The organism is Ornithinimicrobium cerasi (genome assembly GCF_003702705.1).
Lineage (GTDB): Bacteria > Actinomycetota > Actinomycetes > Actinomycetales > Dermatophilaceae > Ornithinicoccus > Ornithinicoccus cerasi.
Window position 1 is genome coordinate 111,051 of record NZ_QZMN01000004.1, and the last position, 56,994, is coordinate 168,044.

General features: G+C 73.2%; 49 protein-coding genes and 1 tRNA gene (2 of these 50 running past the window's edge). 34 read left to right on the plus strand and 16 right to left on the minus strand.

Annotated elements, in window-relative coordinates:
• Positions 1–502, plus strand: partial view of a proline--tRNA ligase gene (locus D4B81_RS05880; RefSeq protein ID WP_122261665.1) — the end only. The gene continues 1,310 nt to the left of window position 1, outside the view; only the last 502 of its 1,812 coding nucleotides appear in the window; its start codon lies off the left edge, out of view; the stop codon is at positions 500–502.
• Between the two features lie 13 nt (positions 503–515).
• Positions 516–1,313, plus strand: a complete 798-nt coding sequence (locus tag D4B81_RS05885) for a TSUP family transporter (protein WP_122261538.1) — start codon at positions 516–518, stop codon at positions 1,311–1,313.
• A gap of 7 nt (positions 1,314–1,320) precedes the next feature.
• Here the strand turns inward: D4B81_RS05885 and D4B81_RS05890 are convergent, their stop codons facing one another.
• From D4B81_RS05890 to D4B81_RS05905, 4 genes are read right to left on the minus strand one after another with little or no spacing between them, the layout of a single operon-like run.
• On the minus strand, positions 1,321–2,625 hold the full coding sequence (locus D4B81_RS05890; RefSeq protein WP_122261539.1) for a CapA family protein: 1,305 nt from the start codon (positions 2,623–2,625) through the stop codon (positions 1,321–1,323).
• A 5-nt stretch (positions 2,626–2,630) separates the two neighbouring features.
• Complete coding sequence (locus D4B81_RS05895) at positions 2,631–4,598, minus strand: thioredoxin domain-containing protein (RefSeq protein ID WP_122261540.1); 1,968 nt, start codon at positions 4,596–4,598, stop codon at positions 2,631–2,633.
• 37 nt (positions 4,599–4,635) lie between these two features.
• Positions 4,636–5,622, minus strand: a complete 987-nt coding sequence (locus D4B81_RS05900; protein ID WP_122261541.1) for an aminoglycoside phosphotransferase family protein — start codon at positions 5,620–5,622, stop codon at positions 4,636–4,638.
• Positions 5,619–6,656 carry a ferritin family protein gene (locus D4B81_RS05905; protein WP_161965006.1) on the minus strand — a complete coding sequence of 346 codons (1,038 nt, stop codon included), beginning with the start codon at positions 6,654–6,656 and terminating at the stop codon, positions 5,619–5,621. The genes D4B81_RS05900 and D4B81_RS05905 overlap by 4 nt, the downstream gene beginning before the upstream one ends.
• A 119-nt stretch (positions 6,657–6,775) precedes the next feature.
• Between D4B81_RS05905 and D4B81_RS05910 the strand changes: the two genes are divergently transcribed.
• The 9 genes from D4B81_RS05910 (at position 6,776) to D4B81_RS05950 (ending at position 17,421) form a co-directional block, all read left to right on the plus strand.
• The gene (locus D4B81_RS05910) at positions 6,776–7,294 is read left to right on the plus strand and encodes a ribosome maturation factor RimP (RefSeq protein WP_122261543.1); all 519 of its coding nucleotides are present in this window, start codon (positions 6,776–6,778) and stop codon (positions 7,292–7,294) included.
• On the plus strand, positions 7,294–8,316 hold the full coding sequence (nusA, locus tag D4B81_RS05915; RefSeq protein WP_122261544.1) for a transcription termination factor NusA: 1,023 nt from the start codon (positions 7,294–7,296) through the stop codon (positions 8,314–8,316). Before D4B81_RS05910 ends, nusA begins: the two co-directional genes overlap by 1 nt.
• A 46-nt stretch (positions 8,317–8,362) precedes the next feature.
• Complete coding sequence (locus tag D4B81_RS05920; RefSeq protein WP_202613594.1) at positions 8,363–8,662, plus strand: YlxR family protein; 300 nt, start codon at positions 8,363–8,365, stop codon at positions 8,660–8,662.
• Between the two features lie 233 nt (positions 8,663–8,895).
• Positions 8,896–11,826 (plus strand): translation initiation factor IF-2, encoded by a 2,931-nt coding sequence (gene infB / locus D4B81_RS05925; protein WP_122261545.1) that lies wholly within the window; start codon positions 8,896–8,898, stop codon positions 11,824–11,826.
• Positions 11,827–11,959: 133 nt separating this feature from the next.
• Positions 11,960–12,415: a 30S ribosome-binding factor RbfA gene (gene rbfA / locus D4B81_RS05930; RefSeq protein WP_122261546.1), complete on the plus strand. Its 456-nt coding sequence runs from the start codon at positions 11,960–11,962 to the stop codon at positions 12,413–12,415.
• Complete coding sequence (gene truB / locus D4B81_RS05935; protein ID WP_122261547.1) at positions 12,405–13,373, plus strand: tRNA pseudouridine(55) synthase TruB; 969 nt, start codon at positions 12,405–12,407, stop codon at positions 13,371–13,373. The genes rbfA and truB overlap by 11 nt, the downstream gene beginning before the upstream one ends.
• Before the next feature lie 10 nt (positions 13,374–13,383).
• The gene (locus D4B81_RS05940) at positions 13,384–14,346 is read left to right on the plus strand and encodes a bifunctional riboflavin kinase/FAD synthetase (protein WP_122261666.1); all 963 of its coding nucleotides are present in this window, start codon (positions 13,384–13,386) and stop codon (positions 14,344–14,346) included.
• 17 nt (positions 14,347–14,363) lie between these two features.
• Positions 14,364–15,482, plus strand: a complete 1,119-nt coding sequence (gene rodA, locus D4B81_RS05945; RefSeq protein WP_237565844.1) for a rod shape-determining protein RodA — start codon at positions 14,364–14,366, stop codon at positions 15,480–15,482.
• Positions 15,483–15,549: 67 nt separating this feature from the next.
• Positions 15,550–17,421: an AMP-dependent synthetase/ligase gene (locus tag D4B81_RS05950; RefSeq protein ID WP_337189863.1), complete on the plus strand. Its 1,872-nt coding sequence runs from the start codon at positions 15,550–15,552 to the stop codon at positions 17,419–17,421.
• Positions 17,422–17,476: 55 nt separating this feature from the next.
• Here D4B81_RS05950 and D4B81_RS05955 read toward each other — a convergent pair whose 3' ends face one another.
• A complete protein-coding gene (locus tag D4B81_RS05955; protein WP_161965007.1) occupies positions 17,477–18,691 on the minus strand; it encodes an alpha/beta hydrolase in 1,215 nt (404 codons plus the stop codon).
• 77 nt (positions 18,692–18,768) lie between these two features.
• Here D4B81_RS05955 and D4B81_RS05960 point away from each other — a divergent pair, with 77 nt between their 5' ends.
• Positions 18,769–20,733, plus strand: a complete 1,965-nt coding sequence (locus tag D4B81_RS05960) for a TIGR03960 family B12-binding radical SAM protein (RefSeq protein WP_097187776.1) — start codon at positions 18,769–18,771, stop codon at positions 20,731–20,733.
• 78 nt (positions 20,734–20,811) lie between these two features.
• On the opposite strand, the gene D4B81_RS05965 is transcribed toward D4B81_RS05960, so the two are convergent.
• Both D4B81_RS05965 and serC read right to left on the minus strand, forming a co-directional pair.
• The gene (locus tag D4B81_RS05965; protein ID WP_237565845.1) at positions 20,812–22,002 is read right to left on the minus strand and encodes a phosphoglycerate dehydrogenase; all 1,191 of its coding nucleotides are present in this window, start codon (positions 22,000–22,002) and stop codon (positions 20,812–20,814) included.
• 2 nt (positions 22,003–22,004) lie between these two features.
• Positions 22,005–23,084 (minus strand): 3-phosphoserine/phosphohydroxythreonine transaminase, encoded by a 1,080-nt coding sequence (serC, locus tag D4B81_RS05970; protein ID WP_122261549.1) that lies wholly within the window; start codon positions 23,082–23,084, stop codon positions 22,005–22,007.
• A gap of 161 nt (positions 23,085–23,245) precedes the next feature.
• Between serC and D4B81_RS05975 the strand changes: the two genes are divergently transcribed.
• The 7 genes from D4B81_RS05975 (at position 23,246) to D4B81_RS06005 (ending at position 32,297) form a co-directional block, all read left to right on the plus strand.
• Positions 23,246–24,019, plus strand: a complete 774-nt coding sequence (locus tag D4B81_RS05975; RefSeq protein ID WP_122261550.1) for a TIGR03936 family radical SAM-associated protein — start codon at positions 23,246–23,248, stop codon at positions 24,017–24,019.
• Positions 24,020–24,300: 281 nt separating this feature from the next.
• On the plus strand, positions 24,301–27,348 hold the full coding sequence (locus D4B81_RS05980) for an Rne/Rng family ribonuclease (protein WP_237565846.1): 3,048 nt from the start codon (positions 24,301–24,303) through the stop codon (positions 27,346–27,348).
• Positions 27,349–27,518: 170 nt separating this feature from the next.
• Positions 27,519–27,827 carry a 50S ribosomal protein L21 gene (gene rplU / locus D4B81_RS05985; RefSeq protein WP_097187772.1) on the plus strand — a complete coding sequence of 103 codons (309 nt, stop codon included), beginning with the start codon at positions 27,519–27,521 and terminating at the stop codon, positions 27,825–27,827.
• A 27-nt stretch (positions 27,828–27,854) separates the two neighbouring features.
• Complete coding sequence (rpmA, locus tag D4B81_RS05990; RefSeq protein WP_097187771.1) at positions 27,855–28,121, plus strand: 50S ribosomal protein L27; 267 nt, start codon at positions 27,855–27,857, stop codon at positions 28,119–28,121.
• A 130-nt stretch (positions 28,122–28,251) separates the two neighbouring features.
• On the plus strand, positions 28,252–29,757 hold the full coding sequence (obgE, locus tag D4B81_RS05995) for a GTPase ObgE (RefSeq protein WP_122261551.1): 1,506 nt from the start codon (positions 28,252–28,254) through the stop codon (positions 29,755–29,757).
• Between the two features lie 69 nt (positions 29,758–29,826).
• Positions 29,827–30,951: a glutamate 5-kinase gene (gene proB / locus D4B81_RS06000; protein ID WP_122261552.1), complete on the plus strand. Its 1,125-nt coding sequence runs from the start codon at positions 29,827–29,829 to the stop codon at positions 30,949–30,951.
• 56 nt (positions 30,952–31,007) lie between these two features.
• The gene (locus D4B81_RS06005) at positions 31,008–32,297 is read left to right on the plus strand and encodes a glutamate-5-semialdehyde dehydrogenase (RefSeq protein WP_122261553.1); all 1,290 of its coding nucleotides are present in this window, start codon (positions 31,008–31,010) and stop codon (positions 32,295–32,297) included.
• 1 nt (position 32,298) lies between these two features.
• Here the strand turns inward: D4B81_RS06005 and D4B81_RS06010 are convergent, their stop codons facing one another.
• Together D4B81_RS06010 and D4B81_RS06015 are read right to left on the minus strand one after the other, a co-directional pair.
• Positions 32,299–33,273, minus strand: a complete 975-nt coding sequence (locus D4B81_RS06010; protein ID WP_122261554.1) for a squalene cyclase — start codon at positions 33,271–33,273, stop codon at positions 32,299–32,301.
• The gene (locus D4B81_RS06015; RefSeq protein ID WP_122261555.1) at positions 33,270–34,307 is read right to left on the minus strand and encodes a glycosyltransferase family 2 protein; all 1,038 of its coding nucleotides are present in this window, start codon (positions 34,305–34,307) and stop codon (positions 33,270–33,272) included. The genes D4B81_RS06010 and D4B81_RS06015 overlap by 4 nt, the downstream gene beginning before the upstream one ends.
• Positions 34,308–34,350: 43 nt before the next feature.
• Here D4B81_RS06015 and D4B81_RS06020 point away from each other — a divergent pair, with 43 nt between their 5' ends.
• The 6 genes from D4B81_RS06020 (at position 34,351) to D4B81_RS06045 (ending at position 37,709) form a co-directional block, all read left to right on the plus strand.
• The gene (locus tag D4B81_RS06020; protein ID WP_141401441.1) at positions 34,351–34,581 is read left to right on the plus strand and encodes a hypothetical protein; all 231 of its coding nucleotides are present in this window, start codon (positions 34,351–34,353) and stop codon (positions 34,579–34,581) included.
• A 14-nt stretch (positions 34,582–34,595) separates the two neighbouring features.
• Positions 34,596–35,168, plus strand: a complete 573-nt coding sequence (gene nadD, locus D4B81_RS06025) for a nicotinate-nucleotide adenylyltransferase (RefSeq protein ID WP_237565858.1) — start codon at positions 34,596–34,598, stop codon at positions 35,166–35,168.
• Entirely contained in the window at positions 35,165–35,542 is a 378-nt protein-coding gene (gene rsfS, locus D4B81_RS06030) for a ribosome silencing factor (protein WP_097187763.1), read from the plus strand. The genes nadD and rsfS overlap by 4 nt, the downstream gene beginning before the upstream one ends.
• A gap of 8 nt (positions 35,543–35,550) precedes the next feature.
• The gene (locus D4B81_RS06035) at positions 35,551–36,186 is read left to right on the plus strand and encodes a histidine phosphatase family protein (protein WP_122261557.1); all 636 of its coding nucleotides are present in this window, start codon (positions 35,551–35,553) and stop codon (positions 36,184–36,186) included.
• An 82-nt stretch (positions 36,187–36,268) separates the two neighbouring features.
• Positions 36,269–36,344 (plus strand) — tRNA-Ala (locus tag D4B81_RS06040).
• 102 nt (positions 36,345–36,446) lie between these two features.
• The gene (locus tag D4B81_RS06045; protein WP_237565847.1) at positions 36,447–37,709 is read left to right on the plus strand and encodes an MFS transporter; all 1,263 of its coding nucleotides are present in this window, start codon (positions 36,447–36,449) and stop codon (positions 37,707–37,709) included.
• On the opposite strand, the gene D4B81_RS06050 is transcribed toward D4B81_RS06045, so the two are convergent.
• Entirely contained in the window at positions 37,672–38,130 is a 459-nt protein-coding gene (locus D4B81_RS06050; RefSeq protein ID WP_122261559.1) for a type II toxin-antitoxin system PemK/MazF family toxin, read from the minus strand. The two genes, D4B81_RS06045 and D4B81_RS06050, sit on opposite strands and share 38 nt — an antisense overlap.
• A 130-nt stretch (positions 38,131–38,260) precedes the next feature.
• Here D4B81_RS06050 and D4B81_RS06055 point away from each other — a divergent pair, with 130 nt between their 5' ends.
• Positions 38,261–40,066, plus strand: a complete 1,806-nt coding sequence (locus D4B81_RS06055; RefSeq protein ID WP_122261560.1) for an L-lactate permease — start codon at positions 38,261–38,263, stop codon at positions 40,064–40,066.
• A gap of 77 nt (positions 40,067–40,143) precedes the next feature.
• Here the strand turns inward: D4B81_RS06055 and D4B81_RS06060 are convergent, their stop codons facing one another.
• The 4 genes from D4B81_RS06060 to aceB are packed head-to-tail and all read right to left on the minus strand — an operon-like array spanning position 40,144 to position 45,940.
• Positions 40,144–41,556, minus strand: coding sequence for a (Fe-S)-binding protein (locus D4B81_RS06060; protein ID WP_202613595.1), 1,413 nt, complete (start codon positions 41,554–41,556; stop codon positions 40,144–40,146).
• Position 41,557: 1 nt separating this feature from the next.
• The gene (locus D4B81_RS06065) at positions 41,558–42,778 is read right to left on the minus strand and encodes an FAD-binding oxidoreductase (RefSeq protein ID WP_122261561.1); all 1,221 of its coding nucleotides are present in this window, start codon (positions 42,776–42,778) and stop codon (positions 41,558–41,560) included.
• Positions 42,778–44,256, minus strand: coding sequence for an FAD-linked oxidase C-terminal domain-containing protein (locus tag D4B81_RS06070; protein ID WP_122261562.1), 1,479 nt, complete (start codon positions 44,254–44,256; stop codon positions 42,778–42,780). The genes D4B81_RS06065 and D4B81_RS06070 overlap by 1 nt, the downstream gene beginning before the upstream one ends.
• Positions 44,257–44,308: 52 nt before the next feature.
• Positions 44,309–45,940, minus strand: coding sequence for a malate synthase A (gene aceB, locus D4B81_RS06075; RefSeq protein ID WP_122261563.1), 1,632 nt, complete (start codon positions 45,938–45,940; stop codon positions 44,309–44,311).
• An 81-nt stretch (positions 45,941–46,021) separates the two neighbouring features.
• Here aceB and D4B81_RS06080 point away from each other — a divergent pair, with 81 nt between their 5' ends.
• From D4B81_RS06080 to trmB, 7 genes are all read left to right on the plus strand, one after another.
• A complete protein-coding gene (locus D4B81_RS06080) occupies positions 46,022–47,110 on the plus strand; it encodes a hypothetical protein (protein WP_122261564.1) in 1,089 nt (362 codons plus the stop codon).
• Positions 47,107–48,222 carry a heparan-alpha-glucosaminide N-acetyltransferase domain-containing protein gene (locus tag D4B81_RS06085; RefSeq protein WP_161965008.1) on the plus strand — a complete coding sequence of 372 codons (1,116 nt, stop codon included), beginning with the start codon at positions 47,107–47,109 and terminating at the stop codon, positions 48,220–48,222. The genes D4B81_RS06080 and D4B81_RS06085 overlap by 4 nt, the downstream gene beginning before the upstream one ends.
• 46 nt (positions 48,223–48,268) lie before the next feature.
• A complete protein-coding gene (locus D4B81_RS06090) occupies positions 48,269–48,724 on the plus strand; it encodes a GNAT family N-acetyltransferase (RefSeq protein ID WP_122261566.1) in 456 nt (151 codons plus the stop codon).
• Positions 48,725–48,827: 103 nt separating this feature from the next.
• Positions 48,828–50,366, plus strand: coding sequence for a molybdopterin-dependent oxidoreductase (locus D4B81_RS06095; protein ID WP_122261567.1), 1,539 nt, complete (start codon positions 48,828–48,830; stop codon positions 50,364–50,366).
• 32 nt (positions 50,367–50,398) lie between these two features.
• Positions 50,399–51,088, plus strand: coding sequence for a fasciclin domain-containing protein (locus D4B81_RS06100; protein ID WP_122261568.1), 690 nt, complete (start codon positions 50,399–50,401; stop codon positions 51,086–51,088).
• 188 nt (positions 51,089–51,276) lie between these two features.
• Positions 51,277–53,172, plus strand: a complete 1,896-nt coding sequence (gene lepA, locus D4B81_RS06105) for a translation elongation factor 4 (protein ID WP_237565848.1) — start codon at positions 51,277–51,279, stop codon at positions 53,170–53,172.
• Complete coding sequence (gene trmB / locus D4B81_RS06110) at positions 53,169–53,921, plus strand: tRNA (guanosine(46)-N7)-methyltransferase TrmB (protein ID WP_237565849.1); 753 nt, start codon at positions 53,169–53,171, stop codon at positions 53,919–53,921. Before lepA ends, trmB begins: the two co-directional genes overlap by 4 nt.
• 50 nt (positions 53,922–53,971) lie before the next feature.
• Here trmB and ppk2 read toward each other — a convergent pair whose 3' ends face one another.
• Positions 53,972–54,862, minus strand: coding sequence for a polyphosphate kinase 2 (gene ppk2 / locus D4B81_RS06115; protein ID WP_097187751.1), 891 nt, complete (start codon positions 54,860–54,862; stop codon positions 53,972–53,974).
• Between the two features lie 77 nt (positions 54,863–54,939).
• On the opposite strand from ppk2, the gene hemW reads away from it, so the two are divergent.
• Entirely contained in the window at positions 54,940–56,187 is a 1,248-nt protein-coding gene (gene hemW, locus D4B81_RS06120; protein WP_122261570.1) for a radical SAM family heme chaperone HemW, read from the plus strand.
• 455 nt (positions 56,188–56,642) lie between these two features.
• Here hemW and D4B81_RS18740 read toward each other — a convergent pair whose 3' ends face one another.
• A protein-coding gene (locus D4B81_RS18740) for a DUF4870 domain-containing protein (RefSeq protein WP_237565850.1) crosses the window boundary here: on the minus strand, positions 56,643–56,994 show its 3' portion. 200 nt of this gene lie beyond the right edge of the window; the window shows 352 of its 552 coding nt (coding positions 201–552); its start codon lies beyond the right edge, outside the window — the gene reads right to left on this strand; it ends in the stop codon at positions 56,643–56,645.

Here is a 56,994-nt window from a genome sequence, read left to right on the forward strand (position 1 = left end):
CCGCAAGTACGCGGAGGCGCTGGACCTGAGGGTCCTCGACGAGCACGGCAAGCTGGTCACCGTCACCATGGGCTCCTACGGCGTGGGCGTGTCCCGCGCCGTCGCGGCCGTCGCCGAGGCGACCCACGACGACATCGGCCTGTGCTGGCCGCGGGCGCTGGCCCCGGCCGACGTCCACGTCGTCGCCACCGGCAAGGACCAGGCGGTCTTCGAGCACGCCGAGGGCCTGGTGGCCGACCTCGAGGCCGCCGGCCTCGAGGTGGTGTACGACGACCGGCCCAAGGTCAGCCCGGGCGTGAAGTTCAAGGACGCCGAGCTGCTCGGCGTGCCGACCATCGTCGTCGTCGGCAGGGGCCTGGCGGACGGCACGGTCGAGGTCAAGGACCGGCGCAGCGGCGAGCGCCGCGAGGTCCCCGTCGAGCGCGCCGTCGGCGAGATCGTCGCCGACGTCCGTGGGGCGCACCTGACCGGCGCGCCGGTCGTCGTCCACCCGCCCGCCTGACGGCACACCTGCGGTGCTGGAGACGCTGGACCCCGGGGTCCTCACCTTCCTGGCCCTGGCCGGGCTCGCCGCCGGCTTCGTGGACGCGGTCGTGGGCGGCGGCGGGCTGATCCAGCTGCCGGCGCTGCTGGTGGGTCTCCCCGGGGCGAGCCCCGTCCAGCTGCTCGCGACCAACAAGCTCGGGTCGATCATGGGGACCGCCACGAGCTCGATCACCTACTACCGGCGGATCCGGCCCGACCTGCGCACAGCCGTGCCGCTGGCCCTCGCGGCCTTCGCCGGGAGCGTGGGCGGGGCCTCGCTCGCCTTCCTCCTCACCAGGGAGGCGTTCAACCCGATCATCCTCGTGGTCCTCGTGGGTGTGGGGCTGTACACCCTGGCCAGGCCGTCGATGGGTCAGCTGCAGCGGCTCCGCTTCGGCCACCGGCGGCCCCGGCGCCACCTGGCCGCGACCCTGCTCATCGGCGTCCTCGTCGGCTCCTACGACGGCGCGCTCGGTCCCGGCACCGGCTCGTTCTTCGTCTTCGCCCTCGTCAGCACTCTCGGCTACGGGTTCCTCGAGGCCAGCGCCAAGGCCAAGATCGCCAACTTCGCGACCAACCTGGCGGCGCTGGTGGTCTTCGTGCCGCAGGGTGCGGTGATCTGGCAGGTGGGCCTGCTCATGGGCGCGTGCAACGTGCTCGGCGGCTACCTGGGCACGCGGGTCGCGGTGGCTCGGGGGAGCCGGTTCGTGCGGGTGTTCTTCGTCGTCGTGCTGGCCGCCTTCGTCCTCCGGATCGGTGTCGACACCTGGCGGCAGCTCGTGCCCTGAGCGGGGCTCAGGGCTGGACCGGCTCGGCCCCGCACCCGCCGAGGCTGTCGACGGTCGTCGTCGTGCGCTCCCACGTCTGCGGGTAGTTCTCCGGGGTCACGAGCTGGATGACGTGGGGGCCCGTCTCCAGGTCCCAGGGCCGGATGTCCACCCTGGTCGGCTGGTAGGTCATCTCGGTGGTGACGACACCGTCCTCGTCCCGGCGGAGGGTGAACTGCGCGACCATCCCCTCCTGCGTCTGCGGCAGCAGCCCGGAGGCGACGTCGGGGGACTGGTTGGACAGGAAGTTGCCCAGGCCGTAGACGACGTGCTTGCCGTTGATGCGCTCGCACGGCTGGATGACGTGGACGTGGGTGCCGAGCACGAGGTCGACCGCGTCGGACCCGAGCAGGTCGGCGGCGAGCTGCGTCTGCTCCGGCGTCGGCGCGGACTGGTACTCGTTGCCCCAGTGCATGCTCACCACGACGAAGTCGGCACCCTCCTCCCGCGCCGTCGCCGCCTGCTCGAGGATGCCGGCGCTGCCGATGGAGGGCCACGAGGCGGCGACCAGCCAGGGGGCCTCGCCCGGGATGCTCGTGGTGGGGGTGCCGGAGTTGGGGTAGGTGTAGGTGTAGGCCAGGTGCGCCACCTGCGCCACGCCGCCGTCGGCAGGGACGTCGTAGACCTGCGCCACGCCGGCGCGGTCCTCGTGCGCGGTCGGACCGGCGTAGCCCATGCCCGCGTCGCGGATCACCTGCTCGGTGTCCTCGAGCCCGCCGAGGCCCAGGTCCATCGTGTGGTTGGAGGCGAAGTCGCAACCGTCCACGCCGGCACCGGCGAGGGCGTCGGCCATCTGGTGCGGGGTGTTGAAGACGAGCACGTCGGGGACCGAGAGGTTGGTGTTGTCCGGCGACAGCGGCGTCTCCATGTGGCACAGCGTCAGGTCGGCGGCACCGAGGAGCGGGGCGACCTCGGCGTACATGGGCGTGTAGTCGTAGTCGCCCTCACCCCCGCCGGCGTTGCGGTTCGCGGTGACGTTGACCCGGCTGTGGGTGAGGATGTCGCCCGTCGCGGCCAGGGTGATCTCGAGGGGACCGTCGTCCCCGTCGTCGGTCCGCGGCTCGTCGGTCTGCGTGGCACCACCTCCACCCTCGTCCTCGGACGGGGCGTCGGTCGAGGCGGCCCCGGGGGAGGTGGTCGCTGCGGCCGGCTGGCGAGGGGTCGTCGCGGTGACCGCCGCGGTGTCGTCACCGCCGCCCAGCACCCCGCACGAGCCGAGCACCAGGGGCGTCAGCAGCACCGCGCCGAGCACACGTGTCCGGCGTCCTCCCATGCCGGTCAGCGTAGCCGCGCTCCCGGCAGGTCCCCGGCATTGGTCGTCGGCAGGTCGCAGACCGTGCCGCGGCACACCATCGCCCCGCGTCGCCCCCCGGGCGCCGGCGTCGCGGGGTCGCCGTCGACGACGAGGACACCCACCGGGGTATGCCGTGCGGCCGCCGCGAGCTCGTCCGTCCCGTCGGTCCCGTCCCCGGCGGGGGAGAGCCGCACGACCACCGGTCCGGCGAGGAGCTCCTCGGCCGCGACCAGGGCCCAGCCGGCGAACCTGGGCGCCTGGCGGGCGAGGGTCGACATCGCCCGCAGGGCGGTGCCGGCGCGGTCCAGGGAGGCGGGGTCCCCGGCCTGGCCGCCGTGGCGCGCCAGCGCCACCACCAGGGCGCTCGGTCCGCCCGGCTCCGCGTTGTCGCCCTCGGCACGCGGTCGGACCACCAGCGTCTCGGCGTCGTGGCCGGTGGCGGCGAACGTGCCGTCCGGCTGACCGAAGAGGTCGATCGCCCGGTCCAGCAGCGACCCCGCCTCCTCGAGCCAGGACGGGTCCCCGGTCGCGCGGTGCAGGGCGAGCAGCCCCTCCACCAGGTCGCCGTGGTCCTCGGCGACCGCGAGGGCGGTGCCCACCCTCCCGTCCCGCGAGCTGCGCCGCAACCGCCCGTCGACGACGTGGGTGTCCAGGACGAACCTCGCGCACCGGGCGGCCACGTCGACCCAGTCCGGCTCGTCCAGGACCCACCCGGCGTGGGCGAGGGCCGCCACGGCCAGCCCGTTCCAGGCGGTGACCACCTTGTCGTCCCGAGCGGGCTGGGGGCGCAGCGTGCGGTGCAGCAGCAGCCGCTCCCGCGCCCCCTCCCACCACGCCGGGTCCTCGGGGTCCGACCGCAGCTGGAGCGTCGAGGTGCCGTGCTCGAAGGTCCCCCCCGGGGTCACCCCGAGCAGCGCCGCCGCACGGGCACCGTCCTCCTCGCCCAGGGCCAGGTCCAGCTCCTCGGGCGTCCACACGTAGGTCCGGCCCTCCACGCCGTCGGTGTCGGCGTCCAGGGAGCTGGCGAAGGCCTGCTGCTCGGTCCACATCTCCTGCAGCAGCCACCCGACGGTCTCGCGCACGACGCGCTCCGCCCAGGGCCGCGCGGAGGGGTCGGCCCGCGCCAGGTCGGTGTAGACCCCGAGCAGGAGGGCGTTGTCGTAGAGCATCTTCTCGAAGTGCGGGACCACCCAGGCGCGGTCCACGGCATACCGGGCGAACCCGCCCCCGAGCTGGTCGTAGGTGCCCGAGCGCGCCATCGCCTCGCACGTCCTGCGCACCATCGACAGGGCCGTCCCGTCACCGGTGCGGGCGGCGTGCCTCAGCAGGAACGCCAGCACCATGGACGGGGGGAACTTCGGTGCGCCGCCGAACCCGCCCCACTGGTGGTCGTGCTCGGCCGCGAGGGCGCGGGCTGCCGCGGCGAGGTCCTCGGCGGCGAGCGCATCGCCGGCCACCGCGGGCGCGGACGCCTGCCGCAGGGCCTCGACGATCTGGGCCCCGCCCTCCCGCAGCCGACCGCGATCCTCCGCCCAGGCGCGCGCCGCGCCCGAGAGCAGCTGGAGGAGCTGGGCCCGGGGCAGGTAGGTGCCCGCCCAGAAGGGTTCCCCCTCGGGCGTCAGCAGGCAGGTCATCGGCCACCCGCCGTGACCCGCGAGGGCGGTGGTCACGGCCATGTACGCCGCGTCGACGTCCGGCCGTTCCTCCCGGTCGACCTTGACCGCGACGAAGTCGGCGTTGACGGCGGCGCCGACCTCCTCGTCCTCGAACGACTCGTGGGCCATGACGTGGCACCAGTGGCAGGCCGCATAGCCCACCGACAGGAGCACGGGCACGTCCCGCCGACGAGCCTGCGCGAAGGCGTCCTCCCCCCACTCCCACCAGTCGACAGGGTTGTCGGCGTGCTGGAGGAGGTAGGGCGAGGTGCTGGCGGCGAGCCGGTTGCGTGCCATGGCGACACCCTCGCACGGGGCCCTCGGCGACGACGGGTCAGCCGCGCTGCATGGCCTTGATCACCGCCACCGCCCGGGTCACCTCGTCCCCGGTGTCCTCGTGGCGCTCCCGCAGGGCCCCGAGGGCGTTGTCGACGAGGCGCAGGACCGACATGGCCCGTGCCCGGTCGCGGTCGAGCCCGGCGGCCCCGCAGACGAGGTCGAGGCGCAGCAGGAGGTGGCTGCCCAGGTCGGGGGCGGCGAGCGCGTCCTCCCACCGGTTCCAGAGGGCGGGGGCGACGGCCCAGTGCGGGTCGGCGCTCTCGACCTTGGGGTCGATGGCCACCCACTCGCCCGGGTCGGTGCGCCAGAGCACGTTGGACTGGTGCAGGTCGGTGTGGACGAGACGCTCGTCGAGCCCGCCGTCCTGGAGCAGGTCCTCGACGAGACTGGCCGCGTGCAGAAGCAGCCGGCGCGGGAACTGGTGCGCCGCAGCCGGATCGGCGGTGGCCACCGCGATCCGGCCGGACAGCCTGCGGAGGTGGTCCGAGAGGGCCGGCGCCCAGGGGGCGCCCGGTCGGTCGAGCCTGCCCAGGAGGGTGCCGAGAGCCTCGCAGGTGCCCGCGACCGGTCCGACGGTGAGGTCACGGGTGGCGTCGAGCCGTTCGAGGAGCAGGGCCCCGTCGGCGGGTTCCGCGGCGAGGAGGCGGACGGCGCCCCGGCCCCGCCACGCGCGCAGCGCGAGGTGCTCGACGTCCGCCTCCGGGTGCGGCCACCCGAGCTTGAGCATCCCCGGGTCGCCGTGGGGGCGCAGGACGGGGACGACCAGCGCCGTGGCCCCCCAGCGCACCGGCTGGTCGGGGTCCTGCCGCAGCCGCCACCGTTCCAGGGAGGTGTCGATGAGTCCTGGCAGGCGGGCCAGCCAGGTCTCCCCGTCCGGTCGGTATGCCGCACGCCCACCCGCGCCGTCCTGACCGTCCGGTCCGTGGTCGGGCACGTACCGGCGGACCGTGCGGACGAAGCCCCCGGGCAGCTCCACCGTCACGACGGCAGGGTCATCCCCGGGAAGGGCTCGGCGGACCCGCCCAGCTCACGGGTCCAGGTGGCCGCGTCGGAGACGATGCGCAGCGCCGCGGTGAGCTGGTCGGCGCTGCCGACGAGCCGCTGGGCGGCACCCAGCCCCGCGGGGGAGATGTCGGAGACCAGGGCGAGCGCGAGGCTGCGCCGCTGGTCCGGGGTCTCGAGCGGCTCCGGCAGGTCGTAGCCGAGCGGGGCCACCGGCGCCGCCGCGCCGGCCAGGGTCGTCAGCTGCCGGGTCAGCGAGCGCACCTCCTCGAGGATCCCCTCGTAGGCGGCCCGCTCCTCGTCCTGCGACCGGGCTGCGAGCACCTCCAGGCCGAAGACGGCCGGGCGGGTGACGGCGAGCACCGGCACCGCCGGCGCACCCTCCGGCCCCGCGAGCGGCGCCCAGTCGACCGGCGCCCCGAGCCAGGCGGCCGCGTCCGCCTGCTGCGCGGCGAGGCTCACGAGCAGCGCGAGGTTGGTCGGGGTGGCGGTCGCCACCTCCCGGACCAGGACCGGCACCTGCGCGCGCAGCGACCGGCCCACGTCCTGGGGCGTGGCTCCCGGGGACGTCGTCGCGGAGGCGTCGTCGGGTGCGGCGGTCGTGGCGGTGCTGCCCCCGACCTCGCCTCCGTCGCCCGTCGCGGAGCGACCGGCCTCGTCGTCGAGCGGACGCTGGCCGACGGGAGGGGACACCAGCTCCGGCAGAGGCAGGCCGCCGAGGGTGATCAGCTGGCCCAGCCGCGCGATCTGCGTCTCCCACAGGCCGACCAGCACCCCGGCGCTGTCGGGGACGCCGGCCTCGGTCAGGGCGAGCAGGTTGAGGTGCACGCGCTGCCGTGCGGCGATGAGGAGCTGGCTGTCGTCCGGCCACGTCTGCGGGTCGTCGGGCACCACGCCGTCGGTCGGGGAGGGGTCCCGCGCCGGGTCCTGGCTCTCGCACCCGGCGAGGAGCACTGCCGCGCCGCCCACGACGAATCCCCGCAGGACGCTGCGGCGGGACGGACGCGGGGGCATGACGAGGGACATCTCAGGCGGTAGGGTAGACGGTTCAGGACCGGAGGACGGCGAGCCCCTCGCCGCACCCCGGTCCACCGCGTGCACACACAGCAGAAGAGAGCAGGAGGCCACGCCACATGGACGCCCGGCAACGCACGGACGAGGTCACGGCCGCCGCCTCCCAGGCTCTCCGGGGCACGGGTGTCGTGGTCGACGACGCGACCGTGCAGCAGGCCGGACGTCGCCGCCTGGTGCGGGTGTTCCTCGCCCGTGACCTCTCGGGCCTGGCGGCCGACGACGTGGCCAGCCCCGTCGATCCGCTGAGCCTCGACGAGATCGCGGAGGCAACCAGGGCCGTCTCGGCCGGGCTGGACGAGGCGGGCGTGATGGGCGAGGCGCCCTACACCCTGGAGGTCAGCTCACCGGGGGTGGACCGGCCGCTGCTGCGCCGCGACCACTTCCGTCGCAACGTCGGCCGCCTGGTCACGGTGACGACGGCCGGGGGGCCTGAGCTGTCCGGCCGCGTGAGCGGCGTCGGCGACGGCGGGGTCCGCCTCCTGCTGGACACGCACGAGGAGACCGAGCTGCCCTGGGCCGACGTGGTCCGGGGCGTCGTGCAGGTCGAGTTCTCCCGGCCCGAGCGAAAGGACCACTGATGGACATCGACATGGCGGCGCTGCGTCTGCTGGAGCGCGAGCGCGAGATCCCCATGGACGTCATCGTCCAGGCGATCGAGCAGGCCCTGCACTCGGCCTACCTGCGCATGGAGGGCCACTACCGGACCTCGCGGGCCGAGCTCGACCGGCAGTCGGGCCACGTCACCGTCTGGGCCCGCGAGGACGCCCCGGTCCTGGAGGACGGCACCCGGGGCGAGCCCGGGCCCGAGTTCGACGACACCCCGGAGGGGTTCGGCCGGGTCGCCGCCGCGACCGCGCGGCAGGTCATCACCCAGCGCATGCGCGAGCTGGAGGACGACGCCGTGCTCGGCGACTTCCGAGCCCGCGAGGGCGACATCGTCTCCGGCGTGATCCAGCAGTCCAACGACCCGCGCTTCGTGCTGGTCGACTTCGGCACGGTCGAGGGTGAGCTGCCGGCAGCGGAGCAGGTGCCGGGGGAGAGCTACGAGCACGGCCAGCGGATCCGCTGCTACGTGGTCAGCGCGAAGCGTGGCCCGCGCGGCCCGCAGATCATGCTCTCGCGGACCCACCCCAACCTGGTCCGCCGGCTCTTCGCCCTGGAGGTCCCCGAGATCGCCGACGGCAGCGTCGAGATCGCCGCGATCGCCCGCGAGGCCGGCCACCGCAGCAAGATCGCGGTGCACGCGACGGTGCCCGGGGTGAACCCCAAGGGCGCCTGCATCGGCCCGATGGGCCAGCGCGTCCGCGCGGTGATGGCCGAGCTGCAGGGCGAGAAGATCGACATCGTCGACTACAGCGACGACCCCGAGATCTTCGTCGCGTCCGCGCTGTCACCGGCCAAGGTGCAGTCGGCACGGATCGTCGACACCCGCGCCCGTCAGGTGCGCGTCGTCGTCCCGGACTACCAGCTGTCCCTGGCGATCGGCAGGGAGGGGCAGAACGCCCGGCTCGCCCACCGTCTCACCGGGTGGAAGATCGACATCCGGGCGGACACCGAGGAGCAGGTCGGGAGCGCGTCCGGGTCGGTCGACGACGCCTGACCGGTGTAGAGTGGAACGCGCTGTTCGGACCAGCTCCGATCCCTCCGTGCCCCAGGGCGTGCCCAGCGCGCCGGTGCGCACCTGCGTGGGGTGTCGTGGACGGGACGAGCAGCCCGCACTGCTGCGGGTCGTCGCGGTCCCGGACCGGCATGACGGGTCCACCGAGAGGTGGCTCGTGGTCCCCGATGCGCGGCGACGCGGCCAGGGCCGGGGCGCCTACGTGCACCCCGATCCCGCGTGCCTGCAGTCCGCGATCGCCCGTCGGGCCTTCGGTCGGGCGCTCCGCCTTCCGGCGGGCGCCGGTGCCGACGTCTCAGCCGTGCAGGAGTGGCTGGACCAGCGGTGAGGTGCGGGGCCCCAGGGCCCCGCGACGCAGCACGTGACATGTCGACAGCGGCAGGGTCGTCCGACCCGGCCGTCCACCGGCAGGTCCCCCGGGACCTGTCATCGAGTATCCGGAAGCGGGTTTGACGCTGATGAGCACCCGATGAGTACTCAGCGATGAGCACCCTCCAGCACTAGTCACGGCTGAGCCCTGCGGGCCCGGTCGTGGCGCAACCACCAAGGAGACACCACACCGTGGCCAAGGTCAGGGTCTACGAGCTCGCCAAGGAGCTCGGGGTCGAGAGCAAGGAACTTCTCGCCCACCTCAAGCAGCAGGGCGAGTTCGTCCGGTCGGCGTCGTCGACCATCGAGCCCCCCGTCGTCCGAAAGATCCGGGAGAACCCCCCCGCAGCGGCCAAGCCGGCCGCCGGCGAGGCGGCCAGCTCCCCCGACACCCCCGCCAGCGGCAGGTCGGGCGCCCCGCGTCCCGGCGCCCCCGGCCCCAAGCCCGGTGCCCGCCCCGCACCGGCCGAGCAGCCCGCCCCGGTGCAGCCCGCCGCGGAGAGGACCCCGCCGCGGCAGACGCCGCAGGAGTCCGTCCCCCAGCCGGCCGCCCGCGAGCAGTCGGCCGCGAGGCCTGCCGGTCCCGCGCCCACCGCCCCCGGCGGGCCGCGCCCCGGTCCGGCGGACACCCTCGCCGAGGAGTCGTCGCGTCCCTCGGCCCCGGGCCCGGCGCCCGTCGAGCCCCCGGCCGCCGACGCCGGTTCCTCGGCCCGCCCCGCGCGTCCGGGTGTCAAGCCGGGACCGCGTCCGGGCAACAACCCGTACGCACCCAGCCAGGGCATGGGTCGTGAGCGTCGTGGCGCCGAGCGTCCCGACCGTGGCACCGGCGAACGTGGCGAGCGTGGTGAGCGTGGAACCGGCTCGCCCCGGCCGGGCAACAACCCGTTCGCGCCCAGCCAGGGCATGCCGCGCCCCGGTGGTACCCGTGGTGGGGCGGCCGCCGGTCCCGGCGGGCCGCGCCCGGCGCCGCGTCCGGGAGGAGCCCGTCCCGGTGGGGCGCGTCCCAACCCCGGCATGATGCCCGAGCGGGCGGCGGTGCCCCGTCCGGGCGACCGCCCGGCCCGTCCCGGTGGCGGTCGTGGTCGTCCCGGTGCTCCCGGTGCCGCCGGGGGCGGTGCTCCCGGCACCGGTGGACCCGGCGGTTTCCGCGGCGGTCCCGGTGGCCGTGGCGGTGGCCCTCGTGGTCGCGGCGGCACGGCCGGTGCGTTCGGACGCGGTGGCGGCAAGGTCCGCGGCCGCAAGTCCAAGCGGGCCAAGCGCGCCGAGTTCGAGCAGATGCAGGCCCCGGCCATCGGCGGCGTCAACGTGCCGCGCGGTGGCGGGCAGACCGTCACGGTCCGCCGCGGTGCCTCGCTGACCGACTTCGCGGACAAGATCAACGTCGACCCCGCCTCGCTGGTGACGGTGCTGTTCCACCTCGGTGAGATGGCCACCGCGACCCAGTCGCTGGACGAGGACACCTTCGCGGTGCTCGGGTCCGAGCTGGGCTACGACATCCGCGTCGTCTCGCCGGAGGAGGAGGAGCGCGAGCTCTTCAGCGCCTTCAACATCGACCTGGACGCCGAGGCCGAGGGCGAGACCGACGACGACCTCGAGGCCCGTCCTCCGGTCGTCACGGTCATGGGCCACGTCGACCACGGCAAGACCCGGCTCCTGGACGCGATCCGGGAGTCCGAGGTCGGGTCGGGCGAGGCCGGCGGCATCACCCAGCACATCGGCGCCTACCAGGTGCGGACCGAGCACGAGGGCGTCGAGCGCGCGATCACCTTCATCGACACCCCGGGCCACGAGGCGTTCACCGCCATGCGTGCCCGCGGTGCCAAGGTGACCGACATCGCGATCCTCGTGGTCGCCGCCGACGACGGCGTCATGCCGCAGACGATCGAGGCGCTCAACCACGCCCAGGCGGCCGACGTGCCGATCGTGGTCGCGGTGAACAAGATCGACGTCGAGGGCGCCAACCCCGCCAAGATCCGCCAGCAGCTCACCGAGTACAACCTGGTGGCCGAGGAGTACGGCGGCGAGACGATGTTCGTCGACGTCTCGGCCAAGCAGGGTCTGAACATCGACGCCCTGCTCGACGCCGTCCTGCTCACCGCGGACGCGGCGCTCGACCTGCGGGCCAACCCGGACAAGGACGCACGAGGCGTCGCGATCGAGGCCAACCTCGACCGGGGCCGCGGAGCGGTCGCGACCGTGCTGGTGCAGCAGGGCACGCTGCGCGTCGGTGACGCCATCGTCGCCGGAGGCAGCCACGGCCGCGTCCGGGCGATGCTCGACGAGCACGGCAAGCCCGTGGCGGAGGCGACCCCGTCCCGCCCGGTGCAGGTGCTGGGTCTGGACACCGTGGCCCGGGCCGGTGACACCTTCCTGGTGGCCCCGGACGACCGCACGGCGCGCCAGATCGCCGAGCGACGCGAGTCGGCCGACCGTCAGGCGGCCCTCGCGAAGTCCCGCAAGCGCATCAGCCTGGAGGACCTCAACCAGGCCCTCGCCCAGGGCAAGGTGGAGACGCTCAACCTCATCCTCAAGGGCGACGTGTCCGGTTCGGTCGAGGCGCTGGAGGACGCGTTGCTCCAGATCGACGTGGGCGACGAGGTCGAGCTGCGGATCATCGACCGCGGCGTCGGTGCCATCACGATGAACAACATCAACCTGGCGGTCGCGTCCGACGCGATCATCCTGGGGTTCAACGTGCGCGCCGAGGGTCAGAACGCCGACTACGCCGACCGCGAGGGCGTGGAGATCCGCTACTACTCGGTGATCTACCAGGCCATCGAGGACATCGAGAACGCCCTCAAGGGGATGCTCAAGCCCGAGTACGAGGAGGTCGAGACCGGGACCGCCGAGATCCGCGAGATCTTCCGCAGCTCCAAGTTCGGCAACGTCGCGGGCTCGCTGGTGCGCAGCGGCGAGATCCGCCGCGGCGCCAGGGCGCGCATCACCCGCCAGGGCGTGGTCATCACCGAGGGTCTGGAGATCGCCGGTCTGCGGCGGTTCAAGGACGACGTCACCGAGGTCCGCGACGGCTTCGAGTGCGGTATCAACCTGGGGTCGTTCAACGACATCCAGATCGATGACCTCATCACCACCTACGAGATGCGCGAGATCCCTCGCGCCTGACCGCGGTCACCGCCGACGAGGCCCGGTCCACCCCCGCGGTGGGCCGGGCCTCGCCCGTTCCCGGCGCGTCCTCGGAACCCCGGCCGCCGCCTAGGATGGGGAGCCGTCCTTTCCCCCCACCCAGGAGGTCGCCATGGCAGACCAGGCACGCGCCCGCAGGATCGCCGAGCGCATCAAGCAGCTGGTGACCCAGGGACTCTCGCAGGTCGTCAAGGACGAGCGCGTCGGCTTCGTGACCATCACCGACGTGCGCGTGACCGGGGACCTGCAGAACGCCAGCGTCTTCTACACCGTCCTCGGCACGGAGGAGGACCGCGCGACCGCCGGCGAGGTTCTCGAGACCTACCGCGGCCGGTTGCGCTCCTTCGTCGGCAAGGGTCTGGGCATCCGGCTCACGCCCACCCTGGACTTCATCCTCGACGCGCTCCCGGAGGACGCCCAGCACATGGATGAGCTGCTGCGCGAGGTCGCCGAGCGGGACGCCGCGCTCGCGGCGGCCCGTCGCGAGGCAGGCTTCGCCGGTGAGCCCGACCCCTACCGCAAGCCCCGCACCGAGGACGACGAGCCGCACCCCGACCGTGACCTCTGAGGCCCCCGACGCCCCGGTCGGCGACGGCCTCCTCGTCGTCGACAAGCCCGCCGGGTGGACCAGCCACGACGTGGTCGGCCGGGTACGCCGCCTCTGCCGCACCCGCCGCGTCGGTCACGCCGGCACCCTCGACCCCCTGGCCACCGGTGTGCTCGTCCTCGGCGTGAACCGGGGCACCAAGCTCCTCACCTTCCTGGTCGGCCACGACAAGGGGTATGCCGCCACCGTGCGCCTCGGTCTCTCGACGCTGACCGACGACGCCGAGGGCGAGGTGACGGGGGGCAGCGACGCCTCGCACCTGAGCGACGCGCAGGTCGCGGCGGCGGTCGCCGCGCTCACCGGCCCGATCGCCCAGGTCCCGAGCGCCGTCAGCGCGATCAAGGTCGACGGCCGGCGCTCCTACGCCCGGGTCCGCGCCGGCGAGGACGTGGAGCTGCCCGCCCGGCCGGTGACGGTGAGCAGGTTCGACGTGCTGGGGGTCCGTCGCCCGGGGGAGCCGGTCCCCGGGCCGGCCGGGACCGAGGTCCCCGACGGGGTGCTCGATCTGGACGTGCAGGTGGAGGTCTCCTCCGGCACCTACGTCCGGGCGCTGGCCCGCGACCTGGGCCTGGCCCTCGGCGTGGGCGGCCACCTCACCGCCCTGCGCCGGACCCGCGTCGGAGGGCTGACGCTGGAGCACGCGGTGACCCTCGAGGCGCTGGACCCCGGGACCGGACCCGGCCCCGCGGCATACCTCGTCGACCTGGCCGACGCCGCGCGCGCCGTCCTGGCGGTCCGCGAGCTGGACGAGCCGGAGGCGCGGGCGCTCGGCTACGGCCAGCGGATCCCCTCCGCGCAGCCCGGCCGGGAGGAGCCGGTCGCCGCCTTCGGGCCCGACGGCAGGCTCGTCGCCGTCCTCGACGAGAGCTCCGCCCGGGCGCGCGCCCACGTGGTCCTCGCGCCGGCGACCGCGAAGTAGAGTGACCGCCGTGCACCGCTGGAGCAGCCTGGACGACGTCCCCGCCGACCTCGGCGCGACCGTCGCCACCCTCGGCAACTTCGACGGGGTGCATCGCGGGCACCGGGCCGTGCTGGACACCGTGACCTCCCTCGCGCGGGAGCGGGGGCTGGCCTCGGTCGCCGTCACCTTCGACCCGCACCCCGTCGCCGTGCTGCACCCGGAGCGCGCGCCCAAGGAGATCGCCGGCCTCGCCCACCGGCTCGACCTGCTCGAGGAGATCGGCCTCGACGGCACGGTCGTCATCGAGTTCACCCGGGAGTACGCCCTGCTCACCCCCGAGGACTTCGTCCGCCAGACCTTCGTCGAGGGGTTACGGGCCCAGGTCGTCGTCATCGGCCACGACTCCCGGTTCGGCCTGGACAACAGCGGGGACGAGCGGACCATGCGGGAGCTGGGGGAGCGTCACGGCTTCGAGGTGGTCGTCCAGGGCACCGTCGGGGAGGTGGACCACGGGTTGCGGACCTGGTCCTCGACCGCGCTGCGCGAGGCGCTGGGCACGGGCGACGTCGAGACCGCCACCCAGATCCTCGACCGTCACCACCGGGTGACGGGCGAGGTCGTCCACGGCCACCACCGCGGGCGCGAGCTCGGTTACCCGACCGCCAACCTCGAGGACGGCAGCGAGGGGCTGGTGCCCGCGGACGGGGTCTACGCCGGGTGGCTGGAACGTCCGGCGCTGCCGCCCGAGCACCCGGACCGCCGGCTCCCCGCCGCCATCTCCGTGGGCACCAACCCCACGTTCGACGACGTGGCCCGCCGCACGGTGGAGGCCTATGTGCTGGACCGCACCGACCTCGACCTCTACGGCGAGACGGTGTGGGTGGAGTTCGTCCACCGGCTACGGGCCAACGAGCGCTTCGACACGGTCGAGGCGCTCATGGTGCAGATGGGGGCCGACGTCGACCGCGCCCGGACCCTGCTCGTCGGCTGACCGCCGGAGGGACGGGTATGCCGTCACGCGGCCTGGGTGAGCGCTACGCCCGCACCGAGTGGGGGCTGTTCGTGGCCGCCCTCGGCCTGTCGCTGGTGGGGGCGCTGCTCGTCTGGTCGGCCACCCGGGGCGAGGTCGGTGCGGCGCTCGCGGTCCGGCACCTCGTCAACACCGCGGTCGGCCTCACCCTGGCGCTAGTCCTCGTCGCGGTGGACGTCCGGTGGTTGCGGGCAGCGGCACCGTGGATCTACCTCGCCGGGCTGGCCGGGCTCGTGCTGGTGCTCTCACCGGTGGGACAGACCGTCAACGGGTCGAGGTCGTGGCTCTTCCTGCCCGGCGGGTTCTCCCTCCAGCCCGCCGAGCTCGCGAAGATCGGGCTGGTCATCGGGCTGGCGATGATCCTGGCCGAGGGGCGCGACCCCTTCCGCCCGCCGCTGTGGCGGGACGTGCTCACCGCGTGGCTGCTCGCGGGCGTGCCCGTGGGCCTGATCCTGCTGCAGCCCGACCTGGGCAGCGCGCTCGTGCTCGGGATGCTCACGGTCGCGGTCGTCGCGGCGTCCGGCGCCTCGATGCGGTGGACCCTCGCCGCCCTGGGCGGCACCGCCGCCGCGGTCGCCACGGCCCTCGTCGTGCCGCTGCTCGACCCCTACCAGGTGGACCGGCTGCTCGCCTTCCGCGACCCGTCGCTGGACCCGCAGGGGATCGGCTACCAGACGCGTCAGGTGCGTCTGGCGGTGGGCTCCGGCGGCTGGACGGGCACCGGCCTGGGGCAGGGGCCGCAGACCCAGGGCGGCTTCGTGCCGTTCCAGCACACCGACTTCATCTTCTCCGTCGCGGGGGAGGAGCTGGGCTACGTCGGTGCGCTCGGGCTGCTCCTGCTGCTCGGGTTCCTCGTGGTCCGCGCGCTGGTGGTGGCGCTGCTCTGCGAGGACCCCTTCGGCCGCCTCGTCGCCGTGGGCGTGGGCGCCTGGCTCGCGTTCCAGATCTTCGAGAACGTCGGGATGAACCTGGGCCTGATGCCGGTGACCGGGCTGCCGCTGCCGTTCCTGTCCTACGGGGGGTCCTCGATGCTGGCCTGCTGGCTCGCGGTGGGGCTCGTCGCCTGCGCCGAGCGGGGCCCTGCCTCGCGCCGGTGACACGCCCCGCCGGGGACCCCCCGGTGGTTGGCGAGCAGAGGCAGACCTGCGAGGATGCGCAGACCCCGTGGCTGCGACGAAGGAGTTCATGATGGCCCGTTCCGTGACCGACGAGGTCGTCGACCAGAGCGCGATCGACAACCGCGCCCCCAGCGTGGGACACATGTTCCGCGAGCGGGTGCGGACCCTGCCGGACGGTGAGGCCTTCCGTCACAAGGAGGGCGACGCCTGGGCCTCCCTGACCTGGTCGCAGACCCGTGACCGCGCCTACGCCCTCGCGGCCGGGCTCATCGAGCTGGGGGTGCAGCAGGAGGAGCGGGTCGCGCTGTGCTGCTCCACCCGCCTGGAGTGGGTGCTGGCCGACCTCGCCGTGATGTGCGCCGGGGCCGCCACGACCACGATCTACCCGACCACGCTGGCCGAGGAGGTCGCCTACATCGTGGCCGACTCGGGCAGCCGGGTCGTCATCGCCGAGGACGCCGACCAGCTGGCCAAGCTTCAGGCGCACCGCTCCCAGCTGGGGGACGTCACGCGGGTGGTGCTGGTCGACGGCGACAGCGACGACGACTGGGTGATGACCTTCGCCGAGCTTGAGGCCAGCGGCCGGGAGCGGCTGCAGGCCGAGGCCGGGCTGGTGGACGAGCGCATCGACGCCACGACCCCGGAGCACCTGGCCACCATCATCTACACCTCCGGGACGACGGGCCGCCCCAAGGGCGTCCGGCTGCCGCACTCGGCGTGGACCTACGAGGGTGCCGCGGTCGACTCGATCAAGATCCTCAGCAAGGACGACCTGCAGTTCCTCTGGCTGCCGCTGGCCCACGTCTTCGGCAAGGTGCTCCTCACCCTGCCGCTGCAGATCGGGTTCCCGACGGCGGTCGACGGGCGCGTCGACAAGATCGTGGAGCACGTCGGGGAGGTCAGGCCGACCTTCATGGGGGCGGCTCCGCGCATCTTCGAGAAGGCCTACGGCAAGATCACCACGATGATGGACGCCGAGGGCGGGGTGAAGGCCAAGCTGTTCACCTGGGCGACGGGCGTCGGCAAGGAGGTCGCCGAGATCCGACGGGGAGGATCTGAGCCGGCAGGCATGCTCGCGGTGAAGTACCGCCTCGCCGACAAGCTCGTCCTCTCCAAGATCCGGGACCGCTTCGGAGGGCGGGTGCGGTTCTTCATCTCCGGATCGGCCGCCCTCAACCAGGACGTCGCCGCCTGGTTCGAGGCGATGGGGTTGCTCATCATCGAGGGGTACGGGCTCACCGAGACCAGCGCCGCCTCGTTCGTGAACCGGCCCAGCGTCGGTGGCTACAAGTTCGGCTCCGTGGGGTGGCCGCTGCCCGGCACCGAGGTACGGATCGCGGAGGACGGCGAGATCCTGCTACGCGGCCCGGGGGTGACCGCGGGTTACCACCAGCTGCCCGACGTCACCGCGGAGTCGCTCGGCGAGGACGGGTGGTTCGCGACCGGCGACATCGGCGAGGTGGACGAGAACGGCTTCCTCACGATCACCGACCGCAAGAAGGACCTGTTCAAGACCTCGGGCGGCAAGTACGTCGCCCCCTCGAAGATCGAGTCGATGTTCAAGGGCGTCTGCCCCTACGCCAGCCAGCTGGTGATCGAGGGGGAGGGCCGCCACTTCGTCTCGGCCCTGATCACCCTGGACCCCGACGCCATCGCGACGTGGGCCGGCCAGAACGGGATGGCCGGCGACTCCTACTCCCAGATCGTCACCTCGGCCAGGACCCGGGAGATGGTGCAGGGGTATGTCGACGAGCTCAACGCGCAGCTGTCCCGGCACGAGCAGGTCAAGCAGTTCCTCATCCTCGACCACGACCTGTCCGTGGAGGAGGGGGACCTCACCCCCAGCATGAAGCTGAAGCGCAAGCGGGTCACCGAGAAGTACAAGGACCAGCTGGACGCCTTCTACACCGGCAGCTGAGGGTCTGGACCGGCGGGGGCCTGCCGCGCGGGCTGCCCGGCTCCCTGGAGCGTCCTCAGCCGTCGAGCCGCGCGGCCAACCAGACGGACAGGCGGGCGTCGTAGCCGTCGGGGTCGGCGTTCCAGGCACGGGTGTGGTCGGCGTCGCTGTCCACCTCGATGGTCACGACGTCCGGCCTGGCCTCGGCCAGCGCCACCGAGCGGGCGTTGGGCACGAAGGTGTCTCCCCGCGGGTGCTCGATGTGGATGGGCACGGCGGGCAGGTCCTGCGCCCGCGCGACCCAGTCGTAGTCATCCAGGTCGAGGCCGGCGCGGAGCGCGATGATCCAGACCGCCACGTCCGTCATCGGCCCCGGCAGCCCCGCGGAGCGACCCTGGGCGGCGAAGGTGTGCCGCCAGTCCAGCAGCGGCGAGTCCAGCCACAGGGCGGACACGACGTCGGCCTCCTGCGAACGGTCCATCATCTGGAGCGAGATCGCCGCCCCGATCGACCAGCCCAGCACGACGACCTGCTCGGCCCCCTGCTCCCGCGCGTAGACGAGGGCGGCCTCCGCGTCGCGCCACTCGCTCTCGCCGAGCCGGTGGCGTCCGCTGGGGTCCGCCGGCGCGCCCGCGTCGTTGCGGTAGGTCGGCACGAGGATCGTGACCCCCGCCTCGTGGAGCGCGGGCAGGTAGCGCAGGGCCTCCTCGCGGGTCGCGCCCCAGCCGTGCACCCACAGCACCCAGGTGGTCGCCGCCTCGCCCTCACCCTCCACGACCCAGGCGGGCAGCCCACCCAGCTCGCCGGGGACCGAGACCTCGGAGAACGGGACGTCGACCGCCGACGGGTCCGGCCAGAACACGTCCTGGTCGATCAGCGCCCGCACCGGCTCCTCGGGAAGGTTGCCCTCCGTCGCCTCCCACGCGCGGACGACCTCCTCGCCGTCGTCCTCCAGGACCTCCCCGACGACCCCGACGACCGCGGCGTCCTCCACGGAGGTGGCGCCCACCGGCGTCCTGATCCCGTGCTCACCCAGGTAGTCGGCATACCCCTCCCTCGACAGGGCCGCCCGGCCCTCGCCGGCGTCCCGGATGCCGAGCTCCGCCTGACCCGTGGCGCGGACGGTGAGCGCCCGGTCCGAGAAGTACCACCCCACACCCAGGACGCCCAGCACCGTGAGGAGCACCAGACCCGCGACCCCGCCGACGAGCCACCGGCGCAGGCGACGGCGTCGTCGGGGCGAGGTGGAGCGTGGAGGAGGCCGATCACGAGGGACGGCGGGGGTGCCCACGACGCCATGGTGCCGCAGATGCGCCCCGCCGTCGCGCGGATTCGCCGTGCGCCGTCCCGCTGCCTACCCTGTGAGCCATGCCCGCCATCCCGAGCCTCGCCCCCCACCGGCCCGGTGAGTCGCTGCTGCCGGCGCTCGAGCCGCTGCTGGAGCAGGTGGCCAAACCGGTGCAGTACATCGGCGGTGAGCTGAACTCGCAGGTCAAGGACTGGGACTGCGGGGGGGCGCACACCGCCCGCTGGGCCCTGATGTACCCGGACGCCTACGAGGTCGGCCTGCCCAACCAGGGCGTCATGATCCTCTACGAGGTCCTGAACGAGCAGGCCGACGTCCTCGCCGAGCGCACCTACTCGGTCTGGCCCGACCTCGAGCGTCTGATGCGGGACGGGGGCGTCCCGCAGTTCACGGTCGACGGGCACCGGGCCGTGGGCGACTTCGACGTGCTGGGCGTGAGCTTCTCGACCGAGCTCGGCTACACCAACCTGCTGACCGCGCTGGACCTGGCGGGGATCCCGCTGCACGCCCGGGACCGTGGTGAGGACCACCCGGTCGTGCTGGCGGGCGGGCACGCCAGCTTCAACCCCGAGCCCGTCGCGGACTTCCTGGACGCCGCCATCGTCGGTGACGGCGAGGAGGCGGTGCTGCACACGTCCCGGGTCATCAACGCCTGGAAGGCCGCCGGCCGGCCCGACGGGCGCGAGGGCCTGCTCCTCGAGCTCGCCCGCAGCGGGGGCGTCTACGTCCCGGCGTTCTACGACGTCTCCTACCTGCCTGACGGCCGCATCCAGCGGGTGGCGCCCAACCGGCCGGGGGTGCCGTGGCGGGTCGCCAAGCACACGGTGATGGACCTGGACGCCTGGCCCTACCCCAAGCAGCCGCTGGTCCCGGTGACCGAGTCGGTGCACGAGCGGATGAGCGTGGAGATCTTCCGTGGCTGCACGCGCGGGTGCCGCTTCTGCCAGGCCGGCATGATCACCCGGCCGGTGCGCGAGCGCTCGCTCACCGGGATCGGTGAGATGGTCGACCGAGGCCTGGCGGCGACCGGTCTGGACGAGGTCGGGCTGCTCTCGCTCTCCTCGGCGGACCACTCGGAGATCGCCGAGGTCACCAAGGGTCTGGCCGACCGGTACGAGGGGACGCAGACCGGTCTGTCGCTGCCCTCGACGCGGGTCGACGCGTTCAACATCGAGCTGGCCAACGAGCTCACCCGCAACGGGCGGCGGTCGGGCCTGACGTTCGCCCCCGAGGGCGGCAGCGAGAGGCTGCGCAAGGTCATCAACAAGATGGTGACGGAGGAGGACCTCATCCGGACCGTCACCGCCGCCTACGCCGCCGGCTGGCGGCAGGTCAAGCTGTACTTCATGTGCGGGCTGCCGACCGAGACCGACGAGGACGTCCTGGCGATCGCGGACCTGGCCAAGAAGGTCATCGACGCCGGCCGGGAGGTGTCCGGTCGCCGCGACATCCGCTGCACGGTCTCGATCGGGGGGTTCGTGCCCAAGCCGCACACGCCCTTCCAGTGGGCGGCACAGCTCGGCTGGGAGGAGACCGACGCCCGGCTCGCCAGGCTGCGCGCGGCGGTCCGCTCGGACCGCCGGTACGGGTCGGCGATCGGGTTCCGCTACCACGACGGTCAGCCGGGCGTGGTCGAGGGTCTGCTCTCCCGCGGGGACCGCCGTCTCGGACCCGTGATCGAGCAGGTGTGGCGCGCCGGTGCCCGCTTCGACGGCTGGAGCGAGCACTTCTCCTTCGAGCGGTGGATGGCCGCGGCGGAGTCCGCGCTCGCGGACCAGCCCGTCGACGTCGGGTGGTACACCACCCGGGAGCGCGGGGAGCACGAGGTGCTGCCCTGGGACCACATCGACTCCGGGCTGGACAAGGAGTGGCTGTGGGAGGACTGGCTGGACGCCCTGGACGAGCGCGAGGTCGAGGACTGCCGCTGGACACCGTGCTTCGACTGCGGCGTCTGTCCGCAGCTGGGCACCGAGATCCAGATCGGCCCGACCGGCAAGCAGCTGCTCCCGCTGTCCGTCGTGCGCTGAGGAGGGTCCGCGCCGGCTGCGGACCCTCCTCAGCAGGGCTGCGTCGGTCCCTCCTCCGGGGCCCGTGCCGGCCGGGACCTACGTCTCGATCTTGCGGGCGCGGATCACCCCGTCGATCGCCAGGATCTGCTCCTTGAGCTCGTCGCGGACCTCACCCTCCACGTCGACGAGTGTGTAGGCGTAGTCGCCCTGGGACTTGTTGGTGAACTCCGCGACGTTGAGCCCGGCGTCGGCGAGCACCGCGGTGATCTGCCCGATCATGTTGGGCTTGTTCTCGTTGAAGATCCCCACGCGCGTGGTGCCGGGGGTGCGGGCCATGACGACCTCAGGGTAGTTCACCGAGTTGCGGATGTTGCCGTGCAGGAGGTAGTCCGCGAGCTGGTCGACGGCCATGATCGCGCAGTTGTCCTCCGCCTCCCCGGTGGACGCCCCGAGGTGCGGCAGCGTCACCACCCTCGGGTGGACAGCACCCGACTCGCTCGGGAAGTCGTTGACGTAGGCGTGCAGGTGACCACTGTCGAGCGCCTGGAGCACGGCCGCCTCGTCCACCACACCACCCCGGGCGAAGTTCAGCACGACCCCGCCCTGCGGCATGAGGGCGATGCGCTCGGCGTTGACCAGCCCGCGCGTCCCGTCGACCAGCGGGACGTGCAGCGTGATCATGTCGGAGCGGGAGAACAGCTCCTCGACGCTGGTGACCTGCTCGACGTTGGGCGAGAGCTGCCAGGCGTTCTTGATCGTCAGCGCGGGGTCGTACCCCAGCACCTTGAGGCCGAGCGCGTGGGCGGCGTTGGCGACGAGCACGCCGATGGCCCCGAGGCCGATGACGCCCAGCGACTTGCCCGGTAGCTCGAAACCGGCGAACTGCTTCTTGCCCGCCTCGACCTGGACGTCGAGCTCCTTGCCGGCCAGTCCCTTCTCGGCCACGAGGTCACGGGTGTAGTCGGCCGCGTGGTAGAGGTTGCGCGCCGCGAGCAGCATGCCCGCGATGACGAGCTCCTTCACGGCGTTGGCGTTGGCGCCGGGAGTGTTGAAGACCGGGATGCCGAGGGCCGCCAGCCGGGCGACCGGGATGTTGTTCGTCCCGGCGCCCGCGCGCGCCACGGCATACAGGCTGGGCGGGACGTCCATCGAGTGCAGGTCGGCGGAGCGCACGAGGATGCCGCGCGGCTCGGGGATGTCGGTGCCGATGTCGAACAGCTCGCGGTCCAGCCGCTGCAGGCCGACCGGGCTGATGGCGTTGAGGGTCTGGATGTGGAACGTCGTCATGGTCAGCCGTTCTGCTTCTCGAAGTCGGTCATGAAGTCGACGAGGGCCTGGACGCCCTCGAGCGGCATGGCGTTGTAGATGCTCGCGCGCATGCCGCCCACGCTGCGGTGCCCGGCCAGCCCGGACAGCCCGGCCCTCGCCGCGTCGGCGACGAAGGGCTTCTCGAGGGCGGGGTCCGGCACGAGGAAGGGCACGTTCATCCAGGACCGGGCGCTCGGCTCGACGGGGTTGGAGTAGAAGTCGGAGCGGTCGATCGCGCCGTAGAGCAGCTCGGCCTTGGCGCGGTTGCGCTCCTCCATCGCCGTCAGCCCACCCTGCTCCTCCACCCACTCCAGGACCAGACCGACGAGGTACCAGGCCAGTGTCGGGGGGGTGTTGAGCATCGAGTCGGCCGCAGCCATCGCGGTCCAGTCGAGGATGCCCGGGACGTCCTGCCGGGCGCGCCCCAGCAGGTCGCGACGGACGATGACGACGACGAGCCCCGAGGGTCCGAGGTTCTTCTGGGCACCGGCGTAGACGACGCCGAAACGGGACACGTCGAGCGGGCGGGACAGGATCGTCGAGCTGGCGTCGGTGACGACCGGGACGTCACCCGCGTCGGGGACGTAGGGGAACTCGACCCCGCCGATCGTCTCGTTGAGGGTGTAGTGCAGGTAGGCCGCGCCCGTCGGCACCTCGAGGCTGCCCTCGGCGGGCACCGTCGCGTAGTTGGAGTGCTTCTCGTCCGCGACCACGCGCACGTCGACGTACTTGCGGGCCTCGGAGATCGCCTTCGTGCTCCACGACCCGGTGTTGACGTAGGCGGCGCTCGCGCCCGGGGTGGTGAGGTTGAGCGGGACCCCGGCGAACTGGCCCGTCGCTCCGCCCTGCAGGAAGAGGACCGCGAAGTCGTCGGGCACGCCGAGCAGCGAGCGCATCCGCGCCTCGGCCTCGGCGGCGATCCCGACGAACTCCGGGCTGCGGTGCGACATCTCCATCACCGACATCCCGGAGCCTCGCCAGTCGGTCGCCTCGGACCGGGCGCGCTCGAGGACCTCGAGCGGCATGGTGGCGGGACCGGCGGAGAAGTTGTGGACGCGCACTGGCACTACCTCGGGTCGTGGGGGGTGGAGCCCGGGAGCAGCCAGGGGCCGGCCCGGTGGGCTCGGCGTCGAGCGTTGGGACCTACCGTACCGTCAAGTCCGAGGAGGACCCAGGCGCGGGGATGCGGGCTCACCTCGCCGCGGCGGTAGCGTGTCCGGCCATGGCCGGATCCCGACGTGTCCCCGAGGGGCCCACCCCCGACCCCGCGGTGCAGAGGCTGCGCATCCGGTACGCCAAGCGGGGCCGGATGAGGTTCACCTCCACCCGGGACTTCCAGCGTGCCCTGGAGCGCGCCGTCCGGCGCGCCGGTCTGCCGATGGCCTACAGCGCCGGTTTCCACCCGCACCCGAAGATCTCCTACGCGAACGCCGCCCCGACCGGTGCGGCGAGCGAGGCCGAGTACGTCGAGGTCTCCCTCACCACCGTCGTCGACCCGGCGCAGGTGGGGCCGCGCCTGGACGCCTCGCTCCCGGACGGGCTCGACGTGCTCGAGGTGGCCGACGCGGCCGACCTGCCGGGAGCCCTCGCGGACCACCTGCAGGGCAGCGTCTGGGCGCTGCGGTTCCGCGGCGGTCCTGCGGGCGCCGACGAGCTGGGGGGTATGGCGAGCGCCGTCACCTCGCTCCTCGCCTCGGAGCAGCTGCTCGTCTCCCGCCTGATGAAGAACGGCCCCCGGGAGCTCGACGTCCGGGCGGCGATCCTGCGACTGACCCTCGCCGACGGCGAGGTGCCCCGGGTGCCGGCCGACGAGGGCGACCTGGTCCTCGTGGCCGAGCTGCTGCACACCGCCCCGACGGTGCGGCCCGAGGAGGTCTGGACCGCGCTGCGCCAGGTGTCCGGGCGCGACCTGCCGCGGCCGGTCAGCACGAGGCTCCGGCAGGGGCCGGTGGTCGGGGGCACGGTGGCGCTCACGCTCGCCGGCAGGACCGTGTGAGATACTGACGCTCGGTCCAGCAGGACGCCACACCCCCTGCCAGACCCGGCTCGAGCCCGAGGCAGTGCGCCCTAGGAAAGGTGCGCATGCGTGACGCCATGTCGCGTCCGTGACTCCCGCCGGCCGCACGGTGCCGCGCCTTCCGCGCGAACCGCAGCGGTGACTGGACGACTTCCGTCCGCGGCCGACCCGGCCCGGACGAACTGCACCCGCGCTGCGCGGGGAGCGGGCCGTACGCGGCCCTGGGTGTGGCCTCCTCCGCGCGGCTGGAAGGACACATCGTGTCTGACGACAGCATCACCACCGGCGAGACCCCGGACGTGGCAGAGGAGCGGTCGCGCGCCGAGCGCGCGGCGGAACTGACCAGCCAGGCCCAGGCCCTGTTCGGGGTGGGCACCGCGGCCGACGGGGAGCCGGCCGCCGTCGAGGACGTCGAGGACGCGGACGACGCGGCCGAGGACACCGCGCCCGAGGACACCGCAGCCGACGACACGGGGGCGGCCCCGGCCGAGGAGAGCGCAGCGTCCGACCCGGCGACCCACGCCGCGCAGGCCGCCGAGGACGGGGCGGACGGCGACCCCACGCACGGCGCGACGGGCGAGGGCGACGGTGCCGACGTGGTGGCGCAGGGCGACGGGGGCGCCGAGGACGAGGAGACCGAGCCGGTCGCCGCTGCGCCCAGCTACTCCTTCGGGCTCGTGTTCCAGGCTCCCGACCTCACCGACCTGCCCCAGCGCCGCTCCCGCCGTGCCACGGCCGGCGTGACCACGCCGACCGAGGTGTCCGAGGACGAGCTGGACCGGGGCGGCGAGGGGTCCGACGACGCGTCGCGGCCCACCGTCTCCCGCGCCGACACGGCCCGGGGCTCGACCTCAGGCCAGGACGGCGACGACAGCGACGACGGCGACGGTGACGACGGTGACGACGCCTCGCAGCGCAACGGCCGTCGGAGGCGTCGTGGGGGCAAGGGACGCCGGGGGCGGGGTCAGACCGACGGGGACGGTGGCGAGAACGCCGAGGCGGACGACGACGGCGACGCCCCCCAGTCCGGGTCTGAGGGCGAGGAGACCGAGGGCGAGCAGGCTCCGGCCGGCACGAGCCGACGCCGCAGCCGCGGCCGGACGCGCGGACGGGGTGGCGCTGCCGCCGAGTCTCCTGCGGAGGACCGCGGGTCCGACGACGGCGAGGCCGCTCCGACCGAGGACGACGACGAGGACGGGAGCGGCACCCGCCGGCGCCGGCGCCGGCGGCGCAGCGGTGAGTCCGGTGCGCAGGAGCGGCCCGCCCGCGACGAGGTGACCTCGGTCAAGGGTTCGACCCGGCTGGAGGCCAAGCGCCAGCGGCGTCGTGAGGGTCGGGAGGCCGGTCGCCGTCGCACCGTGATCTCCGAGGCCGAGTTCCTCGCCCGGCGCGAGAGCGTGGACCGCGTCATGGTCGTCCGGGGGCTCGAGGACCGCACCCAGATCGCGGTGATGGAGGACGGTGTCCCGGTCGAGCACTACGTGTCGCGATCGGCGCAGTCCACGATGGTCGGCAACGTCTACCTCGGCCGCGTGCAGAACGTGCTGCCCAGCATGGAGGCTGCCTTCGTCGACATCGGCAAAGGACGCAACGCGGTGCTCTACGCCGGCGAGGTCAACTGGGACGCGGCCGGTCTCGACGGTCAGCCCAAGCGGATCGAGAACGCCCTGAAGTCGGGGGAGTCGGTGCTCGTCCAGGTCACCAAGGACCCGATCGGTCACAAGGGCGCCCGCCTGACGTCCCAGATCTCCCTCCCCGGACGCTTCCTCGTCTACGTGCCCGGCAACTCGATGACCGGCATCTCCCGCAAGCTGCCCGACACCGAGCGCACCCGGCTGAAGAAGATCCTCAAGGAGGTCGTCCCGGACGAGGCCGGCGTCATCGTGCGCACCGCGGCGGAGGGCGCCTCGGAGGCAGAGCTGCGCGCCGACGTGGAGCGCCTCACCACCGCCTGGGACAGCATCAGCAGCACCGCGAAGGCCCGCGCCGCGAACGCCCCGGTGCTGCTGCACGGGGAGCCGGACATGACCGTCCGCGTCATCCGTGACGTCTTCACCGAGGACTTCTCCAAGCTCGTCGTGTCCGGCGAGCAGGCGTGGACGGAGGTCAAGCGCTACATCGACGACGTCGCGCCGGACCTGGCCGACCGGGTCGAGAAGCACACCGGGACGCAGGACATCTTCACGGTCCACCGGGTGCACGAGGCGATCGCCAAGGCCATGGACCGCAAGGTCTGGCTGCCCTCCGGTGGGTCGCTCGTCATCGACCGCACCGAGGCGATGACGGTGGTCGACGTGAACACCGGCAAGTTCACCGGCTCCGGCGGCAACCTCGAGGAGACGGTCACCAAGAACAACATCGAGGCCGCCGAGGAGATCGTCCGCCAGCTCCGGCTGCGCGACATCGGCGGCATCATCGTCATCGACTTCATCGACATGGTGCTCGAGAGCAACCGGGACCTCGTCGTGCGACGGCTGCTGGAGTGCCTCGGGCGCGACCGAACCAAGCACCAGGTGGCCGAGGTGACCTCGCTGGGTCTGGTCCAGATGACCCGCAAGCGGGTGGGCTCGGGCCTCATCGAGGTCTTCTCCGAGACCTGCGCGCACTGCGCGGGCCGCGGTGTGGTGGTGCAGCCCGAGCCGGTCGCCAGGACCGGCAACGGCGACCCCGGCAACGGTGGCGACGGCGGAGGCGGCTCCGACGGCGGCGCCGGCCCCAAGCGGGGTCGTGGCCGCGGTCGGGGCACGACCGGGCAGGGCTCCACCGGGGGCTCGACCCCGAGCGAGCCGCGCAACGTGCTGCCCACCCCCAACCCGAACGGTCCCACCCCGGCGCAGATCGCCGCCGCCGCCCACGCGGCCGCGCTCAACGCCGGCGCGTCCTCGGAGGCGGCCAACGCGGTCGCGAGGGAGACCTCGCAGGAGGCACTCGCCCCGGATGCGTCACCCGCGGAGGAGCACCCCGCGACCGAGGCAGCCGCCGAGGGGACGCCGACGGGGGAGACCACCGTCCAGCCACCGGTCGTCGAACCGGCGGCTCCCAAGCGGTCCCGGTCCCGGGCGAGGAGCGCGGCCGCGGCCGCGCCTGCCGCCGCGGCGCCCGCCCCGGAAGTCGCGCAGCCCGTGGCCCCCGAGACGCCCGCGGCACCAGGGCCGGCCGCGGAGCCGGAGGCCGGACCGGTGAGCGGCGCGGAGCACCCCGAGGAGGATGAGGTCCTTGCCGAGGAGAAGCCTCGGCGCCGTCGTCGGGGCCGGGTCTCGGCCCCCGCCGGCCCTCCGACCGGTGCCGACGCCCCCGGCACCGACTGACCCCACCCGGCCACCAGCACCGGTTTGGTCCCGGGGACCTCGGCACGGTAGTCTGGTGCGTCGGTTCGCCCCGCTCGGGACGGGTCTCGCAGACAACGCGCTCGCGGTGGCTCGACCCGGCCAGGCGGGAGCTGAAATCCCACCTACGCAACGCAGGAAGTGAGTTCAACGTGTACGCGATCGTCCGCGCTGGCGGCCGCCAGGAGAAGGTCTCCGTCGGTGACGTCCTGACCATCGACAAGGTCACGGCCAAGGCGGGCGAGACCGTCGACCTCGCTCCGGTCCTGCTGGTCGACGGCTCCACCGTGACCACCGACGCCGACGTCCTCGGCAAGGCGGTCGTCCGGGCCGAGGTCATGGCTGCGACAAAGGGCCCCAAGATCATCATCCAGAAGTACAAGAACAAGACCGGGTACAAGAAGCGCCAGGGCCACCGCCAGCCGCTGACCCAGGTCAAGATCACCTCGATCGACGCCTGAGCGCGTCGCTACCAGGGAGGCACAGCCATGGCACACAAGAAGGGCGCGTCCTCGACCCGCAACGGTCGCGACTCGAACGCGCAGCGTCTGGGTGTGAAGCGGTTCGGCGGCCAGGTCGTCGGCACCGGTGAGATCATCGTCCGGCAGCGCGGCACCCACTTCCACCCCGGCGAGGGTGTCGGCCGCGGCAAGGACGACACGCTCTTCGCGCTCGTCCCCGGCGTCGTCGAGTTCGGCGCCAAGCGCGGCCGCAAGACCGTCAACGTGGTCACCCCGGAGACGGTCGACGCCTGAGCGCCCGTCACCACTGACACCGCGACGCCGGTGGGAGCCCCTGGCCCCACCGGCGTCGCGTCGTCTCCGCCCGCCTGCGGGCGCGCCCGCCCGACGGACGGGCACGTCATACCCCTGAGAGGATCTCCCCATGGCCAACTTCGTCGACCGCGTGGTCCTGCACCTGCGCGCGGGCAACGGCGGCCACGGTGTCGCGTCCGTGCACCGCGAGAAGTTCAAGCCGCTCGGCGGCCCGGACGGCGGCAACGGTGGCGACGGCGGTGACATCGTCCTGCGCGTCGACGCCCAGGTGACGACCCTCATCGACTACCACCACAGCCCGCACCGCAGCGCGCCCAACGGCAGGCCCGGGGAGGGTGACGAGCGCAACGGCGCCCAGGGCACCGACCTCGTCCTCCCGGTGCCGTCGGGCACCGTGGTCACCACCCGCTCCGGCGAGGTGCTCGCCGACCTCGTGGGGGAGGGCGCGGAGTATGTGGCGGCGCGCGGCGGGCGCGGCGGCCTCGGCAACAAGGCGCTCGCCTCGCCGCGGCGCAAGGCCCCCGGGTTCGCGCTGCTCGGCGAGCCGGGCCAGGAGAGCGAGGTCGTGCTCGAGCTGAAGACGCTCGCCGACGTCGCGCTCATCGGTTTCCCGTCCGCCGGCAAGTCTTCCCTGGTCAGCGTGCTGTCGGCGGCGCGGCCCAAGATCGCCGACTACCCGTTCACCACGCTGGTCCCCAACCTCGGTGTCGTCACCGCGGGCGGGGAGCGCTTCACGGTCGCCGACGTGCCGGGCCTGATCCCCGGGGCCAGCGAGGGCCGGGGGCTGGGCCTGCAGTTCCTGCGGCACGTCGAGCGCTGCCACGTCCTCGTCCACGTCATCGACTGCGCGACGCTGGAGCCTGGGCGCGACCCGCTCACCGATCTCGAGGTGATCGAGGCCGAGCTCGCGGCCTACGTCCCGCACGGCCAGCTGGGCGGCATCCCGCTCGCGGAGCGGGTGCGTGTCGTCGTCCTCAACAAGGCCGACGTGCCAGAGGCGCGGGAGCTCGCCGAGATGGTGCGTCCCGACCTGGAGGAGCAGGGCTACCAGGTGCACATCGTCTCGGCGGTCGCGCACCAGGGCCTGAAGGAGCTGACCTTCGCCCTGGCGGCGCACGTGCGCCGCGCCCGGGACGAGCAGGTCGTGACCGAGCCGACCCGGGTCGTGCTGCGGCCGAGGGCGATCGACGACAGCGGCTTCGAGATCGTGCGGGAGAACACCCCGGACGGCGAGGTCTTCCGCGTCGTGGGCGAGCGCCCCACCCGGTGGGTGCGCCAGACCGACTTCGCCAACGACGAGGCCGTGGGCTACCTCGCGGACCGGCTCAACCGCCTCGGTGTCGAGGAGGCCTTGCTCAAGGCCGGGGCGGTGGCGGGCTCGACCGTCCTCGTCGGGGCGGTCGACGACGCCGTCGTCTTCGACTGGGAGCCCACGATGGCCTCCGGCGCCGAGCTCCTCGGAGCCCGGGGCACGGACCTGCGGCTCGACGAGCGGCGCCGCCCCAGCCGGGCCGAGAAGCGGGACACGTTCCACGGCAAGATGGACGCGGCGGCCAGGGTGCGCGCCGAGATGGAGGCCGAGCGCCGGTCCGGGAAGTGGACCGACCCGGAGTGAGCCGTCCGGGCCGCTGTGGCCGCCCGGACGATGCATGAGTATGCGTAGGAGTGGAATACTATGCTTCCTATGTCCGACCACCCCGACCACGGTGTCATCCGTGACGCGCACCGGCTCGTGGTCAAGGTCGGGTCCTCCTCGCTGACCGGACCGCAGGGCGGTCTCGACGGGTTCCGCCTGCAGGCGCTGTCGACCGCGCTGGCCAGGCGGGCCATGGCCGGCACCCAGGTCGTGCTCGTCTCCTCGGGCGCGATCGCCGCCGGCATCCAGCCGCTCGGGCTGAGCAGGCGCCCCAAGGACCTCGCCACCCAGCAGGCGGCCGCCAGCGCGGGGCAGGGGGTGCTGATGGCCGCCTACACCCAGGCCTTCACCCTCCACGGGGTCCGGGTGGGGCAGGTGCTCCTCACCGCCGACGACATGCAGCGACGCAGCCACTACGTCAACGCCTCCCGCACCCTGGAGCGCCTCCTGGAGCTCGAGATCGTGCCGATCGTCAACGAGAACGACACGGTCGCCACCGACGAGATCCGGTTCGGCGACAACGACCGGCTCGCGGCCCTCGTCGCCCACCTGGTCAACGCCGACGCGATGCTGCTCCTCTCCGACGTGGACGGTCTCTACGACGGCCACCCCAGCGCGCCCGGGGTCCGCCGGATCAGCCACGTCACGGGTGTCGACGACCTGGCCCACGTCGACGTCTCCGGCAGCGGCTCGCAGGTCGGCACGGGCGGGATGGCCACCAAGCTGGCCGCGGCCCAGATGGCCACCGCCGAGGGCATCAGCGTGCTTCTCGCCTCCGCCGACCAGGTGGGTCCGGCCCTGGCCGGGGAGGAGATCGGGACGTTCTTCAGCCCCACCGGCCGCCGCGGCCCGGCCCGGCGGCGCTGGCTGGCCCACGCCAGCAGCAGCTCGGGCCGCATCGTGCTCGACGACGGGGCCGTCCAGGCCGTGGTGCTGCGCCGCACCTCGCTGCTGCCGGTCGGCATCACCCGGCTCGAGGGTCGCTTCGCCGCCGGTGACACCGTCGAGCTCTGCGACCCCGACGGACGGGTCGTCGCCCGCGGTCTCGTCGGCTACGACGCCGACGAGCTGCGCCAGCTGGTGGGCCGCCGGATGGAGCGCTCCGCCCGCCTGCGCACCGGCGCGCCGGCGACCAGACCCGTGGTGCGTCGCGACGACCTCGTCGTCCTCTGACGCCCCGGACCCACGACATACCCCGACCGCCCGACCCCACCGCAGGAGCAGCCAGCATGACCGCGCAGACCCTCATCCCCGACGACGTCCGCGAGTACGTCCACGACATCGCGCGGCGGGCCCGCGTCGCCGCCCGCCAGCTGGCGCTGCTCACCCGGGCCGAGAAGGACGCTGCCCTCGGTGCGCTCGCCGACGCGGTCGAGGCGGCCGCCCCCCAGGTGGTCGACGCCAACCGCGAGGACCTGGAGCGCGGTCGCTCGAGGGGCCTGGCCGAGAACCTGCTCGACCGGCTCACCCTGGACGAGGCGCGCGTGCGGACGGTCGCCGACGCGCTGCGCCAGGTGGCGGCGCTCCCTGACCCCGTGGGGGAGGTGGTGCGCGGCTCGACCCTGGCCAACGGCCTCCAGATCCGCCAGGTGCGGGTGCCGATGGGGGTGGTCGGGATGATCTACGAGGCGCGGCCCAACGTCACCGTCGACGCCGCGGGGCTCGGGCTCAAGAGCGGGAACGCGGTGATCCTGCGCGGCGGGTCGGCCGCGGCGTCGACCAACGGCCGTCTGGTGTCCCTCATGCGCGGCGCCCTGGAGGCGCACGGGCTGAGCCCGGACGCCGTCAACCTCCTCTCCGAGGGTGGCCACGACGCCGGTCGCGCGCTGATGACCGCGCGGGGGCTGGTGGACCTCGTCATCCCCCGCGGGGGCGCGAGCCTCATCCGCACCGTCGTCACGGAGTCCACCGTGCCGGTCATCGAGACGGGGGTCGGCAACTGCCACGTGTACGTCGATGCCGCCGCGGACCCCGGGATGGCCGTCCGCATCGTCACCAACTCCAAGACGCACCGCACGTCGGTCTGCAACGCCGCCGAGTCCCTGCTCGTGCACCGCCGGGTCGCCGGCACCGTGGTCCCGGCGATCCTGCGCGAGCTCGGCGCCGCGGGCGTCACGGTGCACGGGGACGAGGAGATGGAGGCGTATGCCGAGGCCGCGGGCGTCGCCCACGTGCCCATCACCGCCGAGGACGACGACACCGAATTCCTGTCCCTCGACATCTCGGCCCGGGTGGTGGACGACCTCGACGCCGCGATCGCGCACATCCAGGAGCACACCAGCGGGCACACCGAGGCCATCGTCACCGACGACCGGGCGGCGGCGCGACGCTTCACGACCGAGGTGGACGCCGCGGCGGTCTTGGTCAACGCCTCGACCCGCTTCACCGACGGCGGCGAGTTCGGGTTCGGTGCCGAGATCGGCATCTCCACCCAGAAGCTGCACGCCCGCGGGCCGATGGCGCTGCCGGAGCTGACGACGACCAAGTGGGTCGTCGAGGGGGACGGTCAGGTCCGCTGACTCAGCCGGTGGAGGAGTCCCACCAGTCCAGGACGCGCGTGCCGTAGAGCGTCAGCCAGGGGGAGGGCTCCCCGACGGGCACGTCCACCTCGAACCAGACCTCGCCCGCGTGCCGCACCTCCTGGGTCCAGGTGCCGTCGGGGGAGCGCTTCGCGCGCAGGACCTCGACGGCCTCCGCGGCGCGCGGGTCCGGGGGCCGGCCCTCGAGGAGGGACGAGCGGCGCAGGTAGTCGAGCGCGTGCAGGACGTTGTAGACGGAGCGGAACGGGTACCCGAGCTCGGTGACCCACGGGCCGACGAGCTCGCCCGAGGTGCGCCGGTGCATGAGCCGGCGTTCCAGGAGGTACTCCTCGCCGCCCCGCCGCAGCTCGCGCAGCTGCCCGCCTCCCGGGCCGTGCTGCTCGCGGTGGAGCAGGCCCTCGAGCGAGTTGAGGGTGCTGTGGAAGGAGGAGACCGTGCTGCCGTCCCATTCCCAGGCGCAGTTCCAGCCGCCGTCGGTCATCTGGTGGTCGGCGAACCACTGCTCCAGGCCCGCGACGTCGGCGCCGAGCCAGGTCCCGTTCGCGAGGGTGGCGGCGTTGATGCAGCAGTCGACCTCGCCGCCCCAGTAGGGGAGGTCGTCGTACTCCCACCGGCTGTGGTGCGCCAGCCGCTCCGCCGTGTCGCCGAGCGCGGCAGGGTCCAGGCCCCACTCCCGCAGCGCCGTCAGCGACCACGTGGTCGCGGTCCACGGCTGGCCCACGCGCTCCTCCGGCTCCTGCCAGCCGCGCGGGAAGAACGCACCACCGGCCCACTGGCCGTCCTCGTCCTGCAGGGCGAGCAGCCGGGCGCCGTACCCCTCGGTCGCCACCCTGGCGCGGGTGGCGCGCCACACCTCCTCCGGCTCGGCCAGCAGGTCCCGCTCCACCTGCCAGCGCAGGGCGGGGTCGGTGTCCAGCAGCCAGGCGCGGGTGCGCGCGTCTGCCTGGCTGCTCATGGGTCCGGGGTATTCCGTCCTCCGCCCCCGGCGGCCGCCGTCGGGGTGCGCGAGGCACTGGCGCTCACGGCGACGGAGCCGGTGTCGGAGGCGCCGGTGAGGGAGTCGTGGGCGACGTAGTAGGTGGGCCGTCGCTGGAGGGTGGAGTAGACGCGCCCGACGTACTCGCCGAGGATCCCGAGGCAGAGGAGCTGCACCGCGCCCACGGCCGCCACGATGACGACCGTGGACGTCCAGCCGGCGACGGTGTGGCCGACGAGCTTGGCGACCAGGGCGTAGAGCAGCAGCCCGACGGCCAGGAGGAAGCCGCCCAGGCCGAACCAGGTGGCCAGCCTGAGCGGGGCGCTGGAGAAGCCGGTGATGGAGTCGAGGGAGAGCCGGATCATCTTCGCGAGGGGGTACTTGCTCGTGCCGGCGGCCCGCTCCTCCCGCGCGTAGCCGACGGTCGTCGCCGGGAAGCCGAGGGCGGGCACGACCAGTCGCAGGACCCGGTGGTCCTCGGGCAGGGCGTTGACGGCGTCGACGGTCGCCCGGGACATCAGCCGGTAGTCGCCGGCGTTGTCCGGGGCGCCGGTGGCTCCCATGGCGCGCATGGTGGCGTAGAACAGGTGCGCGCTGCGTCGCTTGAACACGGTGTCGGTGGACCGGTCGGTGCGGACGCCGTAGACGACGTCGACGCCCTCGGCGCGGGCCGCCGCCAGCATCTCCGGGATGACCTCGGGGGGGTCCTGCAGGTCGGCGTCGAGCGTGACGACCCAGTCGCCCCGGGCCGCGGCCAGACCGGCCGAGATGGCCGCCTGGTGGCCGGCGTTGGCCCGCAGCCGCAGGACGCGCAGCTGCGGCCAGGTGCGCCGGGCCGCCTGCAGGAGCACCGGCGTGGCGTCCTTGCTGCCGTCGTCGACGGCGAGGAGCTCGTAGCCGTCCTCGAGGCCGTCGAGGACCGGGCGCAGCCGCTCGACGAACAGCGGGAGCACCTCGGCCTCGTCGTACATCGGCACGACGACCGAGAGCACGGGGTGCGGGGAGGCGGGCATGGTCCCACTGTATGCGGCCCGGTGCCGGGGTACAGTGACCCTCATGACGTCTGTGCTGCCCTCCGCCCTGGTGGCCTCGCCCGAGGACGCTGGGCACTCCGTGGTCAACGAGCTGCCGTTCGAGCCGATCTGGTTCGGCGTGATCGCGATGGTCGCCTTCCTCGGCCTCCTGGCGCTCCTGTTCTCCTTCCGCAACACCCTCGCGCTCGACCCCCACGGGGTCGGCGAGGGGCAGCACGACCCCGACGCCGGCCGCGGGACCAGCGCCCACTGATGCGTCTGGGAGTGATGGGTGGGACGTTCGACCCCATCCACCACGGTCACCTCGTCGCCGCGAGCGAGGCGGCGCACCTGCTCGAGCTGGACGAGGTCGTCTTCGTCCCGACCGGTCAGCCCTACCGCAAGGACGTCTCCACGGTCACGCCGGCGGAGCACCGCTACCTCATGACCGTGGTCGCCACGGCCTCCAACCCCCGGTTCACGGTGAGCCGAGTCGACGTCGACCGTGACGGGCCCACCTACACCCGGGACACCCTGCGCGACCTGCGGGCCCAGCGCCCCGACGACGAGATGTTCTTCATCACCGGCGCCGACGCGCTGGCCCAGATCCTGTCGTGGGAGGGCGTGGAGGAGCTCTGGGAGCTGGCGCACTTCGTCGGGGTCACCCGGCCCGGTCACCTCCTCTCCGACGACGGGCTCCCCCAGGACAAGGTGTCCCTGCTCGAGGTCCCCGCCATGGCGATCTCCTCCACCGACTGTCGTCAGCGCACGGCCTCCGGCGAGCCGGTCTGGTACCTCGTGCCCGACGGCGTCGTCCAGTACATCGGCAAGTATCACCTCTACCGGGAGGACCCCTCTTGAGCGCCACCCCACGGGCCCGCGAGCTCGCCCAGGCCGCGGCGGCCGCAGCCCACGACAAGCTGGCCCAGGACGTCGTCGCCCTCGACGTGTCCGGCCAGCTCGTCCTCACGGACGTCTTCGTCATCGCCTCCGCCCCGAACGAGCGACAGGTGAACGCGATCGTCGACGCCGTCGAGGAGCGGCTGCAGGAGCTGGGGTCCAAGCCCCTGCGCCGCGAGGGGCAGCGCGAGGGCCGCTGGGTGCTGCTGGACTTCGGTGACGTCGTGGTCCACGTCATGCACTCCGCGGACCGCGAGTTCTACGACCTCGAGCGGCTGTGGCGGGACTGCCCGCCCATCGTGCTCGCCGAGCCCGCGGGCCGGGACGAGGCCTGAGCCGGCGGATGCGCAAGGTCCTCGTCTGGAGGCACGGGGAGACCGGCCACAACGCCTCCGGCATCTACCAGGGGCAGCTGGACGTCCACCTCTCCGAGCGAGGGCGCGAGCAGGCCGCGGCGGCGGCGGACGTGCTGGCCGGCCGGGGGGTCTCCCGGCTCCTCTCCAGCGACCTGGCCCGCGCGGCCGACACGGCGGACGCGCTGGCCTCCCGCACCGGGCTGCGCGTCGAGCACGACAGCAGGCTGCGGGAGATCCACGTCGGGGTCTGGCAGGGCCTGCCCCACACCGAGGTGGTGGCCCGCTACCCCGAGGTCGTCGCCGCCCTGGACCGGGGCGAGGACGCCGTGCGGGGAGAGCACGGTGAACGCGTCGCCGACGTGCAGGTGCGGGTGCGCGCGGTCTTCGAGGAGCTGGTCGCCCGGCTGGGTCCGGAGGAGTGCGGCGTGGTCGCCACCCACGGCATGGCCAGCCGCGCCCTCGTCGCCGACGTGGTCGGCCTCACCTACCGCCAGGCCTGGCTCTCGCTCGTGGGCCTGCACAACTGCCACTGGGCAGAGCTCGTCCAGCACCGGACCGGGTGGCGGCTCGAGGCCTGGAACGTCGGTGTCCTGCCCGGTGTCGGGAGTGTGAGCGACCGCTGACGGGACGGGTCCCCACCCGGCCTGACCTGGGATTTGGATATTGCTCAGAGCGCTGTGTAATCTGTTCCAGTCCTCGTGACGAGGGGCTGTGGCGCAGTTGGTAGCGCACCTCCATGGCATGGAGGGGGTCAGGGGTTCGAATCCCCTCAGCTCCACCACCACGCTCGACGCCAGACCCCGCCCTCGCGGCGGGGTCTTCGTCGTCCGGGGTGCCCGCCGGCCGGTGCACCCGCCGCGGGGACCGAGCAGAGGACGGAGCCGTGCCGACCGGACCCACCGAGCCGTTCCGCCTGCGGGCGGTCGCCCTGCCGGCCTTCGCCCCGACGATCGTCAACGGCATCGGGCACGCGGCGATCCTGCCGGTGCTCGCCCTGCACGCGCGGGACCTGGGCGCCACCGTGGGTCAGGCGGCCTTCGTCGTCGCGCTGCTGGGCATCGGCAGCCTCCTCACCTCGCTGCCCGCAGGTGCCTTCGTGGCACGCGTGGGCGAGCGGCGAGCGCTGGCGCTCGCCGGCGTCCTCGACGCCGTGGCCATGGCGGCGGCCGCGCTGTCGCCGTCGCTGCCCGCCCTGGCGCTCGCGATCCTGCTCAGCGGCGTCAGCTGGTCGGTGTTCCTCCTGGCCCGGCAGGGCTTCCTCATCAGCGTGACGCCGTCGCACCTGCTGGCCAGGGCGATGTCCACGCTCGGCGGCAGCCACCGCGTCGGGGCCTTCGTGGGTCCCACCCTCGGCGCCGGTCTCATCGCCTGGAGCGGTGACCTGCGGGCCGTGTTCTGGCTCGCCGCCGCCATGGCCCTCACCTCCACCGTCATCATCCTCCTCGTCCGCGACATCACCCCGCAGCCGGCGGGGCGGGCCAGGGCGGGAGGGGAGCAGGAGGGGCGGGGGTCGGTGGTCACGCTCCGCGGGGTCCTGGTGGAGCACCGGCGGGTCCTCCTGACCCTGGGCAGCGCCGTGCTCGTGATCGGCGGCGCGCGCTCGCTGAGGGCCACGGTGCTGCCGCTGTGGGCCGACCACGTCGGCATCTCCGCCGAGGCGACCTCGCTCGTCTTCGGCGTGGCGGCGTTCGTCGAGATCCTCCTGTTCTACCCCGCGGGCTGGACCATGGACAGGTTCGGCCGGACCGTGGTGGCGGTCCCCGTGGTGGTCCTGATCGGCCTCGGGGTGGCGCTCCTGCCGCTGGCCGACGGTCTGGTCCTGTTCACCGTCCTCGCCGTCGTCATGGCGGTGGGCAACGGGATGGGGTCCGGGATCGTCATGACGCTGGGCGCGGACACCGCCCCCGCAGCGGGGCGTGCCCAGTACCTCGGCGGGTGGCGTCTCGCCGGGGACGTCGGCACCACCTCCGGGCCGTTGACGGTCACCGTCCTGACGGCCGTGTGGCCCCTCGCGGCGGCGTGCGTGGTCACGGGCGTCCTCTGCCTGGCCGGCAGCCTGTGGGTGTGGCGACGGGTCGCCGCGTCGGAGGAGACGAGGCGCTCGCGCCTCAGGGACGCAGGAAGTGGAGCAGGACCTGGGTCATGACCCGGTCGAAGACCTGGCGGTCCAGCACCGCGCCGGTGCGGCGCACGGCGGTCGGGTCCAGCCGCAGCAGCCGGTTGACCCGTGCCTCGCTCGGGCGCCGCCGGTGGTCCCAGCCCCCGCTGCCGATGTCGACCCAGTAGCGGCCCTCCGCGGCCTCCTGGGCCTCGTCGACGTCGTGGTCCCGCGTGGTCAGCTGGAGCGCGAGGAGCCGCCCTGCGTCGCTCCCCACCACGAGCACCGGCCGGTCCTTGCCCCGGCTCCGGTCCTCCTCGAAGGGGACCCACGCCCAGACCACCTCGCCCGGGTCGGCCCGGTCGTCGGCCACCGGCGCGTAGGAGTAGGAGGCGGGACGGGCGTCCTCGGGGGCGATGACCTCGGTCGGCTGGTGCTGCGGCGCGGGCCGCCCCTCCTGCGTCGTCATGCGCCCACCGTATCCACGCCGGGTGCAGGTCGGCGAGGCGCCTTGCCCCCGCGCCCCGGGTAGGACATAGTGCCGTCCGACGCCTCGTTTCGCCCGGAACCGAGGCCCAAGTCAGGACAGAGGTGTCGACGTGGACAACCTTGCAGTGCTCAGCCTCCTTGCCATCGCGCCCATCGCGCTGGTCGGGATCCTGCTGGCGGGGTTCCGCTGGCCGGCCAAGTACGCCATGCCCGTCGGCTACGTGGTCACCGTGATCATCGCCATGCTCGTGTGGCAGATGCGTCCCGGGGCCGTGGCCGCGGCCACGGTCGAGGGCGTGATCATCGCGGTGACCCTGCTCTACATCGTCTTCGGGGCGCTGCTGCTCCTCTCGACGGTCATCGCCAGCGGGGCGATGAGCACGATCCGGGCGGGGTTCACCTCGATCTCCCCGGACCGGCGCATCCAGGCCATCATCATCGGCTGGCTGTTCGGCTCGTTCATCGAGGGCGCCTCCGGGTTCGGAACCCCCGCCGCCGTCGTCGCCCCCCTCATGCTCGCCCTGGGCTTCCCCGCCATGGCCGCCGTCATGGTCGGCCTCATCATCCAGTCCACGCCGGTGTCCTTCGGCGCCGTCGGCACGCCGATGATCGTGGGCGTCGGCCAGGGTCTCAGCGGCGACCCGGGCGTCGCGGCCCGGGAGGCAGAGCTCGGCATGACGCACCTCGAGTACGTCGCGTACATCGCCAGCCAGGTCTCGGTCATCCATGCCATCGCCGGACTGCTCATACCGCTCATCATCTCGGTGATGCTCACCGGGTTCTTCGGCGAGCGCAGGAGCTTCGCCGAGGGTCTGAGCATCTGGCCGTTCGCCATCTACTCCTCGCTGGCGATGACGGTGCCCTACGTCCTCCTGGCGCACCTCGCCGGGCCCGAGTTCCCCTCGCTCATCGGTGGACTTCTCGGTCTGGCCGTGGTGATGTTCACCTCCAGCAAGGGCTTCCTCATGCCGAAGGAGACCTTCGAGTTCGGGCCGCGCTCGACCTGGGAGGAGCGCTGGATGGGGTCCCTGGACACCGATCACCTCGACGAGCTGGCCCACCGCAAGATGGGCATCGTCACCGCCTGGACGCCCTACGTCATCATCGCCGTGCTCCTGCTGGCCACGCGGTTGATCCCGCCGTTGACCGGCGCGCTGCGCGCCGACAACCCGTTCGTGACGATCCCCTTCAACAACATCTTCAACTCGGGCATCTCCACGACCTGGCAGTGGCTCTACAGCCCGGGGACGGTGTTCATCATCACCTGCCTCATCACCTACGGCCTGCACAGGATGGACGGCCAGCAGATCCGGGAGACCTGGACGGTGGCGGGCAAGCAGATCCTGGGCACTGCGGTGGCGCTCGGCTTCGCCGTCCCGCTGGTGCGCATCCTCATCCGCTCCGGTGCCGACTTCACCGAGTCGGGGCTGGCATCGATGCCGGTGACCCTGGCCGAGGGTGCGGCCGCCGTCGGCGGTGCCAACTGGCCGCTCATCAGCCCCTGGATCGGAGCCCTGGGCGCCTTCGTCGCCGGGTCGAACACCGTCTCCAACCTCACCTTCGCGCTCTTCCAGTTCGCGACCGGTGAGGAGATCGGCGTGCCTCCCGAGACGGTCGTCGCCACCCAGGCCATCGGCGGCGCCGGCGGCAACCCGGTGGCCATCCACAACATCGTCGCCGCCTCGGCGACGGTGGGCCTGCTGGGCCGCGAGGGTGACCTGATCCGCAAGACGGCCCTCGTCACCTTCTACTACTGCCTCGTGGCGGGGTCCGTCGGGTACTTCATGATCTACGGCGTGGGTCTGGCCGGGGTGATCCACACCGCCGTGCTGGTGGCCATCCTCGTCGGCACCCTCTGGTGGATGCTCAACCGCGAGAAGAAGCTGCCCGCGGCGCGCGCGCACGCCGACGCCTGACGGTTCCACCCACCGCACCGCACGACGCAGGCCCGGTCCCCACGGACCGGGCCTGCGTCACTCTGCGTGGGGGTCGCTCAGACCAGTCGCTCGCCCCGGAGGGAGGCGTCGAGCAGCGTGGCGGTGTGCACGAAGGGCACCGGCTGCCCGGCCCGCTCCATCGCCTGGCTGATCTGCATCAGGCAGCCCGGGTTGGCGGTGACGAGCAGGCGTGCCCCGGTGCGCAGGATGTTGGCGGCCTTGCGGTCGCCCAGCTCGCGGGCCGGCTCGGGGTTGAGGATGTTGTAGACCCCCGCGGACCCGCAGCAGATCTCCGCGTCCGGGATCTCCACCAGACGCACGCCGGGTATGCCGTTCAGCAGCGCCCGCGGCTGGCTCACCACCCCTTGCGCGTGCCGGAGGTGGCAGGCGTCGTGGTAGGCCACGACCACCTCCTCACCGTCCTCGGCGACCGGCCTGCGGGGCGCGACGGGGCCGAGCTCGACGAGGATCTCCGAGAGGTCCCGCACCTTCGCGCTGAAGTCACGCGCGCGGTCGGCGTAGTCGGGGTCGTCCGAGAGCAGGTGGACGTAGTCCTTCATGCTCGAGCCGCACCCGGCGGAGTTGACGACGACAGTGTCCACGCCGGCGTCCTCGAACGTGTCGATGAGCCTCCGGGCGAAGGCTGCGCCCTCCTCCTCACGCCCGACGTGCACGGACAGGGCACCGCAGCACCCCTGCCGGCGCGGCGCGATGACGTCGCAACCCTCCGCCGCCAGGACCCGTGCGGTCGCGGCGTTGACGTCGCCGAAGAACTCGCGCTGGACGCAGCCGGTGAGCATCCCGACCACCGCGCGCCGCGTCCCGACGGCCGGCGTGCGCTCCGGGACCTCCACACGGGGCCCGAGTGGCGGGGCCAGCGACTGCATGACCTCCAGCTGCGGGCTGACCCGTCCGACGAGGCCGGTGCGCTGCACGAGCCCGAGGGCGCCCGTCCGCTGCGCGAGCCGCAGCGGACCCCGCAGGAGGCGCAGGCGGCGGGGGTGGGGGAAGAGGGAGAAGATCAGGGCGCGCAGCCCGGCGTCCGCCGGGGGCCGCTCGACGCGGCGCTCCACCTGGGCGCGCGTCGACTCGATGAGCCGGTCGTACTGCACCCCGGACGGGCACGCCGTCACGCAGGCCATGCAGCCCAGGCAGGCGTCCCAGTGGTCCACCATCGAGGAGGTGAGGGGCGCTCCCTCGCTCGCGGCCCGCATCAGGTCGATCCGGCCCCGGGGGCTGTCCATCTCCTCGCCCCACAGCTGGTAGGTGGGGCAGGTAGTCAGGCAGAACCCGCAGTGCACGCAGTCGTCGAGCAGCTCGGGGCTGGGCGGACGGTGGTCGTCGAAGGCCGGCCTGGCCAGCACCTCGCTGCGGTCGCCGCGCGCGGTGGGGATGCCCAGGTCGACGGGTTGCCGGTCCGGGGGCTGCCGGCGCGGCTGCTCGGTGGTCGGGACGGTGCGTTCGGTCATGTCACAGGTCTCCCACGAAGCGGCCGGGTGCCAGGGTGCGGCGGGGGTCGAACTCGTTCCTGACCCGGCGCATGAGGTCGAGCGCCGGGACCTCGCCCCAGGTGTCCAGGGTGGTCTTGGTGGCGGCCGGCGCGTCGAGGACCACGGTGGACCCCCCGAGCCGGACGCTGGTCGTCCGCAGGGCGGTCACGGCCGCGGAGGCGTCGAGGCCGCCGTCCCCGGCCGCGTGCAGCACACCCGCGCCCGCGGAGCCGGTCACCGTGAGCCCGGCGCCGGTCGCCTCCGCGACAAGCTCGGGTATGCCGCTCAGGCGCGCCGTCGTGCGCAGCAGCAGCGGGGACCCGGCACCGTCGGAGGTGGGGATCCGACCCCACCACGACGGGGGTTCCTCGGCCACCTGGGCACCGGCACCGAGCAGGGGCGCCATGGCCTCGGCGCGCGCGGCGGAGCCGGCCGGGGTCCCGCTGACCAGGGCGGCGACCTGCGGGTCCCCGCCCGGTACGGCGTGCACCTCGACGGCGTGGGGGACGAGCTGACTGGCGACGAGCGTGCCGAGGACCTGGGGCAGGCGGTCCGGCGGCACGGTCGCGCCGACCCACCACGAGGAGGCGGGGACGGGGTGCAGCCGCACGGTGACCTCGGTGATGACCGCCAGCGTGCCCATCGAGCCCGTGAGCAGCTTGGACAGGTCGTAGCCGGCGACGTTCTTGACGACCTTGCCGCCCGCCTTGGCCACGGTGCCGTCCGCCCGGACGAAGCGGACGCCGATGACCAGGTCCCGGAGAGCGCCGGTCCACATCCGCCGCGGTCCGGCCAGCCCGGTGGCCACCGCTCCGCCGAGGGTGCTGATCCCGACGAGGTCGTCCACGACGAGCTGGTGACCGCCCTCGGCGAGCCGGTCCCGCAGGACGGCGAGCGGCATACCGGCCCCGGCGGTCGCGATCAGGTCCCCCCGGCTGTGCTCCACCAGGGCGTCCATCCCGGTGGTGTCCAGCACCACGTCGACCCGCTCGGGAGGTCGTCCCCAGGACAGCTTGCTGGCGTTGCCCCGCACCACGACCGTCAGCCCCGCGGCGTCGCACGCGCGCATCAGCGCGGAGGTCTCCCCGGCGTCCGCGGGGCTGGCGACGACGGTCGCCGGGACGCCGTCCACGGCATCCCCCGGCTGCGCCTCGCGCAGCGTGCAGGTGCCGGCCAGGGACGTGAGGACGTCGTCACCCATCAGAAGACCTCCGCCATGCCGGCCTCCTGCAGCGGGTGCGCACCCTGGACGACGCGGGGGCGCTCGCCGCACAGCCGGGGCGTCGGGTAGACCTTGCCCGGGTTCGCGATGCCGTCCGGGTCGAAGGCGCACCGGACGAGCTGCATCGTGTCGAGGTCGTCGTCGGTGAACATCCGCGGCATGTAGCGCGCCTTGTCCGCGCCCACCCCGTGCTCCCCGGTGATCGACCCGCCGTGCTCGATGCACAGGTCCAAGATCATCCCGGAGACCTCCTCGGCCCGCTCCGTCGCGCCCTCCTCGGAGGCGTCGAAGAGCACGAGGGGGTGCAGGTTGCCGTCGCCGGCATGGAAGACGTTGGCGACGCGCACCCCGCGCTCGGCGCTGATCTCGCCCATCCGGCGCAGCACCTCGGGGAGCGAGGTCCGGGGGACCACGCCGTCCTGGACGATGTAGTCGGGGGAGATCCGCCCGACGGCCGCGAACGCCGACTTGCGGCCCTTCCAGATCTCGGCGCGCTCGGCGGCGTCGGTCGCCATCCGGAACTCGAAGGTGCCGGCCTCCCGGCAGATCCGCTCGACCTCGGCGTACTCGTGCTCGACCTCCTGCTCCGCACCGTCCAGCTCGACCACGAGCACGGCACCGGCGCCGGCGGGGTAGCCGCAGCTCACCGCCTTCTCCGCCGCCTCGATCGCCAGCGCGTCCATGATCTCGATCGCGGCGGGGACGATGCCAGCCGCGATGATGGCGCTCGTCGCCGCCCCGGCCTGGTCGGTGCTGCGGAAGCCGGCCAGCACCGTGCGCACCTCCTCCGGCAGGCGGGTGAGGCGCACCACCGCCCGCGTCGCCACGCCCAGCGTCCCCTCGGAGCCCACGAACGCCCCGACGAGGTCGTAGCCGGGAGGGTCCGGGGCCTCGGTGCCGAGGGTCACCTGCTCACCCGTCGGGGTCACCACGTCGAGGGCGAGCACGTGGTTGCTGGTGAAGCCGTACTTGAGGCAGTGCGCCCCGCCGGAGTTCTCCGCGACGTTGCCGCCGATCGAGCAGATCTGCTGGCTGCTCGGGTCGGGGGCGAAGTAGTAGCCCAGCGGCGTGGCCTCCCGGGAGACCTGGAGGTTGATCACGCCGGGGTCGACGACGGCCCGCTGGTCCTCCGGCCGCATCGCGTGCAGGGTGCGCAGCCGGCTGGTGACCACGAGCACGCCCTCGGCGTGGGGGAGCGCCCCGCCCGAGAGGCCGGTGCCGGACCCGCGTGCCACGAACGGCACCCGGTGCCGGGCGCACGACCGGACCACGGCCGCCACCTCCTCGGCGGTGTCCGCGAGCACGACGAGACCGGGCGTCACGCGGTAGGCCGCGAGCCCGTCGCACTCGTACGTCACCAGCTGCGCCGGGTCGGTGAGCAGGTGCGCCGCGGCGACCACCCCGCGCAGGTCCTCGAGCACGGCGGTGACCGACCCGCGTGGCTGGCTGTTCGTCATACCCCGACCTCCTCGTCCTGGACCTGACTGGTTCCCTACCCTAGGCGCCCGGTCAGGGCATCTCCTCGTAGGCCGGCACCGTCAGGAAGTCGGCGTAGTCGTCGGCCACGGCGACGGCGAGGAAGAGGTCCCTGGCCGCGGCGTAGTCGACGCCGTCGGCCTCCGGCAGATCCTGCAGGACCTCGTCGGTGAGGCGCTGGACCAGCTCGCGCGTGACGGTCTCGCCGGTGTCGTCGAGGACGACGTCGTTGTGCAGCCACTGCCACACCTGGCTGCGCGAGATCTCCGCCGTGGCGGCGTCCTCCATGAGGTTGTGGATGCCGACGGCCCCGCGCCCGGTCAGCCAGACCGCGAGGTACTGGATGGCGACGTCGATGTTGGCGCGCAGGCCGGCCTCGGTGACCTCCCCCGGCGTCTCGGAGACGGAGAGGAGGTCGGCGGCGGAGACGTCGACGTCCTCGCGGAGCTTGTCCAGCTGGTTGGGCCGCTCGCCGAGGACGGCGTCGAAGACCTCGTAGCAGGTGGGGACCATGCCCGGGTGGGCGACCCAGGAGCCGTCGAAGCCGTCCTGCGCCTCCCGCTGCTTGTCGGTGCGCACCTTCTCGAAGGCGGTCCTGTTGACCTCCTCGTCCTTGGAGGGGATGAAGGCGGCCATACCACCGATCGCGTGGGCACCCCGCTTGTGGCAGGTGCGCACCAGGAGCTCGGTGTAGGCGCGCATCATCGGCGCGGTCATCGTCACCGCGTTGCGGTCGGGCAGCACGAAGTCACGCCCCCGGGTGCGGTAGGTCTTGATGATGCTGAACAGGTAGTCCCAGCGCCCGGCGTTGAGACCCGCGGAGTGGTCGCGGAGCTCGTGGAGGATCTCCTCCATCTGGAAGGCCGCCGGGTAGGTCTCGACCAGGCAGGTCGCGCGGATCGTCCCGCGCGGGATGCCGAGGGCGTCCTGGGCGAGGTTGAACGCGTCGTTCCACATCCGCGCCTCGAGGTGGTGCTCCATCTTCGGCAGGTAGAAGTAGGGGCCCTTGCCGGCGTCGATCTGCAGCTGCGCGCTCGCGCACATGAAGAGCGCGAAGTCCACCAGGCCGCCCGCGGTGCGCTGCCCGTCGACGGTGAGGTGCTTCTCGTCCAGGTGCCAGCCGCGGGGGCGCATGACGATCGTCGGGTTCTGCGCCTGGTCGGTGCTCTTCAGCGCGTACTCCTTGCCCTCGGGCGAGGTGAAGGAGATCGTGCCGGCGACCGCGTCGCGCAGGTTGATCTGGCCCTCGACGACGTTGGCCCACATCGGGGTGTTGGCGTCCTCCTGGTCGGCGAGCCACACGCGGGCGCCGGAGTTCATCGCGTTGATCGTCATCTTGCGGTCGGTCGGTCCGGTCATCTCGACCCGGCGGTCCTCCAGGCCCGGCGCCGGCGGGGCCACGCGCCAGGAGTCGTCCTCGCGCACCGAGGCGGTCTCCTCGAGGAAGTGCAGGTCCTGACCCTCGGCGACGGCGCGCACGACCTCGGCGCGGGCCGCGAGGCGCTCCTGCCGTCGGGGTTCGAGCTCCCGGTGCAGCGTCGCGACGAGCTCGAGGGCCTGCCGGGTGAGGATCTCCTCGTAGCCGGGTCGCAGCTCGCCGGAGACCTCGACGCCCTCGGGCAGGTCGAGCTCGACGGTGGGGGAGGTGGTGGTCTGGTCGCTCATGGCACTCCTCAACGGTTTTCCGCATAGCGGAAGGAATGGTGTGTCAAATGAAATACTAGCCGTGAAGCTAGGGTGGCGCGCATGTCCTGGTCCACGGCACCGCCCGGTCGCGGCTCCGTCCGGGTGGTGCTCGTCGTCGCGGTGCTCGTCCTGACCCTCGTCGCCGTCGCCCTCTCCACAGCCTTCCTGCTGCGCCCCTCCCTCACCCCCGCCCAGTGGGCGCTCGCCCGCGACGTGCCGACGCTCGACCCGCAGGACCCCGTCGCCGACCCGCAGGGCCTGCACCTGCTCCTCGTGCCGCACCCCGACGACGAGCTGTCCGGGTGGGGATCCCTGCTCGACCGCCCCGACCTGCGTCCGGTCCTCGTGCTGCTGACGCGCGGGGAGGCGACCCAGCGTTGCGGCGAGCAGGCCATGGCCAACCACCTGCAGGTCGAGCTCGGGGAGGTCGCTCCCCGGCCCGACCCGACCTCCCAGGGTGCCTCCTCCACGGCCTGCGAGGAGGCCCGGCTCCAGGCGTTCCGGACCGCCCTCGGCGAGGCTGCGCGTCATACCCCCGTCCTGGCCGTGGACTGGTCCCTGGCCCGGCCCGCGACGGTGGCGGGGCAGGGAGCCGAGGTGGTCGAGGGCCGCCACGCCACCGTCGTCCTCCTGGACCTGGGCGACGACGCGCTGACGGCCTCGGGGGTCACCGAGGTGCTGGCCGGGATGCTGGACGCCCCACCGGAGGGCGTGCCGGACCTGCCCGTGGGGCGGATCACGGCCGCGGCCTACTACGCCACGCGGGGCGAGGTCGCCGACCGGCCCACGTGCGAGGTGGTGGTTGTCTGCCCCGCGGGGGAGAGGGCCTACGTGTACGACCGTCCGGACCACCTCGCCGTGCGGGAGGCGGCACGGGCGCTCGCCGAACGGGCCGCCGAGGGGAGCTGGCTGGCGACCTCACCCTTCGACCCCGCCGCGTCGGTGCACCGCGCGCTGCCCCAGGAGCTCTACGACCTGGCGATGGGCCTGGGCCCGGGCGACGCCGGCAGCGCCCCGCGGATGGGGACCTACCAGCGCGTCTATGGATGGCTGGCCTTTCCCGACGTGTGGCGGCGGGGGGACCTGCCGCTGGCCAGGGATCAGGTCATGTTCCCGCGGGTGCAGTCCTACGAGGTGGTCCCGCCGTGAGCGGCGCGGCCCGCCTCGGCGGCACGCACTCACGCCTGGTCTCCCTCGACGCGGCGAGGGGGATCTTCCTCACCGTCTCGGTCACCAGCGCGTCCGTGATCCCGCCGGTCCCGTCATGGCTGGAGCACCCGGCGTGGTTCGGGGTGACGTTCTACGACCTCATCTTCCCGCTCTTCGTCACGCTGTCCGGGGTCGGACTGGCCTTCGCCTACCGGCGCCGGACGAGCTGGCGCACCACCGCCCGCCGGGTGGGCGTCCTGCTGGTCGTGGGCGTCGTCTACACCGCCGTGCACGGGAACCACTACGAGCTCGGGTCCCTGCGGCTGACGGGAGTGCTGCAGCTGTACGCGGTCCTCGTGCTGGCCTCCGCGCTCCTGCACACCGTCGTCCGCGACGCGCGCGGGTGGGCGGTCATCACCCTCGCGACGGCCGTGCTGGGGACCCTGGCCTACGTCTGGTTCGAGGCGCGCTGCCCAGGCGCCGTGCTCGCCCCGACGTGCAACCCCTCCGGCGTGATCGACGGCGCCCTCCTCGGCGACCACATGTATGCGCAGGGAGAGCGCCGCCACGACCCTGAGGGGCTGGTGGCGATCTGCGGTGCTTTCCTCACCGCCTCGGCGGGGACCACGGCCGGGCACCTCGCGCTCGAGGCGCGCGCGGGCTCAAGGCGGGTCGGCCTTGTGCGCATCGCGGCATGGACCGCCACCTGCGCCGCGACGGGCACCGGCCTGGCCATGGTGGTGGAACCCTTCAAGCGGCTCTGGACGCCGAGCTTCGCGCTGCTGGCGGGGGCGTTGGGGTTGGCCGTGTTCCTCGTCGCCTTTGCGGTCCTCGACGTGCTGCTCGAACGCGTCCGTGGGGCGCGGACCCGCGACGCGGTGGGCTGGCCGCTCGTCGCCCTCGGTCGCAACTCGCTCCTGGTGTACTTCGGCTCCCACCTCGGCTCCGCCCTGCTGCTCCGGTACGGCGGCGAGCCGTCCTGGGCGGAACAGGCGGGCGAGGCGGTGTCATGGGAGGGGAGCGCGCAGGTGGGGTTCGCACTCCTGAGCCTGGTGGTGTGGTGGGCTGTCGCCCTCGGTCTGCACCGTCGGGGGATCTACGTGCGGCCCTGACGGGACCCGTCGCCGGCGCCCAGCGGCGCTCGCCTAGGGTGGCTGCGTGGGCACGCACGAGATCGTCATCGCCGCCGAGCAGCCCGACCTGGACGAGCTGATCGAGCTCTACACCGCCGTCGGCTGGTCCTCGTACACGGCCGACCCCGAGCGGCTCGAGGCCGCGGTGCGTGGGTCCAGCCACGTCGTGACCGCCCGCTACGGCGACGAGCTCCTCGGCCTGGCCCGGGTGGTCTCGGACGGCGCGAGCATCGCCTACCTGCAGGACGTCCTGGTGCGCCCGGAGCTGCAGCGCGAGGGTGTGGGACGGACTCTGGTCCAGGCGGTGATGGAGCCCTTCGCCGGGTGCCGCCAGCAGGTGCTCCTCACCGACGACGAGCCCCGCCAGCGCGCCTTCTACGAGTCCCTCGGGTATGCCGAGGTGCGGGACCACGGTGACGGTCACCTGCGCGCCTTCGTCAAGTTCGCCGACGGACCGGGGACGGGTCCGACCACCGGCTGACGCGCTGCCGACCCCCGGCTGACGACCCGTCCGCCGGGCGCGCCCGGGCATCGGGTGACCCACGTCACACATCCGGGCGGTGGCCCGGGTCCGAAGACCTGGCATGACCACGACGAGCGGTAGCCAGGCGCACCGGGGGGCCGGGATGCTCTCCGGGCTCCTCGCGGGCGCCGCGGGCGTGCTCGTCGGTGAGGGGCTGGCGCGCCTCCTCGCGCTCCCCGGTCCCGTCGTCGCCGTCGGCAACCGCGTGGTCGACCTGACGCCCCGGCCGGTGAAGGAGTGGGCGGTCTCGACGCTGGGTGCGGCGGACAAGCCGGTGCTGCTGGGCGGCGTGCTGGCGGTGGTCCTGGTGGCTCTGGTCCTCCTCGGCCGGGTCGGGACCGACCGTCCGCGCGCCGCGCTGCTGGGGATGACCGCGCTGAGCGGCCTCGCCGTCGCCGCGATGGCCCTGGACCGGGCGCGGGCGGCAGGTCCCGGCGCCCTCGTCCTCGCGTCGGCGGCGACCGTGCTCGTGAGCGTCGGCGGGTTCGCCCTGCTGCTGGCCCTGCTGCGGGCCGGGATCGGCACCCGGACGGGGCAGGGCCGCACCGTCGACCGCCGGCGCTTCCTGCTCGCCGCCTCCAGCATGGCCGCGGTCGGCGCCGCCGGGGGAGCGACCCGAGGGCTGACCGGCCGCGCCGCGGACCCGGCCCTGCTGACCCTCCCGCCCCCGGTCGGTCCGGTCGCGCCGGTCCCCGCGGGCGTGAGCTTCGACGTCCCCGGCCTCACCCCGCACCTCACCCCCAACGCCGACTTCTACCGCGTGGACACGGCGCTGCAGGTGCCACGCGTCCCGGTGTCCGACTACGTCCTGCGCATCACCGGCCTGGTCGACCGGCCCCTCGAGCTGACCTACCAGGACCTCCTGGACCGGGACCTCGTCGAGCACCGGGTGACCCTGACCTGCGTGAGCAACGAGGTCGGCGGGGACCTCCTCGGGACCGCGACCTGGCTCGGCATACCCACGCGGGACCTGCTCGCCGAGGCCGGGGTGCGCGCCGGGGCGGACGCGGTCCGGTCCCGCAGCGCCGACGGCTTCACCGCGGGCACCCCGCTCGACGCGCTCACCGACGACCGGGGTGCCCTCGTCGCCGTGGGCATGAACGGCGTGCCGCTCCCGCCCGAGCACGGCTTCCCGGTGCGGATGGTGACCCCCGGCCTCTACGGCTACGTGTCGGCGACCAAGTGGCTGACCGAGCTCGAGGTGACCCGGTTCGCCGACTTCGCGGCCTACTGGACCGAGCGCGGGTATGCCGAGCAGGCGCCGGTCAAGCTGTCGTCGCGGATCGACGTGCCGGGGTCCTTCGCCCGCCTGACGGCCGGGCCCACCACCGTGGCCGGCGTGGCCTGGGCGCAGACGGTCGGCATCGACCGGGTGCAGGTGCGGGCCGGCGAGGGCGGGTGGCAGGACGCCGAGCTCGGCGTCGAGGACTCCGACGAGACCTGGCGGGCCTGGCGCTGGGTCTGGGACGCCGAACCGGGCACCCACCGCCTCGAGGTGCGCGCGACCGACCGCGCCGGGCGGGTACAGACACCCCGGCGGGAGCCGATCGCTCCTGACGGGTCAACCGGGTGGCACAACGTGACGGTCACCGTCGCCTGACCACCACACACCACCGAGAAAAGGACCACATCATGCGTATCTCCCGCACACTGCTCGCTCTGTCGATGACCTCCGTGCTCGCCCTGACCGCCTGCGGCGGCGAGGCGGAGGAGGTGGCGGCCGAGCCCACCACGGCGGCCGAGACCTCCGAGGCGGAGGCCGCCGAGGGGACGTCCGAGGACATGGACGACATGGACACGGCCACCGAGGACGCCATGGGTGACCCGGCCGCCAACCTGGTCGGGGCCGGGTGCGCCGACTACGCCGAGGCCGTGCCGGACGGTGCCGGATCGGTGGCCGGGATGGCGCAGGACCCGGTCGCCGTGGCCGCGAGCAACAACCCGCTGCTGACCACCCTGGTCGCCGCGGTCTCCGGTCAGGTCAACCCGGACGTCGACCTCGTCGACACCCTCAACGGTGACGAGTTCACCGTGTTCGCCCCGGTCGACGACGCCTTCGCGCAGATCGACGCGGAGACGATGGGCACCCTGGAGGAGGACGCGGACCTGCTGAGCTCGATCCTGACCTACCACGTGGTCCCCGGCCAGCTCACCCCCGAGCAGGTCGTCGGCGAGCAGACCACCGTCCAGGGCGGCACCGTCGAGGTCGCCGGCTCGGGCGACGAGCTCACCGTCAACGGCGCGACCGTCATCTGCGGCGGCGTCCAGACCGCCAACGCCACCGTCTACCTCATCGACGAGGTGCTCATGCCGCAGGGCTGATCACGCCCGTGACGCGCAACCCTGCGTGGACCGCCCACCCCTCGCGTGCTCCCGGGAGTGGTGGGCGGTCCTGCGTCCGGATGCCGGTGGCGTCCGCCGACCGTGGGACACTGGGGAGGTTCTCCGTCCTGCTCGTACAGACCCGACCCGAGGTGCTCGCCCTGTCTCCGCTCGCCCGTCCTGACTCGGTGCCCCCGCCGGCCTCCACGCCGCCGCATCTCCTGCGCAACTTCTGCATCATCGCCCACATCGACCACGGCAAGTCCACGCTCGCCGACCGCATGCTCGGCGTGACCGGGATCGTCGAGGACCGGCAGATGCGCGCCCAGTACCTCGACCGGATGGACATCGAGCGCGAGCGCGGCATCACCATCAAGTCGCAGGCGGTGCGGATGCCCTGGGCGAGCGCGACGAAGGAGCCTGCTCGCCCGGAACACGGGGGCGTGCGACCGGAGGGAGCGCCTGGCGGTCTGAGGACGTATGTCCTGAACATGATCGACACGCCGGGGCACGTCGACTTCACCTACGAGGTGAGCCGGTCGCTGGCGGCCTGCGAGGGCGCGGTCCTGCTCGTCGACGCGGCGCAGGGGATCGAGGCGCAGACGCTCGCGAACCTCTACCTGGCGATGGAGAACGACCTCGCGATCATCCCGGTGCTGAACAAGATCGACCTGCCCTCGGCCCAGCCGGAGAAGTACGCCGAGGAGATCGCCGGGCTCATCGGGTGCGACACCGCGGACGTCCTGCGCGTCTCGGGCAAGACCGGGGAGGGCGTGCCCGCCCTGCTCGACCGCATCGTGGAGGTGGTCCCGCCTCCCGTCGGCGACGCCGACGCCCCGGCGCGCGCGATGATCTTCGACTCCGTCTACGACACCTACCGCGGCGTCATCACCTACGTCCGCGTCATCGACGGCTCCCTGTCCCCCCGGGAGAAGATCGCGATGATGTCGACGAAGGCGACGCACGAGCTGCTGGAGATCGGCGTCAGCAGCCCGGAGCCGGTGCCGGCACCCGGCCTGGGCGTCGGCGAGGTGGGCTACCTCATCACGGGGGTCAAGGACGTGCGCCAGTCCAAGGTGGGCGACACCGTGACCGGGGCCCACCGGATGGCCTCCACCGCGCTGGGTGGCTACAAGGACCCCCGGCCCATGGTGTTCTCGGGCCTGTACCCCCTCGACGGCTCCGACTACCCCATCCTGCGCGACGCCCTCGACCGGCTCAAGCTCAACGACGCGGCGCTCGTCTACGAGCCCGAGACGTCCGCGGCGCTCGGGTTCGGCTTCCGGGTCGGCTTCCTGGGCATGCTCCACCTGGAGATCGTCCGCGAGCGGCTGGAGCGGGAGTTCAACCTCGACCTCATCTCGACCCTGCCCAACGTCGAGTACCAGGTCCGCCTCGACGACGGCTCCACGGCCGAGGTGACCAACCCCAGCGAGTTCCCCACCGGACGGGTCGCCTCCATCACCGAGCCGGTGGTCCGGGGCACGATCCTGGCGCCGAGCGAGTTCATCGGGACGATCATGGAGCTGTGCCAGAGCCGGCGCGGCACGCTGCGCGGGATGGACTACCTCTCGCCCGAGCGGGTGGAGATGCGCTACACGCTGCCGCTGGCCGAGATCGTCTTCGACTTCTTCGACGCGCTCAAGTCGCGCACGCGCGGCTACGCCTCCTTCGACTACGAGCCCGACGGCGAGCAGGAGGCCGACCTCGTCAAGGTCGACATCCTCCTGCAGGGGGACACCGTCGACGCGTTCAGCTCGATCGTGCACCGGGACAAGGCCTACGCCTACGGCGTGCAGATGGCGACCAAGCTCAAGGAGCTCATCCCGCGGCAGCAGTTCGAGGTGCCGGTCCAGGCGGCCATCGGCGCCCGGGTGATCGCCCGCGAGACGATCCGCGCGATCCGCAAGGACGTCCTGGCCAAGTGCTACGGCGGCGACATCAGCCGCAAGCGCAAGCTGCTGGAGAAGCAGAAGGAGGGCAAGAAGCGGATGAAGATGGTCGGCTCCGTCGAGGTGCCCCAGGAGGCCTTCATCGCCGCGCTCTCCCAGGACGGGTCGGCGGGCGAGAAGACGAAGAAGTGACGGCCGGCCACCACGCGCTCGGCAACCCCCTCGTCGGCCCCCGCCCCCAGGCGCGGACCCGGTCCTTCACCCGTCGCGGCGGGCGGATGCCGCGCACGCACCAGCGCGCCTGGGACCGCCACGCCGACGACGTCCTCCTCGAGGTGCCCCGCGTGCACGGGGACAGGTCCACGGTGGTGGACACGGCATACCGCCTCGACGTGGGAGCCGTCTTCGGTCGCCGCGCGCCACTCGTCGTGGAGGTGGGCTCCGGCTCGGGCGACGCGCTGGTGGCGGGTGCGGCCGCCCGGCCGGACTGGGACTTCCTGGCGTTCGAGGTGTGGCGCCCGGGCATCGGGCACGCCCTGGCCAAGCTGTCGCAGGCCGGTGACGGGCAGCTGCCCGCGAACGTGCGCGTGGTCGAGGCCGACGCGTCCCTGGCGCTGCGCACCATGCTCCCCCCGGGGTCGGTGCACGAGGTCTGGACGTTCTTCCCCGACCCGTGGCCCAAGGCGCGGCACCACAAGCGGCGGATCGTGACCGCGGGCTTCGCCGACACCGTGCTGCGGCTGCTCGCCCCCGACGGGGTGTGGCGGCTGGCCACCGACGCGGAGGACTACGCGCTCGCCATGCGGGGCCTGCTCGACCCGCACCCCGGGCTGCGGCTGGCCTCCGCGGACCGCGCCCCGCTGCGCCCGGTGACGCGTTTCGAGCGGCGCGGCGTGGAGGCCGGGCGCGCGATCCACGACCTGGCCTACGTGCGGGCATAGGCAGGACGCCCGTCCCGGGGTGCGTGGCCGTGCCGTCCGGTCGCCGAGCCTCAGTCGCCGACCGTGTCCCGCGCGCGCTTGACCAGGCGCGGGTCGGGGCGCAGGACGACGTCGTGGTCCTTGCCGTCGTACTCGAACCGGCTGAGGAAGTGACGCATCGCGTTGATCCGCGCCCGCTTCTTGTCGTTGCTCTTGATCGTGGTCCACGGCGCCCAGTCGCTGTCCGTGCGGCGGAACATCTCCTCCTTGGCCGCCCCGTAGTCCTCCCAGCGGTCCAGCGACTCCAGGTCCATCGGCGAGAGCTTCCACTGCCGCACCGGGTCGAGCTGGCGGATGGCGAACCTCGTCCGCTGCTCGGTCTGCGTGACCGAGAACCAGAACTTGGTGATCGAGACGCCGTCGTCGACGAGCATCTTCTCGAACAGCGGAGCCTGCTCCATGAACAGCTCGTACTCCGCGTCGGAGCAGAACCCCATGACGCGCTCCACCCCGGCCCGGTTGTACCAGCTGCGGTCCAGGAGCACGATCTCCCCGGAGGTGGGCAGGTGCTGGACGTAGCGCTGGAAGTACCACTGCCCGGCCTCGACCTCGGTGGGGCGGTTCAGCGCCACCACCCGCGCGCCCCGGGGGTTGAGGTGTTCGGTGAACCGCTTGATCGAGCCACCCTTGCCGGCGGCGTCGCGCCCCTCGAAGACCATGAGGTGGCGCGTCCCGTTGTCCTTGGCCCAGTACTGGAACTTCAGCAGCTCCACCTGCAGCAGCCACTTCTCGACCTCGTAGTAGTCCCGGGTCATCCGCTCGGCGTAGGGGTAGTCCTCGCGCCAGGTGTCGACCGCCCGCCCCTCGGGCGTGATGAGGTCGGGGTCGGACCCCTGGTCGTCCCGGACCGTGTACCCCTCGGTCCGGAGGTGGTCGATGTATTCGCGGAGGCGCTGCTGCACGCGGTCGACAGTATCGCGCCGGTGGAGACGGCCGGCGGACGAGATGGGACTGCGGCGCGGGGTGGGAGACTGGCGGTATGCCGTCCGCGTTCCCTCCCGGAGACCCCGCCCCGGCCGACGGCTCGCTCCCCGCGTCCGCGCTCTCCGGTATGCCGTCACGCACCTTCTCGGTGTACGTGCACGTGCCTTTCTGCCGGGTGCGGTGCGGCTACTGCGACTTCAACACCTACACCCTGCCCGAGCTGGGGGAGGGAGCACCGGCGGTCGGCGCGGTGCCCGGTCTCATGGGCGCCTTCTTCGAGGCGGCGCAGGCCGAGCTGCGGCTCGCCGGCGGGGTGCTCTCGGAGGGGGCGCCCCCGGCGGCCGGCACCGTGTTCTTCGGGGGCGGGACCCCGACCATGCTCCCGCCCGAGGTGCTGGGGGAGCTGCTCGACGGCATACGCGGGCAGTGGGGACTGCGGCCGGACGCGGAGGTGACGACCGAGGCCAACCCCGACACGATCACCCCGCAGGTGGCGGAGTCCCTCGCGGCGCAGGGCTTCACGCGGGTGAGTCTGGGGATGCAGTCGGCGGTCCCGCACGTCCTGCGCACCCTCGACCGCACCCACGACCCCGCGAACGTGGCGCAGGCCGTGGGTGCGCTGCGCGCGGCCGGGCTGCAGGTGAGCCTCGACCTCATCTACGGCACGCCCGGGGAGTCGCTGCCGGACTGGCGCCGAAGCCTCGACGCGGTCGCGGAGCTGGCGCCGGACCACGTCTCCGCCTACGCCCTCGTCGTCGAGGAGGGCACCCGGATGGCCGCGCAGGTGCGGCGGGGGGAGCTGCCGGCGCCGCAGGACGACGACGAGGCGGACAAGTACGAGCTCGCCGACGAGGTGCTCGCGAGCCTCGGCTACGCGTGGTACGAGATCTCCAACTGGGCCCGGGACCCCGGCGCCGCGTGCCGCCACAACCTGGCCTACTGGCGCGGCGGGGACTGGTGGGGGATCGGCCCCGGGGCGCACAGCCACGTCGGTGGCGTGCGCTGGTGGAACGTCCGGCACCCGCGGGCCTACGCCGACCGGCTGGCCGGGGGTGCGAGCCCGGCGCACGCGCGGGAGAGCCTCGACGACGGTCAGCGGCACGACGAGCTCGTGCTCCTGGGGTCCCGGCTGGCGGAGGGCCTGGCCCTGGACGTCCTGACCGGTCCGGGGCGCCGGGCCGTGGCCGGGCTGATCGCGGAGGGGCTGGTCGACGGCACGCAGGCGGTCCGGGGACGGGTCGTGCTCACCCTGCGCGGACGGCTGCTGGCGGACACGGTCGTCCACCGCCTCCTCGCGGCCTGAGCGGCCGCCGCGCGGGCCACGACGCCCGCCCGGTCCGCAGTCGGACGACACGCCACGGTGCTGACGCGTCCCGACGTCCCGGCGCGGTAGAACGGGCTGAGTGCCTGCCGGGTATGAGCCGGCAGGCGCTGACGCGTCCCGGACAGAGGTGTGGCCCGTCCCGCGAAGTATGAGTTCGCGGGTCGGGCCACACGACCAGTCGTGATGCCGCTGGACGGCCGCACAGGTGCCGGAGGCTCGAACCCGGCATCAACGGGCGGTTCCCGGATCCACGGCGCGGACGTCATGGGCGGTTCATCGAATCCTCGACAAGTCTTGCGACCCGTCTCCACGAGGGAGGCGTACCGACCGTTCTACTCCTGTGCCGGGCCCCGCGCAAGAGGCCTGGCAGAAAAACTGCGACGGCCAGGCGTGTCGCGCTTGACTCACCGGGCCGTCAGGGTCGTGATGGGATCTCAGCTGAGGATGCGGATCTGCCAGGGGTAGGTGTAGACCTCGCCGTTGCTGGCCTTCATCGCGCCCTTGATGTGCATCCAGAGCTGCACGACGAAGAGCACGATCCAGATCGGGATGGCCCAGATGAGGCCGATGCCGAGGGTGATGATCACGCTGATCCAGGTCACCACCGAGGCGATCGTCATCATGATGTTGAAGTTGAAGGCGCCGGCCGCCGCGGTGCGCACCGCCGGGCTGCGGTCCTTGTAGAACAGCCACACGAGCAGCGGGCCGAGGAAGGGCAGCCACGCCCCGGAGACGAGGAAGGACACCGGTGCGGACAGGTGCGCGATCAGCATCATCGTGCGCTCC

What these genes read in the sequence shown, in the direction of transcription:
- D4B81_RS05890 (WP_122261539.1), bottom strand. Translation starts at nt 2,625, where the DNA reads ATGGGAGGACGCCGGACACGTGTGCTCGGCGCGGTGCTGCTGACGCCC.
- D4B81_RS05895 (WP_122261540.1), bottom strand. Translation starts at nt 4,598, where the DNA reads ATGGCACGCAACCGGCTCGCCGCCAGCACCTCGCCCTACCTCCTCCAG.
- D4B81_RS05905 (WP_161965006.1), bottom strand. Translation starts at nt 6,656, where the DNA reads ATGCCCCCGCGTCCGTCCCGCCGCAGCGTCCTGCGGGGATTCGTCGTG.
- D4B81_RS05910 (WP_122261543.1), top strand. Translation starts at nt 6,776, where the DNA reads ATGGACGCCCGGCAACGCACGGACGAGGTCACGGCCGCCGCCTCCCAG.
- nusA (WP_122261544.1), top strand. Translation starts at nt 7,294, where the DNA reads ATGGACATCGACATGGCGGCGCTGCGTCTGCTGGAGCGCGAGCGCGAG.
- rbfA (WP_122261546.1), top strand. Translation starts at nt 11,960, where the DNA reads ATGGCAGACCAGGCACGCGCCCGCAGGATCGCCGAGCGCATCAAGCAG.
- rodA (WP_237565844.1), top strand. Translation starts at nt 14,364, where the DNA reads ATGCCGTCACGCGGCCTGGGTGAGCGCTACGCCCGCACCGAGTGGGGG.
- D4B81_RS05960 (WP_097187776.1), top strand. Translation starts at nt 18,769, where the DNA reads ATGCCCGCCATCCCGAGCCTCGCCCCCCACCGGCCCGGTGAGTCGCTG.
- D4B81_RS05965 (WP_237565845.1), bottom strand. Translation starts at nt 22,002, where the DNA reads ATGACGACGTTCCACATCCAGACCCTCAACGCCATCAGCCCGGTCGGC.
- D4B81_RS05975 (WP_122261550.1), top strand. Translation starts at nt 23,246, where the DNA reads ATGGCCGGATCCCGACGTGTCCCCGAGGGGCCCACCCCCGACCCCGCG.
- rpmA (WP_097187771.1), top strand. Translation starts at nt 27,855, where the DNA reads ATGGCACACAAGAAGGGCGCGTCCTCGACCCGCAACGGTCGCGACTCG.
- obgE (WP_122261551.1), top strand. Translation starts at nt 28,252, where the DNA reads ATGGCCAACTTCGTCGACCGCGTGGTCCTGCACCTGCGCGCGGGCAAC.
- proB (WP_122261552.1), top strand. Translation starts at nt 29,827, where the DNA reads ATGTCCGACCACCCCGACCACGGTGTCATCCGTGACGCGCACCGGCTC.
- D4B81_RS06005 (WP_122261553.1), top strand. Translation starts at nt 31,008, where the DNA reads ATGACCGCGCAGACCCTCATCCCCGACGACGTCCGCGAGTACGTCCAC.
- D4B81_RS06010 (WP_122261554.1), bottom strand. Translation starts at nt 33,273, where the DNA reads ATGAGCAGCCAGGCAGACGCGCGCACCCGCGCCTGGCTGCTGGACACC.
- D4B81_RS06015 (WP_122261555.1), bottom strand. Translation starts at nt 34,307, where the DNA reads ATGCCCGCCTCCCCGCACCCCGTGCTCTCGGTCGTCGTGCCGATGTAC.
- D4B81_RS06020 (WP_141401441.1), top strand. Translation starts at nt 34,351, where the DNA reads ATGACGTCTGTGCTGCCCTCCGCCCTGGTGGCCTCGCCCGAGGACGCT.
- nadD (WP_237565858.1), top strand. Translation starts at nt 34,596, where the DNA reads ATGGGTGGGACGTTCGACCCCATCCACCACGGTCACCTCGTCGCCGCG.
- D4B81_RS06035 (WP_122261557.1), top strand. Translation starts at nt 35,551, where the DNA reads ATGCGCAAGGTCCTCGTCTGGAGGCACGGGGAGACCGGCCACAACGCC.
- D4B81_RS06050 (WP_122261559.1), bottom strand. Translation starts at nt 38,130, where the DNA reads ATGACGACGCAGGAGGGGCGGCCCGCGCCGCAGCACCAGCCGACCGAG.
- D4B81_RS06060 (WP_202613595.1), bottom strand. Translation starts at nt 41,556, where the DNA reads ATGACCGAACGCACCGTCCCGACCACCGAGCAGCCGCGCCGGCAGCCC.
- D4B81_RS06065 (WP_122261561.1), bottom strand. Translation starts at nt 42,778, where the DNA reads ATGGGTGACGACGTCCTCACGTCCCTGGCCGGCACCTGCACGCTGCGC.
- D4B81_RS06070 (WP_122261562.1), bottom strand. Translation starts at nt 44,256, where the DNA reads ATGACGAACAGCCAGCCACGCGGGTCGGTCACCGCCGTGCTCGAGGAC.
- aceB (WP_122261563.1), bottom strand. Translation starts at nt 45,940, where the DNA reads ATGAGCGACCAGACCACCACCTCCCCCACCGTCGAGCTCGACCTGCCC.
- D4B81_RS06080 (WP_122261564.1), top strand. Translation starts at nt 46,022, where the DNA reads ATGTCCTGGTCCACGGCACCGCCCGGTCGCGGCTCCGTCCGGGTGGTG.
- D4B81_RS06095 (WP_122261567.1), top strand. Translation starts at nt 48,828, where the DNA reads ATGACCACGACGAGCGGTAGCCAGGCGCACCGGGGGGCCGGGATGCTC.
- D4B81_RS06100 (WP_122261568.1), top strand. Translation starts at nt 50,399, where the DNA reads ATGCGTATCTCCCGCACACTGCTCGCTCTGTCGATGACCTCCGTGCTC.
- hemW (WP_122261570.1), top strand. Translation starts at nt 54,940, where the DNA reads ATGCCGTCCGCGTTCCCTCCCGGAGACCCCGCCCCGGCCGACGGCTCG.